Annotated in this window: 54 protein-coding genes, 1 other RNA gene and 1 riboswitch (2 of these 56 cut by a window edge); of the genes, 23 read left to right on the top strand and 32 right to left on the bottom strand. The window is 59.3% G+C overall.

Features of this window, described 5'->3' with window-relative positions:
* The 9 genes from PH552_RS28345 to PH552_RS28385 form a co-directional block, all read right to left on the bottom strand.
* A protein-coding gene (locus PH552_RS28345; RefSeq protein ID WP_113249384.1) for a peptidoglycan D,D-transpeptidase FtsI family protein crosses the window boundary here: on the bottom strand, nt 1-1,723 show its 5' portion. It extends 29 nt beyond the left edge of the window; the window shows 1,723 of its 1,752 coding nt (coding positions 1-1,723); it begins with the start codon at nt 1,721-1,723; its stop codon lies off the left edge, out of view.
* Nucleotides 1,723-2,238: a cell division protein FtsL gene (ftsL, locus tag PH552_RS28350; protein WP_113249385.1), complete on the bottom strand. Its 516-nt coding sequence runs from the start codon at nt 2,236-2,238 to the stop codon at nt 1,723-1,725. The genes PH552_RS28345 and ftsL overlap by 1 nt, the downstream gene beginning before the upstream one ends.
* A gap of 1 nt (nt 2,239) precedes the next feature.
* The gene (gene rsmH, locus PH552_RS28355) at nt 2,240-3,265 is read right to left on the bottom strand and encodes a 16S rRNA (cytosine(1402)-N(4))-methyltransferase RsmH (protein ID WP_113249386.1); all 1,026 of its coding nucleotides are present in this window, start codon (nt 3,263-3,265) and stop codon (nt 2,240-2,242) included.
* Between the two features lie 14 nt (nt 3,266-3,279).
* Nucleotides 3,280-3,720 (bottom strand): division/cell wall cluster transcriptional repressor MraZ, encoded by a 441-nt coding sequence (mraZ, locus tag PH552_RS28360; protein WP_112342557.1) that lies wholly within the window; start codon nt 3,718-3,720, stop codon nt 3,280-3,282.
* A gap of 431 nt (nt 3,721-4,151) precedes the next feature.
* Nucleotides 4,152-4,550: RNase P RNA component class A (rnpB, locus tag PH552_RS28365), an RNA gene on the bottom strand.
* Nucleotides 4,551-4,617: 67 nt separating this feature from the next.
* Nucleotides 4,618-5,811, bottom strand: a complete 1,194-nt coding sequence (locus tag PH552_RS28370) for an NAD(P)/FAD-dependent oxidoreductase (protein WP_113249387.1) — start codon at nt 5,809-5,811, stop codon at nt 4,618-4,620.
* A gap of 82 nt (nt 5,812-5,893) precedes the next feature.
* Nucleotides 5,894-6,451 (bottom strand): lytic transglycosylase domain-containing protein, encoded by a 558-nt coding sequence (locus PH552_RS28375; RefSeq protein WP_113249388.1) that lies wholly within the window; start codon nt 6,449-6,451, stop codon nt 5,894-5,896.
* A gap of 265 nt (nt 6,452-6,716) precedes the next feature.
* Entirely contained in the window at nt 6,717-7,478 is a 762-nt protein-coding gene (locus tag PH552_RS28380; RefSeq protein ID WP_113249389.1) for an N-acetylmuramoyl-L-alanine amidase, read from the bottom strand.
* Entirely contained in the window at nt 7,475-8,185 is a 711-nt protein-coding gene (locus PH552_RS28385) for a J domain-containing protein (RefSeq protein ID WP_112342561.1), read from the bottom strand. The genes PH552_RS28380 and PH552_RS28385 overlap by 4 nt, the downstream gene beginning before the upstream one ends.
* A 273-nt stretch (nt 8,186-8,458) precedes the next feature.
* Between PH552_RS28385 and PH552_RS28390 the strand changes: the two genes are divergently transcribed.
* From PH552_RS28390 to PH552_RS28400, 3 genes are all read left to right on the top strand, one after another.
* Nucleotides 8,459-9,670, top strand: a complete 1,212-nt coding sequence (locus tag PH552_RS28390; protein ID WP_113249390.1) for a pyrophosphate--fructose-6-phosphate 1-phosphotransferase — start codon at nt 8,459-8,461, stop codon at nt 9,668-9,670.
* Between the two features lie 141 nt (nt 9,671-9,811).
* Nucleotides 9,812-10,447, top strand: a complete 636-nt coding sequence (locus tag PH552_RS28395) for a LysE family translocator (RefSeq protein WP_112342563.1) — start codon at nt 9,812-9,814, stop codon at nt 10,445-10,447.
* 133 nt (nt 10,448-10,580) lie between these two features.
* On the top strand, nt 10,581-11,744 hold the full coding sequence (locus PH552_RS28400; RefSeq protein WP_113249391.1) for a lytic transglycosylase domain-containing protein: 1,164 nt from the start codon (nt 10,581-10,583) through the stop codon (nt 11,742-11,744).
* Between the two features lie 126 nt (nt 11,745-11,870).
* On the opposite strand, the gene PH552_RS28405 is transcribed toward PH552_RS28400, so the two are convergent.
* Nucleotides 11,871-13,259 carry a serine hydrolase domain-containing protein gene (locus tag PH552_RS28405; protein WP_113249392.1) on the bottom strand — a complete coding sequence of 463 codons (1,389 nt, stop codon included), beginning with the start codon at nt 13,257-13,259 and terminating at the stop codon, nt 11,871-11,873.
* Nucleotides 13,260-13,450: 191 nt separating this feature from the next.
* Between PH552_RS28405 and PH552_RS28410 the strand changes: the two genes are divergently transcribed.
* From PH552_RS28410 to PH552_RS28430, 5 genes are all read left to right on the top strand, one after another.
* Complete coding sequence (locus PH552_RS28410) at nt 13,451-14,698, top strand: BtaA family protein (protein ID WP_112342566.1); 1,248 nt, start codon at nt 13,451-13,453, stop codon at nt 14,696-14,698.
* Nucleotides 14,695-15,369, top strand: coding sequence for a class I SAM-dependent methyltransferase (locus PH552_RS28415; protein ID WP_113249393.1), 675 nt, complete (start codon nt 14,695-14,697; stop codon nt 15,367-15,369). The genes PH552_RS28410 and PH552_RS28415 overlap by 4 nt, the downstream gene beginning before the upstream one ends.
* A 213-nt stretch (nt 15,370-15,582) precedes the next feature.
* Nucleotides 15,583-16,374 carry a glycoside hydrolase family 25 protein gene (locus PH552_RS28420; RefSeq protein ID WP_112342568.1) on the top strand — a complete coding sequence of 264 codons (792 nt, stop codon included), beginning with the start codon at nt 15,583-15,585 and terminating at the stop codon, nt 16,372-16,374.
* Nucleotides 16,375-16,454: 80 nt separating this feature from the next.
* Complete coding sequence (locus PH552_RS28425) at nt 16,455-17,699, top strand: lytic murein transglycosylase (protein ID WP_145644385.1); 1,245 nt, start codon at nt 16,455-16,457, stop codon at nt 17,697-17,699.
* 160 nt (nt 17,700-17,859) lie between these two features.
* Nucleotides 17,860-18,786 carry a DMT family transporter gene (locus PH552_RS28430; protein WP_113249395.1) on the top strand — a complete coding sequence of 309 codons (927 nt, stop codon included), beginning with the start codon at nt 17,860-17,862 and terminating at the stop codon, nt 18,784-18,786.
* 409 nt (nt 18,787-19,195) lie between these two features.
* On the opposite strand, the gene metF is transcribed toward PH552_RS28430, so the two are convergent.
* The 4 genes from metF to PH552_RS28450 all read right to left on the bottom strand — a co-directional run bounded on the left by metF (nt 19,196) and on the right by PH552_RS28450 (nt 23,852).
* Nucleotides 19,196-20,098 carry a methylenetetrahydrofolate reductase [NAD(P)H] gene (gene metF / locus PH552_RS28435; protein WP_113249396.1) on the bottom strand — a complete coding sequence of 301 codons (903 nt, stop codon included), beginning with the start codon at nt 20,096-20,098 and terminating at the stop codon, nt 19,196-19,198.
* A 1-nt stretch (nt 20,099) separates the two neighbouring features.
* Nucleotides 20,100-21,125 carry an ArsR/SmtB family transcription factor gene (locus PH552_RS28440; protein ID WP_112342572.1) on the bottom strand — a complete coding sequence of 342 codons (1,026 nt, stop codon included), beginning with the start codon at nt 21,123-21,125 and terminating at the stop codon, nt 20,100-20,102.
* 205 nt (nt 21,126-21,330) lie between these two features.
* Nucleotides 21,331-22,980 carry an energy-dependent translational throttle protein EttA gene (gene ettA, locus PH552_RS28445; protein WP_112342573.1) on the bottom strand — a complete coding sequence of 550 codons (1,650 nt, stop codon included), beginning with the start codon at nt 22,978-22,980 and terminating at the stop codon, nt 21,331-21,333.
* A gap of 125 nt (nt 22,981-23,105) precedes the next feature.
* Nucleotides 23,106-23,852, bottom strand: coding sequence for a ribonuclease T2 family protein (locus PH552_RS28450; protein WP_113249397.1), 747 nt, complete (start codon nt 23,850-23,852; stop codon nt 23,106-23,108).
* Between the two features lie 166 nt (nt 23,853-24,018).
* On the opposite strand from PH552_RS28450, the gene PH552_RS28455 reads away from it, so the two are divergent.
* Genes PH552_RS28455 through PH552_RS28470 form a run of 4 tightly spaced genes read left to right on the top strand, consistent with a single transcriptional unit; the run spans nt 24,019 to nt 28,802 of the window.
* Nucleotides 24,019-24,951, top strand: a complete 933-nt coding sequence (locus PH552_RS28455; RefSeq protein ID WP_113249398.1) for an alpha/beta hydrolase — start codon at nt 24,019-24,021, stop codon at nt 24,949-24,951.
* A 19-nt stretch (nt 24,952-24,970) separates the two neighbouring features.
* Nucleotides 24,971-25,930 carry a DMT family transporter gene (locus tag PH552_RS28460; RefSeq protein WP_113249399.1) on the top strand — a complete coding sequence of 320 codons (960 nt, stop codon included), beginning with the start codon at nt 24,971-24,973 and terminating at the stop codon, nt 25,928-25,930.
* A gap of 14 nt (nt 25,931-25,944) precedes the next feature.
* On the top strand, nt 25,945-27,147 hold the full coding sequence (caiB, locus tag PH552_RS28465; RefSeq protein WP_113249400.1) for a succinate--glutarate CoA-transferase: 1,203 nt from the start codon (nt 25,945-25,947) through the stop codon (nt 27,145-27,147).
* Nucleotides 27,144-28,802, top strand: a complete 1,659-nt coding sequence (locus PH552_RS28470; RefSeq protein ID WP_113249401.1) for a thiamine pyrophosphate-binding protein — start codon at nt 27,144-27,146, stop codon at nt 28,800-28,802. Before caiB ends, PH552_RS28470 begins: the two co-directional genes overlap by 4 nt.
* Before the next feature lie 41 nt (nt 28,803-28,843).
* Here the strand turns inward: PH552_RS28470 and PH552_RS28475 are convergent, their stop codons facing one another.
* The 3 genes from PH552_RS28475 to PH552_RS28485 form a co-directional block, all read right to left on the bottom strand.
* A complete protein-coding gene (locus PH552_RS28475) occupies nt 28,844-29,185 on the bottom strand; it encodes a RidA family protein (protein ID WP_015340385.1) in 342 nt (113 codons plus the stop codon).
* Between the two features lie 88 nt (nt 29,186-29,273).
* On the bottom strand, nt 29,274-29,612 hold the full coding sequence (locus tag PH552_RS28480) for a protein tyrosine phosphatase family protein (protein WP_113249402.1): 339 nt from the start codon (nt 29,610-29,612) through the stop codon (nt 29,274-29,276).
* 72 nt (nt 29,613-29,684) lie between these two features.
* Nucleotides 29,685-30,524, bottom strand: coding sequence for a DUF4432 family protein (locus tag PH552_RS28485; protein ID WP_112342579.1), 840 nt, complete (start codon nt 30,522-30,524; stop codon nt 29,685-29,687).
* A 252-nt stretch (nt 30,525-30,776) separates the two neighbouring features.
* Here PH552_RS28485 and PH552_RS28490 point away from each other — a divergent pair, with 252 nt between their 5' ends.
* A complete protein-coding gene (locus PH552_RS28490) occupies nt 30,777-32,195 on the top strand; it encodes a L,D-transpeptidase (RefSeq protein ID WP_210260614.1) in 1,419 nt (472 codons plus the stop codon).
* Between the two features lie 115 nt (nt 32,196-32,310).
* Here PH552_RS28490 and PH552_RS28495 read toward each other — a convergent pair whose 3' ends face one another.
* From PH552_RS28495 to PH552_RS28515, 5 genes are all read right to left on the bottom strand, one after another.
* Nucleotides 32,311-33,459: an iron-containing alcohol dehydrogenase gene (locus PH552_RS28495; RefSeq protein ID WP_113249404.1), complete on the bottom strand. Its 1,149-nt coding sequence runs from the start codon at nt 33,457-33,459 to the stop codon at nt 32,311-32,313.
* Complete coding sequence (locus tag PH552_RS28500) at nt 33,456-34,841, bottom strand: aldehyde dehydrogenase family protein (protein ID WP_113249405.1); 1,386 nt, start codon at nt 34,839-34,841, stop codon at nt 33,456-33,458. Before PH552_RS28500 ends, PH552_RS28495 begins: the two co-directional genes overlap by 4 nt.
* A gap of 123 nt (nt 34,842-34,964) precedes the next feature.
* A complete protein-coding gene (locus tag PH552_RS28505) occupies nt 34,965-36,332 on the bottom strand; it encodes a glutamine synthetase family protein (protein WP_113249439.1) in 1,368 nt (455 codons plus the stop codon).
* Between the two features lie 148 nt (nt 36,333-36,480).
* Nucleotides 36,481-38,052, bottom strand: coding sequence for an amino acid permease (locus PH552_RS28510; protein WP_113249406.1), 1,572 nt, complete (start codon nt 38,050-38,052; stop codon nt 36,481-36,483).
* A 119-nt stretch (nt 38,053-38,171) separates the two neighbouring features.
* A complete protein-coding gene (locus PH552_RS28515; protein WP_113249407.1) occupies nt 38,172-38,945 on the bottom strand; it encodes an N-formylglutamate amidohydrolase in 774 nt (257 codons plus the stop codon).
* 180 nt (nt 38,946-39,125) lie between these two features.
* Between PH552_RS28515 and PH552_RS28520 the strand changes: the two genes are divergently transcribed.
* The 7 genes from PH552_RS28520 to PH552_RS28550 all read left to right on the top strand — a co-directional run bounded on the left by PH552_RS28520 (nt 39,126) and on the right by PH552_RS28550 (nt 45,344).
* A complete protein-coding gene (locus tag PH552_RS28520) occupies nt 39,126-39,998 on the top strand; it encodes a MurR/RpiR family transcriptional regulator (protein ID WP_112342586.1) in 873 nt (290 codons plus the stop codon).
* 189 nt (nt 39,999-40,187) lie between these two features.
* On the top strand, nt 40,188-41,291 hold the full coding sequence (locus PH552_RS28525; RefSeq protein WP_112342587.1) for an ABC transporter substrate-binding protein: 1,104 nt from the start codon (nt 40,188-40,190) through the stop codon (nt 41,289-41,291).
* A gap of 72 nt (nt 41,292-41,363) precedes the next feature.
* Nucleotides 41,364-42,257, top strand: a complete 894-nt coding sequence (locus PH552_RS28530; RefSeq protein WP_113249408.1) for an ABC transporter permease — start codon at nt 41,364-41,366, stop codon at nt 42,255-42,257.
* Nucleotides 42,254-43,042, top strand: coding sequence for an ABC transporter permease (locus tag PH552_RS28535; protein WP_113249409.1), 789 nt, complete (start codon nt 42,254-42,256; stop codon nt 43,040-43,042). Before PH552_RS28530 ends, PH552_RS28535 begins: the two co-directional genes overlap by 4 nt.
* Before the next feature lie 11 nt (nt 43,043-43,053).
* Nucleotides 43,054-44,115: an ABC transporter ATP-binding protein gene (locus PH552_RS28540; protein WP_112342590.1), complete on the top strand. Its 1,062-nt coding sequence runs from the start codon at nt 43,054-43,056 to the stop codon at nt 44,113-44,115.
* 105 nt (nt 44,116-44,220) lie between these two features.
* Nucleotides 44,221-44,367: riboswitch (FMN riboswitch) on the top strand.
* A gap of 89 nt (nt 44,368-44,456) precedes the next feature.
* On the top strand, nt 44,457-44,933 hold the full coding sequence (locus tag PH552_RS28545; protein WP_092711425.1) for a 6,7-dimethyl-8-ribityllumazine synthase: 477 nt from the start codon (nt 44,457-44,459) through the stop codon (nt 44,931-44,933).
* 60 nt (nt 44,934-44,993) lie between these two features.
* Nucleotides 44,994-45,344 (top strand): VOC family protein, encoded by a 351-nt coding sequence (locus PH552_RS28550; protein ID WP_113249410.1) that lies wholly within the window; start codon nt 44,994-44,996, stop codon nt 45,342-45,344.
* 53 nt (nt 45,345-45,397) lie between these two features.
* On the opposite strand, the gene phnF is transcribed toward PH552_RS28550, so the two are convergent.
* From phnF to PH552_RS28570, 4 genes are all read right to left on the bottom strand, one after another.
* Nucleotides 45,398-46,126 (bottom strand): phosphonate metabolism transcriptional regulator PhnF, encoded by a 729-nt coding sequence (gene phnF, locus PH552_RS28555; RefSeq protein WP_285166455.1) that lies wholly within the window; start codon nt 46,124-46,126, stop codon nt 45,398-45,400.
* A 1-nt stretch (nt 46,127) separates the two neighbouring features.
* Nucleotides 46,128-46,814, bottom strand: coding sequence for a class I SAM-dependent methyltransferase (locus PH552_RS28560; RefSeq protein WP_113249412.1), 687 nt, complete (start codon nt 46,812-46,814; stop codon nt 46,128-46,130).
* A gap of 118 nt (nt 46,815-46,932) precedes the next feature.
* Nucleotides 46,933-47,328 (bottom strand): VOC family protein, encoded by a 396-nt coding sequence (locus tag PH552_RS28565; RefSeq protein WP_113249413.1) that lies wholly within the window; start codon nt 47,326-47,328, stop codon nt 46,933-46,935.
* A 98-nt stretch (nt 47,329-47,426) separates the two neighbouring features.
* Nucleotides 47,427-47,852 carry a tautomerase family protein gene (locus PH552_RS28570; RefSeq protein WP_113249414.1) on the bottom strand — a complete coding sequence of 142 codons (426 nt, stop codon included), beginning with the start codon at nt 47,850-47,852 and terminating at the stop codon, nt 47,427-47,429.
* Between the two features lie 120 nt (nt 47,853-47,972).
* Between PH552_RS28570 and PH552_RS28575 the strand changes: the two genes are divergently transcribed.
* Nucleotides 47,973-48,578: a TetR/AcrR family transcriptional regulator gene (locus PH552_RS28575; RefSeq protein WP_113249415.1), complete on the top strand. Its 606-nt coding sequence runs from the start codon at nt 47,973-47,975 to the stop codon at nt 48,576-48,578.
* Between the two features lie 69 nt (nt 48,579-48,647).
* Here PH552_RS28575 and PH552_RS28580 read toward each other — a convergent pair whose 3' ends face one another.
* The 5 genes from PH552_RS28580 to PH552_RS28600 form a co-directional block, all read right to left on the bottom strand.
* Nucleotides 48,648-49,652: an ABC transporter ATP-binding protein gene (locus PH552_RS28580; RefSeq protein ID WP_113249416.1), complete on the bottom strand. Its 1,005-nt coding sequence runs from the start codon at nt 49,650-49,652 to the stop codon at nt 48,648-48,650.
* A 12-nt stretch (nt 49,653-49,664) separates the two neighbouring features.
* The gene (locus tag PH552_RS28585; protein ID WP_285166457.1) at nt 49,665-50,729 is read right to left on the bottom strand and encodes a Gfo/Idh/MocA family protein; all 1,065 of its coding nucleotides are present in this window, start codon (nt 50,727-50,729) and stop codon (nt 49,665-49,667) included.
* On the bottom strand, nt 50,726-51,565 hold the full coding sequence (locus tag PH552_RS28590; protein WP_112342599.1) for a carbohydrate ABC transporter permease: 840 nt from the start codon (nt 51,563-51,565) through the stop codon (nt 50,726-50,728). Before PH552_RS28590 ends, PH552_RS28585 begins: the two co-directional genes overlap by 4 nt.
* A 12-nt stretch (nt 51,566-51,577) precedes the next feature.
* Nucleotides 51,578-52,531: a carbohydrate ABC transporter permease gene (locus PH552_RS28595; RefSeq protein ID WP_112342600.1), complete on the bottom strand. Its 954-nt coding sequence runs from the start codon at nt 52,529-52,531 to the stop codon at nt 51,578-51,580.
* Nucleotides 52,532-52,731: 200 nt separating this feature from the next.
* Nucleotides 52,732-53,991, bottom strand: coding sequence for an ABC transporter substrate-binding protein (locus PH552_RS28600; protein WP_112342601.1), 1,260 nt, complete (start codon nt 53,989-53,991; stop codon nt 52,732-52,734).
* Nucleotides 53,992-54,531: 540 nt separating this feature from the next.
* Here PH552_RS28600 and PH552_RS28605 point away from each other — a divergent pair.
* Together PH552_RS28605 and PH552_RS28610 are read left to right on the top strand one after the other, a co-directional pair.
* Nucleotides 54,532-55,416: a glucosamine kinase nucleotide-binding domain-containing protein gene (locus PH552_RS28605; RefSeq protein ID WP_113249418.1), complete on the top strand. Its 885-nt coding sequence runs from the start codon at nt 54,532-54,534 to the stop codon at nt 55,414-55,416.
* Nucleotides 55,413-56,177 (top strand): GntR family transcriptional regulator, encoded by a 765-nt coding sequence (locus PH552_RS28610; protein ID WP_112342603.1) that lies wholly within the window; start codon nt 55,413-55,415, stop codon nt 56,175-56,177. Before PH552_RS28605 ends, PH552_RS28610 begins: the two co-directional genes overlap by 4 nt.
* A 129-nt stretch (nt 56,178-56,306) precedes the next feature.
* Here PH552_RS28610 and metH read toward each other — a convergent pair whose 3' ends face one another.
* Nucleotides 56,307-57,671, bottom strand: the 3' portion of a protein-coding gene (gene metH, locus PH552_RS28615; protein WP_285166458.1) for a methionine synthase. It continues 2,412 nt past the right edge of the window; the window shows 1,365 of its 3,777 coding nt (coding positions 2,413-3,777); its start codon lies off the right edge, out of view; it ends in the stop codon at nt 56,307-56,309.

Raw genomic sequence — 57,671 nt, forward strand, 5'->3', positions numbered from 1 at the left:
CGTTTCCAAAACTTGGCTGGATGCCGAGGATCGGTGCCGCCCGGGCGATAATGTCACGCGCGATCGGCGCTGCGGTGTAGGCCGAGATGGTGCCGCCATGCTCACCGGTCTTCGGCTCATCGCAGAAGGTCATGATGATGTATTGCGGATCGTCGATCGGGAACGCGGCCATGAAGGTATTGAAATTCAGCGTATTGGAGTACCGGCCGTTGACGACCTTGTCGGCCGTGCCGGTCTTGCTGCCGACATCGTAACCCGGTACGCGGGCAGCACGGCCCGATCCCTTCGAACCATTGAAATCCAGCAGGAAGCGCACGTTGTCGCTCGTGCTCTTCTTAACGACGAGCTTGGCAATCTCATCGGCCTGCTCGCGGCTGCGAGGCAGGAAAGTCGGCTCGATCAGCTTGCCGCCGTTGACGAGCGCTGCACCGGCAACGGCTGTCTGCAGCGGCGTCGTGGAGACGCCATGACCGAAGGAGATCGTGATCGAATTGATCTTCTTCCAGACACGCGGCTGTGTCGGCATCTTCACCTCGGGCAATTCGGTCTGCATCTTGGTAAGCAAGCCGATGCGGGTGAGGAACTCCTTGTGCGCGTCGATGCCGACGAGATCGGCGATCTTCGCGGTGCCGATGTTCGACGAATACTGGAAGATTTCCGGAACGGTCAGCACGCGATGCTGGCCGTGGAAATCTTTAATGGTGAAGCCGCCGATACGGATCGGATTGGTAGCGTCGAAAGCGTCACGCAGCGTGACCTTGCCGGAATCGAATGCCATGGCCATGGTAAAGGTCTTGAAGGTCGATCCCATTTCGAACGTGCCGTTCGTCATGCGATTGAGCCAGCCTTCGGCGGCACCTTCGTTCGGGTAGTTCGGATCGAAATCGGGCGCGGACGCCATGGCGAGCACTTCGCCCGTGTGGACATTGATCACTGCCGCGCCGGCGCCCTTCGCCTGGAAATTCTTGACGGCGTTGACGACCGCATCATGGACGATATCCTGCACGCGCAGATCGATGGAGAGCTTCACCGGCTGCAGCGGCTGGTCGTTGGTCATGCCTGCGGCGGCGAGATCGGCGAGCCCCTGGTCGTCGATATACTTCTCCATGCCGGCAACGCCGCGGTTGTCGATATTGACGTAGCCGAGAATATGGGCAGCGGTCGAACCGCCGGGATAGAAGCGGCGCTTTTCCGGGCGGAATCCGATGCCGGGAATGCCGAGCGCCAGGATCTGGCTCTGCTGTTTCGGCGTCAGCTGGCGGCGCAGCCAGGCAAAATGCGAACTCTTCACCGAAAGCTTCTTATAGGTGGACTTGGCATCGAGATCCGGCAGGACCTTGCGCAGCTCCTCGACGGCCTCATCCGGGTCGATGATTTTGTTCGGCTCGGCAAACAGCGATACGGTCCGGATGTCAGTTGCCAGAAGGGCACCATTGCGATCGACGATGTCGGGCCGCGACGCCATGAGGCGATCCGGCGGCAAAATGCTTGACGTCGTATCCGGCGGCGTCATGGCGAACTGGGCAAGACGAGCACCGATCACGCAATAGACCGCGATGAAACTGGCCACCAGCAGAACGACGCGGCTCCTGGCCTGGGTCGCCTTGCGCTTGCGCGCACCTTCGAAGGTCGAGCGCGAAAAACCATCGCTCGGTCGATTGTTGCCGTCGGTGGAGAAGTGCGCCTTGCTCTTCAGAACCATGATGCGAGAAAGAAAAGACATTATTCGTCCACCGATCCCGTTGCGATATTGTCGATGTCTGGCTTCTTGCGCTTCACCAAGGCGGGCGCCTTCGGCCGCGGCGCCGGAGCGGCGGCCACATCCGCAATCGCCTTCCTGATCTGCGCGTCGGTCGTATCGCCGTTCTTAGAGGCTATAGATGCATTGCCCTTGACGGGCTTGCCGCTCTTTGGATCGTTGGATGCCGTCACCGTCGGCGGCGGAAGCTGCGAGCGCAGCATCGGCATCTCACTCGGCTGGACGATCGCGGTCGAGAGCGTCGGCTGCAGCTGTAGCTCGCCGCTATAGGCGTTGACGAGCTTTTCAAGACGGTTCGGCTGCGAGACCAGCGCCCAGTCCGCCTTCAGAAGCTCGATCGTGTCTTTCTCGAGCTTGATCTCGGATTCGAGACGGCGAACCTCTTCCAGCTTCAGCTCGGCCCGATGCTTGATCGTATAGGTCACGCTGGCCATGGCCGTCATGACGCCGATCAGCACGATGTCAAAAGTCTTCAGCATCTCAACCTCCGAGCTTTCCGAGACTGGCGAGATTGGGCAGATCGAAGATCGAGAAATCGGCAGCTTCGGCTGGGGCGGCGGTGCGAAGCCCCGCGCGCAGCTTGGCCGAGCGAGCTCGTGGATTGACCTCTGCCTCGGCATCGCTCGCGGAGATCATCGACTTGCCGACCGGCTCGAAGGTGGCAGGCCGCTCATTCACGATCGGCATGTGGCGCGACCCGGCAGCACGGCCCGAACGATCGGCAAAAAACTTCTTGACGATCCGGTCTTCCAGCGAGTGAAAGGTCACGACGACGAGGCGCCCGCCCGGCTTGAGAACGCGCTCGGCCGCAAACAATGCCTGGGCCAGCTCACCGAGCTCGTCATTGACGAAAATGCGCAAGGCCTGAAAGACCCGCGTTGCGGGATGAATCTTGTCCTTCGCCTTTCGCGGCGTCACAACCTCGATCAACCCAGCGAGATCGCGGGTGGTCACGAAAGGAGCTTCCGCACGCCGCTTCTCGATCGCATGCGCGATACGCGGGGCCTGCTTTTCCTCGCCAAGGAACACAAAGATGCGAATGAGATCGGCGAGCTTGGCGCGATTGACGACATCGGCAGCCGACACGCCGCTGGCCGACATGCGCATGTCGAGCGGACCGTTCTTGTTGAAGGAAAAGCCGCGCTCAGCCTCGTCGATCTGCATGGAGGAAACGCCGATATCGAGCACGACGCCATCGAGGCCAGCTGCCGGCGCATGGTCGGCCAGCCGGGAAAACTGCGATTGGATGAGATTGAGGTGACCGGCATGGGCCGAAACGAGCGCCTGCCCCGCCGCGATCGCCGTCGGATCGCGATCAAGCGCGATCACATCGGCGCCGGCGGCAAGAATGGCTGAGGTATAGCCGCCAGCCCCGAACGTTCCATCAAGAATGACCTTGCCGGGCGCCGGAGCGAGCGCGTCAAGCACCTCGGAAAGGAGAACCGGAATGTGACGAACCGGTCCGCCACCGGCATCAGAAGAACCTCCGCCTGAATTCGCCGCCATTCCGCTTCCCCGCTCTATTCCGAGCGCCTGCCCGCCAGCCTGCGCTCCTCTCGTGCCTGCGCCTGCAAGGCCAGAAAGGCCTCCGGTTGCCACAATTGAAAATGATCCGCCCGACCGACAAAGGTCACTTCGCCTGCTATTCCGGTAAAGTCGCGAATGAAATCCGTGACCATCAGCCGCCCTTCGGCGTCGAGCTTCATAAAGACCCCGCCCCCATGAATGAGGAGCGACATCTGGTTCGCCGCCGGCGAAAACGGATCGTCTGCTACAATCTGCCGCTCGAAGCGATCGAGCAGATCGAGACCGCCGACACTGATCGCCGGAAACACAAAATCCTGAAAGCAGTACAGCTCCTGGATATTGCGGTCGGCCAGCACGGAACGAAACGCCGCCGGCACGGAAACCCGCCCCTTGGAATCGATCCGGTTGGTCGCATTTGACAGGAAGCGGTTCATGACGCGAAACACCCGTCCCCCATGACCCGTAAGCCGCTACTCGCTTACAGGCACAGCCAAAATCGGACACAGCTTCGCAAACCGAAAGGGCCGACACCCCTTCGACACCCCCAGAACGGGAGCAATCATGGCTTTGCGATGATTGGGCTCTGATTTGCCCTTGTGCAGTGTTCTTTTGGGATACCATGGGACCATATGGGCGTCAATGGGATGAAGCCACGTCACACGTGGCCGCAGCCTGAATATTCATAAGCCGTTAAGTTTAACGAAAGGTTAGGATCGGCCTCAACCAACGTCCCGAAACGGATTGTTTTCACAGGCGAAACGCCCCGCCTGCCAGGGCCGCAAACCCCGGAAATCCGGGCACGTCGCCACTCTCGAAATTATTTGCGGAAAGCGGGAGCGCGCCTTTCCTCCCGCAGGCGTGATGATTTGCCAGTTGGCCTGTAAGCCGGGTTCTGTATGGCTCCGGCCGAGGCCGGAACGTGGCAGCCATTCATCTGGGACGGCGCTTGCGCGACGCCTCTTGCAACCCACCCGGATGACCGGCCCGGAAACAGGCTGGAGCGCTTGCGCGCCCCGTGTCATCCCTATTCGGTTTTGCTCCCGGTGGGGTTTTCCGTGCCGTCGCTGTTGCCAGAGACGCGGTGGGCTCTTACCCCACCCTTTCACCCTTACCCGGCGCAAGGCCGGGCGGTTTGCTTTCTGTGGCACTTTCCCTGAGGTTGCCCCCGCCGGACGTTATCCGGCACCGTGTTTCCGTGGAGCCCGGACTTTCCTCACCCCATCGCCTTTCAGCATTGATGAAGCGCGGCTGCCCGGCCAACTGGCACTGGCTCATTAACCGAGACCGACCGCAATTGCCATCGAAATATGCGGCCTCGTGGGCGCTGGATGTCAATTGCGGAAATGCGCTGAGAAATCCGTGCCGTAGCCTTCGTCCTTGATTCGGCCTGCGAGCAGCAGTTCCGCCCCCAGCCTACCAATTTCGTCGGAACTCTTTGCAGCCATGCCACATCCGCCAGTCAGAATCGCAACACGCGGCGAAGAGGTATAACCGATCATGGGATAGCTCGTTGGCGAATAGGAGACGGCACAGGAATTGGTGAAGGCCGGTGGCCGCCTCACGCCGGGAACGAGCCCATGGAATATCCGCACCAGATGCTCGCGTGCCTTATCGCGGCCGGCTGTACGGAACCAGGCACGCAATTCCGCCTCGGTCTCGAATTGAAGATCATCGGGATCGCCGCCGATCTTGATGTAATATTTGCCGTCCGGATAGCGGATCGGCGGCAGCATATAGATGCTCTCCACATCATCAGCTGCCTTCGATATCAGCGACGGCATGCCGGAAAAGGCTTCGGATTCCGTCTCGCTCACCTCGAAGAAAGTAACCGTGCGGCCATAAACCTTCATCTCAACGGGCCGCGGCAAGAGATTCTCCGCAATGGAGAAACCTCCGGCGGCCAGGAGGACTTTTTCCGCGCTGAAAGTCTCGCCCTCCGCTGTCGTGACGACCGCCAGACCACCCTCGTCGCGGATCGATAATGCCGTCTGCTTGATGATGCGGGCGCCGGCTTTTTCCGCCAGCAGGGACTGTGCCTTCACCAGCCGGCGCGGACTGATATGGCCTGCCCCACGCGGTTCAAAGACACCTTCGCTTCCCGATGCGAACGAGAAGAAAGGGAACTTCTTCTCGAGTTCCGCGTCGCCGAGGACTTCCGTTTGAACGCCGAGCCGCCTGGCCGCTTCTACGACATCACCGACATAAGCTATTTCACCACCCCGCTCCGGCCCTACAACAAGGCAGCCGACCGACGCATAGAACTGGATGCCGCTATCCCGTTCGATTTCCGCATAGCGGCTGATCGAACGGTTCGCCAGGCGGGCCCAATCGGCATCGGGATCGATCGTCCGGGTGATGCGGCCCTCGTCGTAATGGCTGCCGAAGACGCCCTGATGACTGGCGCGATGTTCGGGTTCATCCGGCCCGATGACGGCAATGCCGTCGGTCTGCCTGGCCAGGTGGCGGGCAGCAGCTGCCCCCATCATACCCCTGCCGACGACGATGAACCTGAAATCCGCTGCCATGCTATGATCCTCGTGAACAACAGTGGTTCGATAGCATGGAAGACGATTCCGCCCTACTCCGCAATTCCTGGCTCGGATAACGTCAGTCCAGAAGCGCCAGCACCTTGCCGCAATAACGTTTCGAGATCGGGTTCATGCGCGTGGCGCCGTGACCCGCATTGTATTTGAGGATGGTATTGCAGGTCTGACCGCCGCCGAGATCCTGCGCCATGGCCAGGTACTTCATGCCGAACTTGATGTTCGTCTCGGGATCGTAGAGCCCCTTGGTTCCTCCGGAATATCCCATCAGCCGCGCCGTTGCCGGCTTGATCTGCATCAGGCCGATCTCGCCTGCACTACCCCGGGTTTTCGGATTGAAATTGCTTTCGATCTTGATGACGGCGGTCGCCAGTTCGACTGCAACGCCGTTCTGCTTGGCATATTTGGCAATTAGGCCGGTATAACGATTTTGTCGTGCGAAGGAGGTTTCTGCATCACGCAATTCGGCGGGAACGTTTGGCATCGGAAAGCCGGTGGTGCGGCTGACGATCTTGAGTGGAAGCGTTTTCTGCCTTGCGTCACGCTGGCCCGCAAAGGCGCAATCATATCCCGCCAGCAGCACGCCCACGCATGCTGCAGCCGCAACAATCAAATTTTTCATGTAGTCTTTTGTCTCCAGGGGCGGGACCGCGGACAGCACAAGCCATCACGTCCGGCTGGAGGCAAAAAGAGCCGCCGGAATGCACAGTCCCCATTAGTCGTCTACGGCCGCGCGACACACAAACCCAGACGGCGCGACCGCCGTTCAGCGAGCGTCGTTAGACCAATGCAATGCGGAGATAATAGGGAAAAGATGTGGCGTAGCAGGGAGTTACGCATTTTCACATCAATAGCCGGCTATAAACATAGCCGGTGCCGGCAAAAGGCTACGAATAGCGAGGCAGCGCGGACAGGAGGCGATGAAGCGTATCGATCGTGGAAAAATCGGCAATGCCATCCACACGCTCCTGGCGGAAATGACGCTGAAAGGCTTCCACGTCCCCCTTCAGCTTCTCTGAGAATTCCCCTGTTATTTCAGTACTGTAGCCATAAAGTGAGAGCATGGACTGCAGCGCTTCGATCGGTTGACCGACATCGCCCTTCTGGAAGAACCTTCCGCCGGTGATCGGCGTCGGTTCCACCCAATGTCCCACCCCTGCCTTAGCCAGCTCCGCCCAAGGGAATTTCTCGCCCGGATCCACCTTTCGCACGGGTGCCACGTCGGAGTGTCCGAGCACGCGTTCCGGCGCGATTGCCCAGCGTTGGCCGCAATCGCGACACAGTTCGACGACTGCTTCGATCTGCGCGTCGGGAAAATCCGGCAGTCCGCCCGGATGGCCGGCATTCGCGATCTCGATGCCGATCGACCGCGAATTGATATCGATATCGCCATGCCAGGAGCTCTTGCCCGCATGCCAGGCGCGGCGCTCTTCCGGAACGAGCTGAACGATGCGGCCGTCCTCGAAAACGAAATAGTGGCTCGACACCTGGCTCTCCGGGCGACAGAGCCAATCGAGCGCGCCCTCGGCCGTGCCCATGCCGGTATAATGCAGAAGAATGATGTCGGGCCGCCGTCCATCCCGCCTCTCCCCATGGTTCGGCGAAGGCTGCACATGGGCGCGAGCGAAATCGGCCTTAAATGCACTCATGCGGCGCGGCGTTCTTTCTCGATCTCGGCATAAGCCGCATTCAGGGCTGCCATGCGCTCGTTGGCAATGGCATGAAACTCTTCGGGAACCCCTCGCGACACGAGGCGATCCGGATGGTTCTCATAGACGAGGCCATGGTAGCGGCGACGGATTGTCGGAAAATCGTCCTGCCGCGATACGCCGAGCACCTTATAGGGATCGCGGCCGCCAGCACTCACATGGCGGGCCATGATCTGTTCGAACCGCTGCTCGCTCATGTGGAAGATTTCGGCGACATGCTGAAGGAAGGCCATTTCCTTCTCATGGATCAAGCCGTCGGCCTTGGCGATATGGAATAGCCCGTCCAGCACGTCTTCCAGCACCGGGCAATTCTTCGTGCAGGTCTCGCAAAGCGAGGCCAGTCGCTCCGCATAGGCCTCGTAACCGGCGACGTCCTGACGCGCCAGATTATAAAGACGTGCGACATTCTTGGCCTGGTCGGGAGGAAATTCGAATATCTCGCGAAACGCATTGATTTCGTTTTCCGTCACCACGCCGTCAGCCTTCGCCATCTTGGCCGAAAGCGCGATGATGGCGACGGAAAAGGCCACTTTGCGTCGGGTTTCCGGATCGCCTTCGAACACGGTGCGAATAGCCTCGACCACCGCGGACAGGGCATTGCCGGCAGTGCTACCGATAGCATTCAGCAATTTTTCCCAAAACGACATGGTGGTTCCAACGGCCTCTAAACAGTAGAACACCTTGATCAAATTATGGTTGCCATTGCAAGCAGTCCATTCGTCGCAAGGCGGAAAACTCTTTTCACAATTTGGTAATGATTGCGGACGTCGCACCTCATCCAATTGTGCACGATCTGCCCTCCAGCGGCAAAACAAACCGCGAATTTCTTAAATTCTTTACTTTACACCCATGCCTGCCTGTCGCATCCATTCCCACCGCAACCATTGAAATGAAGCAGCTTGACTGCAAGGAGGATCTCCATGGCCAAACAGAAAGTCGCAATGCTCACCGCCGGCGGATTGGCACCCTGCCTTTCTTCCGCGGTTGGCGGGCTGATCCAGCGCTACAGCGACGTGGCACCTGATCTCGACATCATCGCCTATCGTTCCGGCTATCAGGGTGTGCTGCTCGGAGACAGCATCGAAGTGACCGCGACCATGCGCGAACAGGCCTATCTGTTGCACCGCTATGGCGGCTCGCCGATCGGCAACAGCCGCGTCAAGCTCACCAACATTGCCGATTGCGTCAAGCGCGGTCTGGTCAAGGAAGGCGAAAACCCGCTGCGCGTCGCAGCCGAGCGACTGGCTTCCGACGGCATCACCATCCTTCACACGATCGGCGGCGACGACACCAATACCACAGCGGCGGACCTTGCCGCCTATCTCGGCGCCAACGGCTATGATCTGACCGTCGTCGGCCTGCCGAAGACTGTTGATAACGATGTGGTGCCGATCCGTCAGTCTCTTGGCGCCTGGACGGCAGCCGAGGTCGGCGCGCATTTCTTCGATAACGTCAGCAACGAACAGACTGCCGCGCCGCGCACATTGGTCATTCATGAAGTGATGGGCCGCCACTGCGGCTGGCTGACGGCCGCAACGGCGCGCGCCTATATCCAGAAGAGCAGCGCCAACGAATATGTCGACGGCTTCATGATGAATGCCGAATTGAAGCGCATCGACGGCCTTTATCTGCCGGAAATGCTGTTCGACATCGAAGCGGAAGGCGAACGTCTGCGCGCCATCATGGAGAAGACCGGCCAGGTGACGCTGTTCGTATCGGAAGGCGCAGGTCTCGAAGCCATCGTCGCCGAACGCGAGGCGGCCGGAGAAACCGTCAAGCGCGATGCTTTCGGCCACGTGAAGATCGATACGATCAATGTCGGCGGCTGGTTCCAGAAGCAGTTCGCAGCGATTATCGGCGCCGAACGCTCCATGGTGCAGAAGTCGGGCTATTTCGCACGCTCCGCCCCCGCAAATGGCGAGGATCTCCGCCTGATCCAGGGCATGGTCGATCTTGCGGTGGAAAGTGCGCTCAACAAGGTATCTGGCGTCACCGGCCATGACGAAGGACAGGGCGGCAAGCTGCGTGCCATCGAATTCCCCCGCATCAAGGGCGGCAAGGCATTCGACATCACCCAGCCATGGTTCGCCGACGTGATGGACCATATCGGGCAGAAATATACACAAGCCTGATTGATCGACGATCAATCGGACTGAATTCACAATCAGGCGGCCTGATCGATGATCAAGCGGCCTGATCTGCGATCAAGCGGATTGACGGATCGCAAATCCGGTGTCTTTGCTGGCGGCGGAAGAGGAATAGAGGAGGATTCTATGTCCATCGAAACCTGGCTCGCTTTCGCCGCCGCGTCCTGCATCATGCTGGCCATCCCGGGTCCGACCATTCTCCTTGTCATATCCTATGCGCTGGGCCACGGGCGTAAGACGGCCCTGGCCACCGTGACCGGTGTCACTTTGGGCGATTTTACGGCAATGACCGCTTCCCTGGCTGGCCTCGGAGCCCTTCTCGCCACTTCGGCGGCACTGTTCACGATTCTCAAGCTGATCGGCGCCGCCTATCTCGTTTTCCTCGGAATCAAGCTGTGGAGAGCGCCGATCGTTACGGGTCCGCTGGGCGACAATGACAATCTACCCGAGGAAAAACCATTAAAAATCATGCTGCACGCATATGTTGTAACGGCACTCAACCCGAAGAGCATTGTGTTCTTCATCGCCTTCGTGCCGCAATTTCTCGACCTGTCGAAGCCATTTCTTGCGCAAACGCTTATTTTGGAGGCGACCTTCCTCACGTTGGCGGCCCTGAACTCGCTCATTTACGTGTTCGTCGCCGACATGGCGCGCGGCTTCATCCGCAAGGCAAGCGTGCAACGCGCGGTCAACAGAACGGGTGGTACCCTGTTGATTGCCGCCGGTGCCGTGACCGCCGGATACCGCCGGATGGCCGCCTGAGGCTGTGCAGGGTTGCGGGCCGATCACGGATAGGTTAATGGGGATTCATAATTTTATCGATCCTGTGACCGAATTTGGCGGTCCTGTGGCCGAATTACATCGAAATTAGGTTTGGCTTTTCGAAAGTGACAGAATGGTAGCGATCGGATTTCCCAGCCTGAAGCGCAGCGTTGCCTTTTCGGCAATGATGTACGGCGCTCTTGCCGGGTGCGCAAGCACTCAGCAGCAGACGTCTCAGGCAGAACTCCCGTCGGCACACACCAACGTGCCGCATCCGAATACGACCCTGACCGCAACCGGCGCTGCCTCGTCTACGGGCGGCCCGGCAATGGCCGCAGTAGCGCCGACATTCATCGGCCCGCGGCAGCCGCAGCAACAGGTGGCCCTGGCAAAATCCGGCCGCGTTGCCCCAGGCTCGGTCAACGCCGCCCCCGGCGCCGTGAACCAGCAGCAGATTGATGCGGCGCAAGCGCGTTTCGGTACCCCGGCGGCAAATGCGCCTAACCAGGGAACGATCGCAATTGCCGCGGCAACCGGTGCACCCGCCGCCAATACCACGACAGCCGCGGCCTATGCCGCATCCGACGTGCCGCTCGTGCCTTCCGTGGTCGCAATCCCCATGCCCAATCCGGCACGCCCCGGCGATGCCGCCCTGACGCCGGTCTCGGCCTCCGTCGCGCAAGGTGAACCGACCATTCCGATGACGTCGGATATTGCCGCCATTCAGGTTGCCGTGCCGACGCCGCGTCCGGGATCCGAAGCGCAGGCCGAAGTCGCTTTCGCGACGCCGGCACAGATCGGCCAGCCGCGCTATGTGGACAACCGCATGCATTATGACTTCAATTTCGACAGCAGCGGCCCGACCGTCGTTCCCGCAGTGGTGACGACGACGACCTCCAACTATGATTCAGATGTGCCGGCCGAGGAAAAGAGCTACGTCTCAAAGCTCATCCAGAAATATGCCAAGCTCTATGAAATCCCGGAATCGCTGATCCATCGCGTTGTTCACCGCGAGAGCCGCTATAATCCGAAGGCCTATAACCGGGCCGGATATTTCGGTCTGATGCAGATCAAGTACAATACGGCCAAGTCCATGGGTTACCAAGGCCCGGCGTCCGGCCTGCTCGATGCCGAAACCAACATCAAATACGCCGCAAAATATCTGCGCGGCGCCTGGATGACGGCAGACAGCAAGGCTGCAAACAAGGAAAGCAATGCCGTCCAGCTTTATGCACGTGGCTACTATTACGATGCCAAGCGCAAGGGCCTGACAGATGTCGCCAACGGCAATTACTGATTTCATCAAGGCATTTTGAAAGCCGGCTTGGAACGGTTCAGCGTCTCATCGAAGCGCCGAACCGTCCGATCTCTTCGTCTTTGCCCAATTCCCGGCAAAACCGCGGCCAACGCTCCTGGACCCGCCCTAGTTCGAGGCCGGCTTTATCACATCCATGATCCGTTTCAGCAGGATCTGCGGCCGGTAGTCCGCCCAGGCCGGCGTCAATCCCATCCGCACGACAACGAGATTGGCGGACGGAACGATGGCTACCGTCTGGCCGTCGTGGCCGCTCATCCAGAACGTATCTGCGGGCAGACCGTATTGCGCATTCGAGCCGCCCGGACCTGCAAGCCAGGCCTGAACCTGAGAATAGACGCCTTCCGACGCCTTTGTCGGCGTGCGCATGGCGCCGACGAAACCCTCAGGAAGCAACCGATGCCCGTTCCAGACGCCGTCCTGAAGCAGGAACTGACCGAAACGCGCCCAGTCGCGAGCATTGGCGTAAAGATAGGAACTGCCAACAAAGGTCCCGCGCTCATCGGCCTCCAAAACGGCGCTGTACATGCCGAGCGGTCCGAAAAGCGCTTCTCGCGGATAGGAGATGGCGGTACTCAGATTGGGCAACCGATTCATCCAAAGGCGCGAAAGCAGGGTTGACGTACCGCTCGAATAGCTGAAGCGCTCGCCTGGCGCTGCGACCTGACGCGCACCGGCCGCAACGCTGGTCGTATCCGGATCGAGATAGAGCATGCGTGTCACATCGGACACGCTGCCATAGGACTCGTTGAAGACAAGACCGCTTTCCATGGCAAGGAGATCGCTGAGCTTGATGTTCCTGCGCTCGTCCGCGCTCCATTGCGGCAAAAGGTTTTGATCGTCGAAAGACATACGCCCCGCCAGCATCAGGCGACCGATGATGGCGGCATTGACGGTTTTCGTCATCGACCAGCCGATGAGAGGTGTCGCCTTGCTGAAGCCGTCGCCATAGGTCTCGGCGACGATATGCCCGTCCTTGACGACCACGATCGCCCGCATGGCCGGGCCGGCGAGATCCGGATTCGTGACGATATTGGCAAGCTTCGCCCCCTGCTCGTCCTGACCGACGTTGACCACATCCCCATCCGGCCATAACGCATCACTCTTCGGAGCCTTGATCTTGTTCAGGAAGACGGCACTGCGCGCTCCCTGCAAATCGCCGTCGGGAACCGTCGTACAGCCGAGCGCACCGCGATAAAGCGCATAATTGGGCGCAAACAAACCAAGGAAACGGGCGGTCACGACACCTTCGTCGCGATCGACGGAAACGCGGATGAGTTTCAGCGCAGGATTGCCGGGGGCCTGCACGTCTTCTTCCAGCACCTTGTCCGGATCGCGTTTTGCCACGAACGTGTTCGAGCAGACCATCTTTGCGGCATAGCCATCGCCAACCTTGAGCAATTCCGGCGGATAAAGGGAAAGCCAGACGGCTCCGCCGGCGACAATGATCAGCAGCAAAACAATAAGAGCCCCGATCACTCTCGATATCAAACGCATGTCACACGCCCTCCAAAAGGTACGTGGAGACAATCAGGAAACGCAGCAATATGAAAGGCCTATGATGATTGCGGCACCTTAAATATGTGCAAGGGTGCTTTTCCGCCTGATCTGCCAACAGCCCGCGTCATCAGACTGTAGCATTGCCGGGTTACACGCCCTGAACCTCACAAATTGGTGACAAGACTCAGATGACGGAATTCGCCCCGGATGCCGGTCTCCAAAAGAACCGGAAACTCAAGGACGCTCTCCTGCAGCATAAGGCGCTGTCCAAGGCCGGCCTCTCCGAGCGCCTCTTCGGAATGCTGTTCTCGGGCCTCGTCTATCCGCAAATCTGGGAGGATCCGGATGTCGACATGGAAGCGATGGAGCTTCAGCCGCATCACCGCATCGTCACCATCGGTTCCGGCGGCTGCAACATGCTCGCCTATCTCTCGCAGAACCCTGCCTCGATCGATGTCGTTGACCTGAACCGTCATCACATCGCACTCAACAAGCTGAAGCTCGCAGCCTTCCGCTTATTACCCGGCCATGCAGACCTGGTGCGCTTCTTCGGCACCCCGGGCGTTACCGCCAACAGCCAGGCCTACGACCAGTTCATCGCATCGCGCCTCGACGCGGCGACCTCCAGCTATTGGGACGGTCGCGACCTCTATGGCCGCCGCCGGATCACAGTCTTCAATCGCAATATCTACAAGACCGGCCTTCTCGGCCGCTTCATCGGCGCGGCCCATGTGCTGGCGCGCCTGAATGGCGTTCGTCTCGACAAGATGACGCAAGCCCGCACCATGCGCGAACAGCGCCAGTTCTTCGACGAAGAAATCGCTCCGATCTTTGATAAGCGGGCCGTTCGCTGGCTGCTTGGCCGCAAAAGCTCGCTCTTCGGTCTCGGCATTCCGCCGCAGCAATATGACGAACTCGCAAGCCTTGCAGGCGACGATTCCATTTCTGCCGTGCTGAAGCACCGTCTTGAAAAGCTCGCCTGTCATTTCCCGATGCGCGACAACTATTTTGCCTGGCAGGCGTTCGCGCGTCGCTACGCCGCCCAGCATCAGGGTCCACTGCCGACCTATCTCAAGCCGGAGCACTATGCCGCAATCCGCGCCAATGCCGACCGCGTCGACGTGCATCACGCCAATTTCACCGAGCTTCTGGCCTCGAAGCCGGCCGCCTCGCGCGATCGCTATGTCCTGCTTGATGCGCAGGACTGGATGACGGACGAGCAGCTCAACAGTCTCTGGGCCGAGATTACCCGTACGGCGCGCGAAGGCGCCCGCGTCATCTTCCGCACGGCCGCCGAAAAGAGCATCATCGAGGGTCGTCTTTCTCCAGCGATCCGCGACCAATGGGTCTATTTCGAGGAGCGTTCGCAGGAGCTCAATGCACGCGATCGCTCGGCCATCTACGGCGGCTTCCACATTTATGGAAAAAAAGCGTGAGCCAGGCGGATACGGGCATAGAAACCAGCGATAACAACCATGCCAAGCTGATGGACGGCATGTACCGCTATCAGCGCCACATCTATGACCTGACCCGCAAATACTACCTGTTCGGGCGTGACCGCACGATCGAGCACCTGAATGTGCCTGCCGGCGGCTCCTTCCTAGAAGTGGGCTGCGGCACCGGCCGCAACATGTTGCTCGCCTATCGCCGCTTCCCCTCCGCTCGCTTCTATGGCCTCGACATCTCCCAGGAAATGCTGATTTCGGCGCGAAATAATTTCCGTGGTCTGCAGCAGATGCCGGATTTCCGCGTTGCCGACGCGACTGCCTTTTCGCCCGCCGATTTCGGCGTGGGCGGGTTCGACCGCGTGATGATTTCCTACGCGCTGTCGATGATCCCGGACTGGAAAAGCGCAATCGATGCTTCGCTCGATGCCGTTGCTCCGGGCGGCGAACTGCATATCGTCGATTTCGGCCAGCAGGAAGGCCTGCCGCGCTGGTTCAGGGCACTTCTGAAGGGTTGGTTGAAGAGGTTCCACGTCGATCCGCGCGCCGACCTTCTGACCGTGCTTCAAGACAAGGCCCAGGTACGCGGCATGTCCGTGAAGACCGAAAGGATCGGTCGCGGCTATGCCTGGCGCGCTGTTGCTAGCAGGCCCGGCATCTGAGCGGTGGCGGATTCCAGCGCAAAATCCGTCAAAGAATACGCCAAGCATAAGAATTTGCTTGAAGATAACGCATTTTTTACGTTGATATGGTGAATAAAGTGGCAAGACCAGCCGGCAACGGCATGGTCTGCCGCTCTTTCGGATTCTCGGGGACCATATTACGGAAGCCAAGCCTTGGGGCAGCAAGATCACTCGCGCCATAACGGGTTACGCATGCGCCGGCTTCTGGCATGTCTACTGCCGCTCGCCCTCTTCTTGAATGGCTGCACGACGGGCTATGACGCCCTTTCGACGGCTGCCCTTCCCAAGACCAGGTTCAGCGATACGAAACCGCAGGATTTCGGCCGCGACCATCCGCAGCGTCATCCCATCCACGGCATCGACGTTTCCAAATGGCAGGGCGATATCGATTGGAAGGCGGTGAAGGGGTCGGGGGTCGCCTTCGTCTTCATCAAGGCGACGGAGGGTAAGGACCGGATCGATCCGCGCTTTACGGAATATTGGCAGGAAGCCAACGCTGCCGGACTTCTGCATGCGCCCTATCATTTCTTCTATTTCTGCTCCACCGCCGACGAACAGGCCGATTGGTTCATCCGCAACGTGCCGAAGGATACAATGGCGCTTCCACCCGTCGTCGACGTTGAATGGAACCCGGGCTCCCCGACCTGCAAGACTAGGCCGGCTCCTGAAACGGTACGCAGCGAGATCAAGCGCTTTATGGATCGCCTGCAGGCCTATTACGGCAAGCGCCCGATCATCTATACATCAGTGGATTTCCATCGCGAAAATCTCGTCGGTTACTTCAAGGACTATCACTTCTGGGTCCGTTCGGTCGCCAAGCACCCGAAAGAGACCTACGCGGATCGCAGCTGGGCCTTCTGGCAATATACCTCGACAGGCGTCATACCCGGCATCAAAGGTCCGACGGATATCAATGTTTTCGGCGGCTCAGAGCAAAACTGGCAAAACTGGGTGGCGGCAGTAGAGAAGCAGGGAAATTCTTAAGACTGAGCCCATTTCACTCTTGCTTATGTCACAATCTTCTGTGAAAGCGACCCTATTCTATCACCTGGGAAGGATCGCTCATGGATCGTCACACCATTCGACGCAGCGCTCTTGCGTTGCTCTTCGCTTCAGCCATGACCGGTACGGCGATGGCTCAAAGTGCGGCTCCAGCAGCCGTGCCGCCCGCTAGCAGCGACGCCACTCCAAAAGTAGCCTGTGGTGGCGATCTCACCGCATTCCTGGCCGGGGTGAAGGCGGAGGCGATCGCTGACGGCGCGGATGCAGCCGCCGCAGACAAGACGCTCGCTGGCGCGCAGATCGACCAGAAGGTTCTCGCCATGGACCGCAGCCAGGGCGTCTTCCGCCAGACCTTCCTCGAGTTTTCCCAGCGCACCGTCAGCCAGGGCCGCCTCGACATCGGCCGCCAGAAGATGAAGCAGTATGCCGATGTCTTCGCCAAGGCCGAAAAGGACTATGGCGTTCCTCCCGGCGTCATCACCGCCTTCTGGGCCATGGAAACGGACTTCGGCGCCGTTCAGGGCAATTTCAACACACGCAACGCGCTGGTCACCCTTTCGCACGACTGCCGCCGGCCGGACTTCTTCCGTCCGCGCCTGATTGCGCTGATCGAGCTGGTGCAGCGTGGCGATGTTGATCCGGAAACGACCACGGGTGCATGGGCCGGTGAAATCGGCCAGACGCAGATGCTGCCCCCCGATATCATCGCTTATGGCACGGATGGCGATGGCGATGGCCATGTCAACCTCAAGACCAGCGCACCTGACGTCATTCTGACGACAGCACGATTCCTCCAGCATCTCGGCTTCCAGCGCGGTCAGCCCTGGCTGCAGGAAGTAACAGTCCCGGACAATCTCCCCTGGGAAAAATCCGGCATCGGCGGCACGCTGACGGCTGGCGATTGGTTCAAGCTCGGCGTCACCCCGCGCGACGGCAACACGAGCTTCGGCTCCCTTCCCGCTGCTCTCATCCTGCCGCAGGGTCGCAAAGGGCCTGCCTTCCTGACCTATCCGAACTACAATACTTATCTCGGCTGGAACCAGTCGTTCATCTACACGACCTCGGCCGCCTACTTCGCCACCCGCTTTGCCGGTGCCCCGCCCTATAGCAAAGGCACGCCTGAGGCAGGCCTGAACGATGTCGACATGAAGGCGCTTCAGACCAAGCTCGTGGCCCGCGGCTACGATGTCGGCAAGATCGACGGCATTCTCGGCTCCGGTACGCGCGTCGCCATCCAGAAGGAACAATTCCGTCTCGGCATGCCGGCGGATGGCTGGGCAACCACGGCGCTGCTCAACGCGCTTTGACCTCTTTTGCATCCCTATCGAAAAGGCGGCTCCGAGCCGCCTTTTTGCTATGCGGAATTCCGCCAGCTCCTCGAAAGCCGACTACCGCGGATTCGAGCAGAAAACGGGTGGAACCCCAGCCCTCTCCCGGGTTACATGGGCTGAAACGGGGGAGACGACAATGAGTAACGAAAACCGGATGAGCGCCTTGACCTGGGGGCTGCTGCTGTTGCTCGGGCTGATCTGGGGCGGCTCGTTTTTCTTTGCCCGTATTGCGGTCCATCATGTTCCGCCCTTTACGCTCGTTCTTCTGCGCCTGTCTCTGGCGGCGCTGGCGCTGCATCTCTACCTTGCCGGCCGCTTTGGCATCTACCAGGTATTACGGACCCAGTGGCTGCAATTCCTCCTGCTGGGGCTCATCAACAATGCCGTGCCGCATACCCTGATCTTCTTCGGTCAAACGCAGATGGGCGCCGGTCTTGCCTCCATCCTCAACGCAACCACACCAATCTGGACCGTCCTGATCGGCAACCAGCTGACCACCGACGAACGCCTCACGTCAGCGAAGCTCATCGGCTGTTTCACCGGACTGATCGGGACGGCAGTGCTGCTCGGACCAAGCGTCACCACCGGCGGCTCGGTTCCCTTCTGGGCATTGTCCCTGCCAATCCTCGCGGCGATTTCCTATGGCTTTGCCGCCATCTACGCCAAACGCTTCAAGGGCATCGCCCCACCCGTCGTTGCGGCCGGTCAATTGACCGCTTCCTCGCTGATCATGCTGCCGGTCGCCGTGACCGTTGACCAACCCTGGTCTCTTGCGGCACCGCCGGCGACGGCGATCGCGGCTATTCTAGGCTTGGCACTGCTGTCGACGGCTTTCGCCTATATTCTCTACTTTCGCATCATGGCGCTTGCCGGCGCCACGAATGCTTCACTGGTGACACTGCTGGTGCCGCCAAGCGCACTTCTGCTTGGCTTCCTGTTCCTGGATGAGCGGCTTGGCTTCGCCGAGATCGCCGGCATGGTGCTGATCGGCGCGGGTCTGCTCGTCCTCGACGGCCGGCTCTATGCATGGATGAAACACGGCACACGAACGCGCACAACATGATTGGCCGCTCCATCGAGTGGTCTTCGGTCACAGCATGTTAATACTTATTCACAACCCGTCACTTAGCAGGCGGCTGGAATTTTCATAGTAAAATCAAAATACTGTCGCGATTATCTGAATCGAAGCACCAACCTCATGCCGCGTCGCAGCATCGAATTTGCTTTCCAAACGACATATTTTCGACATAAAATTTAACGGCTGACTGAGGAGGAAGACATGGGATTGACGCGATCCATCAACGTCCTAGTGGTCGGTGCGGCCTTCGCTTTTGTCGTAACGATGCTTTTCATCTGACGGCTTTGACGAAATTCGCAGACGATCAAACTCCGAAAAGCTAACAAAACCCCTGCCTTATTAGAAAAGCGCATGCCCGGGCCGGACATGCGCTTTTTCATACCGGGCGAAATGCTCAGGCGGCGGCGCCGGCGCGCGCATCCACCTTGCGCTGAAGCCCCAGCCGCTCAAGGACGGCTGAGACGAGCGCCGAGCGGTTCATCGTGTAAAGATGAAACTCATGAATGCCGCGGCGTATGAGATCCTGGATCTGCTCGGCCGCAACATCCGCAGCAACCTTGGCGCGTTCCTCGACATTCTCATCCAAACCATCGAAACGATCGTCAAGCCAGGACGGGATACTGGCGCCGCACGCACCGGCAAAGCGCTTGAGCTGCGTGAGGTTCTGGATCGGCATGATGCCGGGCACAACGGGGATCCGGATGCCGGCCGCACGAACGCGATCATGATAGCGCTCGAATGCGTCATTATCGAAGAAGAACTGCGTCAGCGCCCGGTCGGCGCCGTTCTCGGCCTTGCGCTTCAGCATGTCGATATCTGCAGCCGTGTCGCGGCTTTCTGGATGCTTTTCCGGATAGGCGGATACGGAGATATCGAAATCGCCGCGCTCCCGCAACGCGCCCACCAATTCGGCAGCATTGGCATAACCGCCCGGATGCGGCTGGTAGGCCGAGCCGACACCGCCGGGCGGATCGCCGCGCAACGCGACGAAACGGCGAACGCCGGCAGCCAGGAACTCATCGATCACCCGATGCGTATCTTCGCGTGTTGCGCCGACACAGGTGAGATGCGATGCCGTCGTGAACGGTGTTTCATGGATCATCTTGCGCACGGCGGAAAGCGTCGGCGCCTTGGTCGAGCCACCTGCCCCGTAGGTCACCGAAACGAACTCCGGCTCCCAATCGCTAAGATCTGCCACGGTGGCCCACAGCTGTTGCTCCGCTTCCTCCGACTTCGGCGGAAAGAACTCGAAGGAGATGCGGATACCGTCACTAAGACTTTCGGATCTCGAGGACATGTCAAACTCTCCCGGCAAGAATGGGGGACGACTGGTGGCCTTGGTCGGTTGCCATGAGCAGCCGCGGATCGCGCGCCAGCCAGATGCTGACTGTCAGCGCCGGGCCGCCTTCCCTCTCCGAATGGAGGTGCTGCACGCGCTCGACATCGAGCCCCGCCAGCTTCAGCCAATCCGATATTGTCTGGTCCGAGAAGCCGAGACGCAAATGCGCATGCTCGTCGCGCAGATATTCAAGCGCGTGCGGCGCAAGATCGATGATGACGAGCCGGCCGCCGGGCCGCAGCATTCGCGCCGCCTCGGCAACGGCAATCTCCGGCTGATCGAGGAAATGCAGCACCTGATGGATGGTGATCAGATCGAAATCCTGCTGCTCGAGCGGCAGGTTGAAAATATCGCCATGGCGCACCGACGCAGCGGTGATGTTGGCACGATCGAGATTGGCACGGGCGACCGCGAGCATGTCACGGCTGGCATCGATGCCGACGGCGCGACGATAGTGGCCAGCCAGGAGCTGCAGCATCCGGCCCGTACCCGTCCCGAGATCGAGGAAGGAATCGATCGGCTGCGGGCCGATCAGCTCGATCAGCGCCTTGTCGACATCCTCGTCGGCGACATGCAGGCGACGCAGTTCGTCCCACTCGGCGGCATTGCGACTGAAATAGGCCTGCGCCCGTTCGGCACGGATGCGCTTGACCGAAGCAAGGCGCTCGCCGTCACGCAGAAGAACGGTGTCCTTCTCGGCGGTGTGGCGCAGAAGCGTACGCGCCAAGGTCACCGCCTTGCCCTCCTGCTTCAAGCGGAAATAAGCCCAAGCGCCTTCCTGATAGCGGTCGATCAGGCCGGCTTCGCCAAGCAGCTTCAGATGCCGCGAGATGCGGGGCTGCGACTGGCCGAGAATTTCGGTAAGATCGGTGACGGTCAGATCGCTTGCTGCGAGTAATGCCATGAGGCGTAGCCGCGTCGGTTCGCCGACCGCCTTCAGCACGTCCACAACTTCATCCAAGCCGAGCTTCACCACATCCGTCATTCGACACCCAATCAAGATATAAAGATATCTTTATGTGATTTGAATGAACTCCGCAAGCACTAATCGCCATAGAGACCGGTGGGGCGTCGGAAATCTGTTATTTTTTGTCGGCTGGGGAATGTATGCTTCCTGCACTACCGCAAAGAAAAACCCCGGCCTGTGAACTGCCGGGGTTCTCCTTCTCCATAACGGAAAGACAGCAAACTTATCGTGTCAGTCGCTTATGCGCCTGGCTGCCCGGATTGAGAGCATCGGGGCCGAGGCGGCGGACCTTGTCCTGCTCGTAATCTTCGAAATTGCCTTCGAACCATTCGACATGGCCTTCGCCCTCAAAGGCCAGGATATGCGTGGCCAGGCGGTCGAGGAACATGCGATCGTGGCTGATGATGATGGCGCAGCCCGCGAAGTTTTCGAGCGCGCTTTCCAGCGCTCCCAGCGTTTCCGTATCGAGGTCGTTGGTCGGTTCGTCGAGCAGAAGCACGTTGCCGCCGGACTTCAGCATCTTGGCCAGGTGCACGCGGTTGCGCTGACCGCCGGAGAGATTGCCGACCTTCTGCTGCTGGTCGCCGCCCTTGAAGTTAAAGGCGCCGCAATAGGCGCGCGAGTTCATATCGAACTTGCCGAGCTTGATGACTTCAGCGCCGCCGGAGATTTCCTCCCATACCGTCTTGTTACCATCAAGCGCGTCGCGGCTCTGGTCGACATAGCTGAGATGCACCGTCTCGCCGATGCGGATCGAGCCGGAATCCGGCTTTTCCTGCCCGGTGATCATCTTGAACAGGGTCGTCTTGCCGGCGCCATTCGGGCCGATGATGCCGACGATACCGCCGGGCGGCAGCTTGATCGACAGATCCTTGATCAGCGTGCGGCCTTCGAAACCCTTGGTGATACCCTCCATCTCGATCACCACCTGACCGAGACGCTCGCTGACCGGAATGATGATCTGCGCATCGCCAGGACGCTGATTTTCGGCAGCATCGACCAGCTGCTCGTAAGCGTTGATACGCGCCTTGGACTTGGCCTGACGGGCTTTGGGGCTGGAGGCGATCCATTCCTGTTCGCGGCTGATCGCCTTCTGGCGGCCAGCTTCTTCACGGGCTTCCTGTAGCATGCGCTTGGCCTTGGCCTGCAGATAGGCGGAGTAGTTGCCTTCGTAGGGAATGCCGCGGCCGCGGTCGAGTTCGAGAATCCAGCCAGTAACATTGTCGAGGAAGTAGCGGTCGTGGGTGATCATCATCACGGCACCCGGATAGTCGCGCAGGTGCTTTTCCAGCCAGGCAATGGTCTCGGCATCGAGATGGTTGGTCGGTTCGTCGAGCAGCAGCAGATCTGGCTGCGACAGAAGCAGGCGGCAAAGCGCGATACGGCGGCGCTCACCGCCGGAAAGGCTGGTGACTTCGGCATCGCGCGGCGGGCAGCGCAATGCATCCATCGCCATTTCCACCTGGCTTTCCAGATCCCAGAGGTTCTGGCTGTCGATGATATCCTGAAGCTTGGCCCCCTCTTCCGCAGTCTCGTCGGAATAGTTCATCATCAATTCGTTGTAGCGATTGAGGATTTCGGTTTTTTTGGCAACGCCTTCCATGACGTTTTCGAAAACCGTCTTGTTGGGATCGAGCTGCGGCTCCTGTGGCAGATAGCCGATGGTCGCGCCTTCGGCCAGCCAGGCTTCACCGGTATATTCCTTGTCGAGGCCAGCCATGATGCGCAGCACCGTCGACTTACCTGCGCCGTTCGGACCGAGAATACCGATTTTGGCATCGGGATAGAACGAGAGATGGATATTCTCGAGGATCTTCTTGGCGCCATAGGACTTATTCAGACCGGCCATATGATAAATGAACTGACGTGCCATAGCTTGGGTTACTCCACAGGCGGATAACATTGCGAATTGTGCCGCTATGTAGGCGAAACCCCGCCCTCGGGCAACGGCGAAACCTCGTCCGAGGGCATTATCCGCGTCAGAAAAGCCGTATTTTCTCAGAAGCCGGCTGCATCCACCACACCGCGATCGCAGCCGAAGGCGGTGCTGCCGGCGCTTTGGATCAGTTTGGCGAGCCGCGGCTCGTTGCCCTCTTGAGGTTCGATCGCATCTTCCGAGAGGCCGATGGTCAGCTCCGAAATCATCCTGACATCGCCGACACGGCGGCAACTCATCTTGATGCGCGCGTTGGCACCCTCACCGAAACTCTGGTCGAAGGCGGCCTTGATGCTTTCGGCATCGAGCTCCTTGCCGATATTCTCCGCAAACAGATCGCGCACGGACGACGCATTGAGCTCCGCGATCAGACCGGTAGCGATGGAAAAATATTTGTCGGCGCTGAGCTTCGTGCAGGTACCATGCTTGATCCATTCATGCCGCTCGAGCCCGGATTGCGTGCCCGGCATCACCTTGTCCAGCTTCGCCTTGACCTCCTGCGACAGCTCCACCGCCGGCAGATCCTTCCAGTCGCGGCCGCGATCCGCCTGCTTCAAATCCTCCGAAACATCGCAATATTCCTGCCTCATCGGCCAGAGGCCATGCAGGGAGAAATTCTTGGCGTCGTAATTGCTCGACGATTGGTTTCGGCATTCGGCCTTCTTCTGGTTCGTCGCGCAAAACGCCGGCTCCCAGCTTGCCGCCAGGATAAAACGCGTCCGTCCGCGGCTATGCTCCTGCGCCATGGCGCTGGCGGCCGTTCCGACTGAAAGAAATACAACTGCAAATACCCGAAGCAACTGCCTCATTCCCGGTCTCCAATTAGAACATTATAGGAACAAATAAGCAGTTTGATCGCGCGGGCGCAATCCTGAATCGTAGTGCTCGGAAAGATTTATTTCTGTGTGCTTCGACACCTATCCATTGCAATCCGTCGGATGATAACCTTTCGTCCCAATAGGGAGGACCGAATGCATGTTCGCGGATACGCAGCGCCTGAATAGCCCGACGGGCGCGAGGATCGCCTATCATCATGTGCCAGCGGCGGCAGAAGCACGCGGCATCCTGCTGATATCACATGGTCTTGCCGAACACTCCCGCCGCTACGAGACCTTTGCCGAGGCGATGGCCAGTCAAGGCTTCCATGTCTACGCCCACGATCATCGCGGCCACGGCGAGACCGTTGCCCATGAAGCGCCCATCGGCCGCTTCGCGCGAAGAGGTGGAGCGGAGCATGTCATCGCCGATGTGCTCGCCATGCGCGAGCTTGCCGCAGGCGTTCATCCCGGACTGCCGATCATCCTGTTCGGCCACTCCATGGGTGGATTGATCAGCCTCAACACCGTCGTCACGCATCCGGACAAGTTCGATGCCGTCGCGGTGTGGAATTCCAACTTCAATGCGGGCCTTGCGGGCCGCGCCGCCCAGCTCATTCTCAAGACGGAGCGCATGTTCAAGGGATCGGACGTTCCAAGCGGCCCCTTGCCGAAGCTGACCTTCGGCACCTGGGGCCGGTCGATCGCAAATCGCCGCACCGACTTCGACTGGCTTTCGCGCATCCCCGAGCAGGTGGACAAATACATCGCCGATCCGCTTTGCGGCTTCGATGCTTCCGTCTCGCTCTGGCTCGACATATTCGAGCTTACCTTCCGGGCACCCCAAAAGATCTATCTCGACCGGCTTCGACGCGATATGCCCATTCATCTCGTCGGCGGCGGCGAGGATCCGGCCACCGATAATGCGAAAGCGATCTCCTGGCTGGCAAGCCATTTGAAAAGCGCCGGCTTCTCTCATATTACAACAGAGATCTACCCCGACATGCGGCACGAGACGCTCAACGAAATCGGTGCCGATGAAGCCATTTCCCGCTTTGCAGATTGGTGCAAAGAGGTGGCGGCAAGCACCTGATTCTCATAGGAATTCTGCAATGAACACCTCCAGCGGCTCCTCGAGCCGATTGCTGCAATCGGAGCTGACCTTCGGCTTGGTGATGATGTTTCTCTCCGTCGTCCTCTCGCCGATCATCGACATCTTCTCCAAGCTCGCCGCATCCACGATCCCACCGGCGGAAGTCACCGCCGCCCGCTTCATCCTTCAGTCGCTCTTTGCACTGCCGATGATGGCGATGCGCGGGCAATGGGGCGCGTGGACATGGCGGCGCAGCGGCGTCCACGCCATTCGTGCCGCGGTGCTGACGCTGTCCATGGTGTCCTTCGTCACTACGCTGCAGGTGATGGAGGTGGCCGATGCCATTGCCATCTTCTTCGTCGAGCCGATGATGCTGACCATTTTGAGCAGCATCTTCCTCAAGGAAACCATCGGCTGGCGGCGCTACACCGCCTGTGCCGTCGGCTTTTTCGGCGCGATGCTGATCATCCAGCCGAGCTTTCAGGAAGTCGGCTTCATCGCTCTGCTGCCCGTCGTCACCGCGCTCTGTATCGCAGTCTATGTCATGATCACGCGTGTCGTGTCCCATAGCGAGGATGCCTGGTCGATGCAGTTCCAGACCGGCCTGTGGGGCACCGGCTTCAGCCTGGTCCTGCTTGTCATCGGCAAGGTGACGGGATCCGCAATCCTCGATCCGGTCATGCCGGATCTCGCTGCCATGCTCTACCTGCTCGGGGTCGGGGCCACCGCGGCGGCTTCCGGCATCTTGACGGTGCATGCCTATCGCGCCGTGCCGGCCTCGACGCTCGCGCCGCTGCAATATTTCGAGATCGTCTCCGCCACGATCTTCGGCTGGCTCGTCTTCGACAATTTCCCGGATGCGATCAAATGGCTCGGCATCCTCATCATCATCGGCTCGGGGCTCTACATTCTCTGGCGCGAGCGGCGCTTTGCTTCCAAGCCGGTATCCGATACATCTGAAACTGCATTCACGCCGTAAGCGAGTGGATCGACATGACAGAACACAAGACCAAGAAACCTCCGCTGTCCGGTATTCGTGTCATAGAGCTTGCCCGCGTTCTCGCCGGTCCCTGGGCCGGACAGATGCTGGCCGATCTCGGCGCCGATGTCATCAAGGTGGAAAATCCCGACGGCGGCGACGACACCCGCCAATGGGGGCCACCCTTCGTCCAGGGCAAGGACGGCGAAAATCTCTCGGCCGCCTATTACCATTCCACCAATCGTGGCAAGCGCTCGGTAATCGCCGATCTCAAGACCGAGGAAGGTCAAGAACTGGTGCGCCGCCTGGTGAAGACGGCCGATGTAGTGATCGAGAATTTCAAGCTCGGCGGCCTGGTAAAGTACGGGCTGGACTATGAAAGCCTGAAGAAGATCAATCCCCGCATCGTCTATTGCTCGATTACCGGCTTCGGCCAGGCCGGCCCTTATGCCAGTCTCGCCGGCTATGATTATATCGTTCAGGGCATGTCCGGCTTCATGTCGATCACAGGCGAACCGGACGGACAGCCGATGAAGGCCGGTGTTGCGATCGCCGACATCTTCACCGGCATCTATGCCGTTTCCGCAATCGAGGCCGCCCTGATCCATGCTCTGAAGACCGGAGCAGGACAGCTGATCGACATGGCGCTGCTCGATGTACAATCGGCCGTGCTTGCCAACCAGAACATGAACTATCTGATCTCCGGCAAACCGCCGGTGCGGCTCGGCAACGCCCATCCGAATATCTCGCCCTATGAAGTCGTGCCCACCGCCGACGGCTATCTCATCCTTGCCGTCGGCAATGATGGGCAGTTCCGGCGCCTCTGCACCATTCTCGGGGTGGAAACCAATGCCGACGACGAGCGCTATGCGACCAACAAGGCCCGCGTCGCCAACCGCAACGAGGTGCGCGCCTTCGTCTCAGCCGAGACGTTGAAGTGGAACAAGGCGGATCTGCTGAGGGCCTGCGAGACCAATGCCGTTCCGGCCGGCGCCATCAACACGATCGAGGATATGTTCGCCGATCCGCAGATTGTGGCACGCGGCCTGAGAATCGATCTCGAAGATAGTGCCGGCACCGTCATTCCGAGCGTGCGCACGCCGATCGTGCTGTCGGAAACCCCACTGACCTATACGCGACCAAGCCCGCGGCTTGGCGAACATCAGGAGGAAGTTCTGGCCGAATTGGCCGAACTGGAGGGGAAGGCGGGGACATGAAGCGAACGGGCGGGCAACTCATCGTCGAGGCTTTGAAGGCCAATGGTGTGCAGCGCATTTCCTGCGTACCGGGCGAGAGCTTTCTCGCCGTGCTCGATGCCCTGCATGACAGCGATATCAACGTGCTCGTTTGCCGCCAGGAAGGCGGGGCGGCAATGATGGCGGATGCCTGGGGTCGATTGACCGGCGAACCGGGCATCTGCATGGTCACCCGCGGCCCCGGCGCCACAAACGCCTCCGCCGGCCTTCACATAGCCCGGCAGGATTCGATCCCGATGATCCTGTTCATCGGTCAGGTCCAGCGCGATGCCCGCGAGCGCGAAGCCTTTCAGGAAGTGGAATTCCGGCGCGCCTTTACCGAATTTGCCAAATGGGTCGGCGAGATCGACGCCGCCGCCCGCATTCCGGAATTCGTCACCCGCGCCTTTGCTGTGGCAACGTCGGGTCGCCCCGGTCCCGTGGTGCTGACCCTGCCCGAAGACATGCTGCGCGATGAGGTCGAGGCGCTGCAAGCGCTGCCCTATGTCCCAGTCGCCGCTCATCCGGGCCGCGGCCAGCTTGCCGATCTCCGCCAGCGCCTTGCGGCTGCACAGCGGCCGATGGTCATCCTCGGCGGCACGCGCTGGAACGAGGGGGCGGTTGTCGGCATCCGGCAATTCGCGGAGCGTTTCAAACTGCCGGTCGGCTGCTCCTTCCGGCGGCAGATGCTGTTCGACCATCTGCATCCAAGCTACGCCGGCGATGTCGGCATCGGCATCAACCCGGCGCTGGCAAAGGAAATCAAGGAAGCGGATCTGCTGATCCTGCTCGGCGGACGTCTCTCCGAGATGCCGTCCTCCGGCTACACGCTTGTCGATATCCCCTACCCGCGCCAGCAGTTCGTCCACGTCCATCCCGATCCCTCGGAACTCGGCCGCATCTATCGCCCGGACCTGGCGATCTGTGCCAGCCCGGCGGATTTCGTTGCGGCTCTCGTGGATTTGGACCCACCGCACGAAACGCCTTGGGCAGATCGCACCGAACGCATGCACGCGGCCTATCTCAGCTGGTCGAAGACACCGGAAAAGAGCCCCGGTGCCGTGCATATGGGCCGCATCATGGATTGGATCGAAGCCAATACGGCCGACGATGCGATCTTCACCAACGGCGCCGGCAATTATGCCACCTGGCTGCACCGCTTTCACCGCTTCCGCCGTTTCAACACGCAGGCGGCGCCGACATCAGGCTCGATGGGTTACGGTCTGCCGGCGGCGGTTGCGGCGAAACAGCTCTTTCCCGAGCGCGAAGTCATCTGCTTTGCCGGTGACGGCTGTTTCATGATGCATGGGCAGGAGTTCGCGACCGCCGTTCAATATGGCCTGCCGCTGATCGCTTTGGTCATCAACAATGGTATGTACGGCACCATCCGCATGCATCAGGAACGGGAATATCCCGGCCGTGTCAGCGCCACGGCGCTCGACAATCCGGATTTTGCGGCCCTTGCCCGCGCCTATGGCGGCCACGGCGAAACGGTGAAGGCGACGGCAGAATTCGGCCCGGCATTCGAGCGGGCGCGCGCGAGCGGCAAGCCGGCCATCATCGAGATAGCGCTCGACCCGGAAGCGATCACGCCTTCCCGCACCCTGACGGAAATCGCGCAAACAAAAGGCCGATGAGCGCGAGCCCACCGGCCTAAAAAAATTACTGATGGCGCGCCTTAGAGTGCTGCCGTCACGATGAATTCGACCTTGTACTTCGGCGCGGCGAGCTTGGCTTCGCTGGTGGCACGGGCCGGCGTGTTGGCCGGATCGACCCAGGCTTCCCAGGCAGCGTTCATTTCAGCGAAGTAGGAAATGTCGGAGAGGTAGATGAGCGTCTGCAGGATCTTGGACTTGTTGCTGCCGGCCGCAGCAAGCAGGCGATCGACTTCAGCCAGCGCTGACTTGCACTGATCGGTGACGCTTTCGCCCTCGCCAACCTGACCGGCGAGATAGACAGTGTTGCCGTGGATGACAGCGCCGCTCATGCGGGCGCCAACGTCGATACGCTTGATGCTCATGGTGTTCTCCTGATGTTGTTCTTCGACAGGGTAAACAGGGCATGGCCTACGGCCTGCCCTGCGATCAAAAGGTTAGGTAAATATCCGTTCAGCCGCGGATGTGATGCGTCTTCTGATAGATCGCAGTCGAACGTGCGCCGGAGCGGCAATATCCGAGCATCGGCCGCGCAAACTCATCGAGCGCATCGACCATGCCCTGCACGGCTTCCTCGGTAACGCCCATGGGGCCGACAGGCACCTGGGTAATCTCCAGGCCGAGTTCCTTGGCGCGGGCTTCGATGACGCCAAACGGTGTCTGATCCGGGCTCTCACCATCGGGGCGATGGCAGACGATGGATTTGAACCCCAGAGCCTTGATCTGGTCGAGATCCTCTACGGTGATCTGGCCGGACACCGAGTATTCATCGTCGATCGGGCGGATATCCATGGTTCATGTCCTCTCTAAAACCGTGGCCTTGATCTACGCCGCGATACGGCGAGCGTCAACCGCGGCGCACTCTCAAACAAAGGCAAAGTTGAGCATGAAATTCCGGGCTTCGCCGGGCTGGAGAATATTGAATTCGCCTGCCTCCTCAAGCTCCGCACGCGAGACCCACCGATGCGAAACCGGCTCGATGCCAAGCACATGCGCAGGCGCGCGCTGATTGCGCCAGACCTGCAGGAACGGCAGCGTGTCGGTACCGAAGCGCACCCTCAGCGACTTGCCGCCGATGGCCTCGATCGGGCCGAGAGTGATTTCCGCCCAATCCTCGCCCTTGTCCTCAGCCGGCACGCAGAAGATATCGCCGCCCTCCTGGCCGAAGGTCCATGGAAAACCGCCATTGTCAAGCATCTGTCCGGTGAGGCGCGTGCCGCCGTCGAACCATTTGCCGCCAATGTTCATGTGGTACATCAAAAAGACCGGCATCGCCTCTGTGCTCGTATTGACGATACGGTCTGCTAGCGAGACCTCGCCCGTGGCGCCATCGATCTGCCAAAGTCGTTCAAGCCTTGCCGTTCGCCTCTCGGCGGTGGCAACATCGATATCGGCACGGCATTCCGCATTGCCGTTCTCGAATTTGGTCCAGAGAATTTTGGCCGGATGGGACGAGAAGGAACCGTGAAGCGGATAGTGCTTGCCCTCATCCGCGCCGGACATCGGCTCGGGGTGGCGGATATGATCCGGCCCGCAAGTGAAGAGGAAGCCTTCGACCGAATGACTGATACGCGGATCGCCATCGTCGGGAACGGCGCTTCCGGGCGCAAGATTGTTGCCATCGACGATGCAGGCGCCGATATCCAGGACGGAGCCCTCATCCAGCGTCAATTTCGGCCCTTTCGCCGCAGAAAAATCCATCATCCCTCAAGTCCTCCTTGATCGGTTTCGCGCACAGGCGTTGTCCCAAGGTAACGCGCGGCTGAAATAAACGGTGATTTGGCTTACCGAATATTAACTTGAAGCCTTGATCACGGAATTTTTTATATTTTATTCAGCATGATAATCTAAATTTCCATACTGGCGTCAAAATTGCCATGTGTGTGTCAGCCGAACGACTACCCCGAGGATTCGACAGACGTGAACCGGTTTGTAAAATTGAGTTTTGCCCTGGCAATGACTGCCACTGTGTCCATGCTTGCGCTCACCGATGCGCAGGCACAATATTATCGCAGCGGAAACGGCAACACGGTTCTCGTCACTCCCGACGGCCGGATTCTCGATCAATATCCCTACGGCGGCGGATATGCCATGGCGCGCGACGGGCGCGGCCGACGGGTTCTGATCGATGCCTATGGCAATGTCGTCGCCACCGAGATGAAGGCAAGTACCTATTATCCTCGCGCACCTGCTCGCCAGACTTATAATGACGATGGGTACGACAATGGCGGCCGCTATGGCGATACCCAGCTCTCCCGCAACGGCGGCTACCAGGATTATCGCCAGTATCGCACCGACGGCTATGGCAATTACGATGGCGGCGATCAACAGGATCGCGGCGTAGTGACCGGCGGAATTCCGCGCGATGGCGATATTCAGCGTCAGCCGCTCGACGATCAGCCCCTGCCGGGCGGAAATCAGGGCCGGACGAACCCAAGCGGTAGCGATTATGCATCGATAGACCCGCAACAGGGCGCCCCGGATATCATCAATAAGCCGCCGGCCGAGCCCGTGATCACGCTCAACGGCAAGTCGAGGATGGAAATTACCGCGCTCGAGGTCTTCCTCGCGCGGCAAGGCATTTCGCCAGGCGCCATCGATGGCCGCATGGGCGCTAACGTCACCAAGGCGATCTATGCCTATCAGCAGATGACCGGCCAGACGCTCGATCCGAACAACACCGATTCGATTCTCGAGCAGCTGCGCATGTCCGGCGGGATGCCGATCGTCAACTACACGATTACGGCCGCCGACGCGGCCGGCCCTTATGTCGCGTCAATCCCTGAAGATTATGCCGCGAAATCCCAGATGCCTTCCCTTGGCTACACGTCGACGACGGAAATGCTGGCGGAGCGCTTCCATATGGATGAAGGCTACCTGAAGGCGCTCAATCCCGGTGTCGATTTCACCGTGCCGGGCAGCACCATCAAGGTCGTCAATACGGGTCCCAGCAAGACGGGAACGGTCGCCAAGATCCTGGCGGACAAAGGCCGCAAGCAGGTTTTCGCCTATGACGCCAACGGCACCTTGATCGCGGCCTATCCGGCCAGCATCGGTTCCGCCGACACGCCCTCACCGTCAGGCACGGTCACGGTCGAACGTGTCGCCTTCAATCCGGGCTATACTTACAATCCGAAGATCAACTTCCAGCAGGGCGGCAACGACAAGATCCTGAACATTCCCCCTGGTCCGAACGGCCCGGTCGGTACGGTCTGGATGGCCCTGTCGAAGCCGACCTACGGCATCCACGGCACACCGGATCCCTCGCGGATCGGCAAGTCGCAAAGCCATGGCTGCGTACGTCTTACCAATTGGGATGCGACTGAGCTCGCCAAAATGGTCAAGCCCGGCGTCGTCGTCGAATTCGTGGATTGATAGCCGGATATGCCCAAACAAAAAGCCGCCGAGTTTCCCCGGCGGCTTTTTCTTTGACTTGAAATATCGACGCACCGCTATTTTCATCCGGCGCGTCAGGTAGTTCGGCGGCGCATCAGAAGCAATCGCGGAACAACACCTTGGTGTTTTCGAGCGTCATCGGCACCGGATTGCCGCCGGCACTCGGATCTTCGATTGCCATGGCGGAGAGCTCGTCGATCCGGTCGGGCGCGATACCCATGGCAGACAGGTTTTCCGGCACGCCGAGTTCCGAGCGCAGCTGCAGCACATAATCATAGAAGCCGTCGAAACCACCCGAAATGCCGAGATAGGCTGCGGCACGCGCAATCTTGTCCTCGATGGCCTTGCGATTGAAGCGCAGAACGGCTGGCATGACAACGGCATTAGTCATGCCGTGATGGGTGTTGTAGACGGCGCCGATCGGATGCGACAGCGCGTGGATGGCGCCGAGTCCCTTCTGGAAGGCGACGGCGCCCATGGCGGCAGCACTCATCATGTTGGCGCGGGCTTCGAGATCCGTTCCCTCACGATAGGCGCGCGGCAGGAATTCCTTGACGAGACGCATGCCTTCCAGCGCGATGCCGGCCGACATCGGGTGGTAGAACGGCGAGGAATAGGCTTCCAGGCAGTGAGCGAACGCGTCCATGCCGGTGCCGGCGGTGATGATCTTCGGCATGCCGACGGTCAGCTCCGGATCGGCAATGACGACGCCCGGGAGGAACTTGGGATGGAAGATGATCTTCTTCACATGCGTTGCGGAGTTGGTGATGACGCTGGCACGGCCGACTTCCGAGCCTGTGCCGGCCGTCGTCGGCACCGCAACGATCGGCGCAATGCCTTCGACGCTGGCGCGGGTCCACCAGTCGCCGATATCTTCGAAATCCCAGACAGGACGCGTCTGGCCAACCATGAAGGCGACGCACTTGCCGAGATCGAGGCCGGAACCGCCGCCGAAGGCGACGACACCATCATGGCCGCCATCCTTGAATGCCTTCACGCCGGCTTCGAGGTTCTTCTCGTTCGGATTCGGATCGACGTCAGCGAAGATGGCGCGGCCGAGACCCGCATCTTCCAGAATATCCAATGCTGTCGCCGTGATCGCCATCGAGGCAAGTCCCCGGTCGGTGATCAGCAGCGGCTTCTTCATGCCCAGGCTCTTGCAGGCGTCCTCGAGCTCCTTGATGCGGCCGCGGCCGAGCTTGAAGGCGTTCGGATAGCTCCAATTGGCTGAGATAGTGCTCATGCTGTTACTTTCTTCAGATGATAGGATTTCGGGCGCGTCAGATTGTGGAAGCCGATGATCGACAGCGAGCCGCCACGGCCGGTTTCCTTGACGCCGGTCCAACACAGAGCCGGATCGAGATAATCGGCGCGGTTCATGAAGACAGTGCCGGTTTCGATTTCGCGGCCGATGCGCGAGGCACGCTCGACATCCTTGGTCCAGAGCGAAGCCGTCAGACCGTAGGGGCTGTCGTTCATCAGCTCCAGCGCTTCCGCATCGCTCTTCACCTTCATGATGCCGACGGCGGGACCGAAGGTTTCCTCGCGCATGAAGGCCATGGAATGATCGACGTTGACGAGGATCTGCGGCGCAAGATAGGCGCCCCCATCATCGGCCGGAAACAGCTTAGGATCGACCAGCGCCTTTGCGCCCTTGGCAACCGCATCGGCGATCTGCTCACGCACGACCTTGGCGAAGCGCTTGTTGGCCATCGGCCCGAGCGACGTCTCCGGATCAAGGGGATTGCCGAGCTTGTAGTTCGAGACCCAGGCCACCGACTTCTCGACAAAACTGTCGTAGAGCGATTCATGCACGTAGATGCGCTCGATACCACAGCAGCACTGGCCGGAATTATAGGTTGCTCCATCCATCAGCGTATCAACGGCGGCATCGAGATCGGCATCCTCCATGACATAGCCCGGATCCTTGCCGCCAAGCTCGAGGCCAAGGCTGGTGAAAGTGCCGGCAGCCGCACGCTCGATCGACCGGCCGCCTTCGACGGAGCCGGTGAAATTGACGAAGTTGAAACTGCTGGCCGCAATCAGCGCCGAGGTGGTTTCATGATCCAGGAAGACATTCTGGAAGACATCGGCGGGAACTCCGGCCTCGACGAAAGCCTGCACCAGCCGCTCGCCAACGAGCAGCGTCTGGCTTGCGTGCTTGAGAATAACAGTATTGCCGGCCATCAGCGCCGGGGCAACCGTATTGATGGCCGTCATGTAGGGATAATTCCAGGGCGCGATGACGAAGACCACGCCATGCGGTTCGCGCTCGATGCGGCGGGCGAAATTGGCACTATCCTCGACGACCAAGGGTGCCAGTGCGTCGGCCGCGATCGAGGCCACATAATTCGAGCGCTCGTTGAAGCCGCGATATTCGCCGCCGTACTTGATCGGGCGACCCATCTGCCAGGCAAGCTCCGGCACGACAACATCGGCCATCTCATTGAGCCGCGCGACACCCTTCAGCACGAGCTGGACACGATCTTCCAGCGGGCGGCGCGCCCAATCCTTCTGCGCTTTGCGGGCGCGTGCCACGACGTCCTTGGCAGCATCCAGCGACAGCGCCGGACGCTCGGCATAAACCTCTCCGTTCACGGGGGAGACGCATGTGATCATGGTCATGATCGAATTCCTGTTTTCTTCATCATCAATTGATTGCCGAATCTTCCACCGCTGGGCAAAAACATCTCGGCGCCCCGCCCGATCATAAAATGGAAATCGGGGACGGGGCAGATCGCAAAAGCCTTACGCTCTTTCGAATCCGCGCGCCACTTCCCAATCGGTGACACGACGATCGTATTCCTCCTGCTCCCATTCGGCGGCACGGGTATAGTGATCAACCACATCGTCGCCGAAGGCGGCACGCAGCATCTTCGAATTGGTGAGGGCTGTGGCGGCATCGCGTAAAGTGCGCGGTATTTCGCGGACTTCGCGCGCGCCATAAGCATCGCCGACGAAGGGTGCTTCAAGCTCGAGCTTGTTTTCGATCCCGTCGATTCCGGCGGCAATCAGGGCCGCGAAAGCCAGATAGGGATTGAGGTCCGAGCCGCCGACGCGGCACTCGATGCGGATCGACTTGGTATCTTCTCCGCAGAGGCGGTAACCGGCCGTGCGATTATCCTTGCTCCAGATGGCCTTGGTCGGCGCGAAGGTGCCGGCCATGAAGCGCTTGTAGGAATTGATATAGGGCGCCAGGAAATAGGTGATCTCGCTGGCATGCGTCAGAAGGCCGGCGACATAGTGTTTCATCATCGGCGACATGCCGTATTTGCCGCCCTCCTCGAAGAACAGCGGGGTCTTGCCGTCGGCGCTCCACAGCGATTGATGAATATGCGACGAGCTGCCGGCCGCGCTGTAGTTCCATTTCGCCAGGAAGGTAATGGCCTTGCCCTTCGACCAAGCGATTTCCTTGCAGCCGTTCTTGATAATGGCATGGCGGTCGGCCATGGTCAGCGCGTCGGCGTAGCGGACGTTGATTTCCTCCTGGCCGGCGGATGCCTCGCCCTTGGAGTTTTCGACGGGAATCTCCGCACCCTGCAATCCCTTGCGGATCGCCCGCATCACATCCTCTTCCTTCGTAGTCTGGAAGATGTGGTAATCCTCGTTGTAGCCACTGACGAGATTGAGGTTGCGATAGCCGGATTCACGGGCGCTGTCGTAGCTCTGATCGAACAGGAAGAATTCAAGCTCCGAAGCCATGTAGGCCTTCATGCCCATCGCCTCGAGGCGCTTGATCTGCTTCTTAAGGATCGCACGCGGCGAATGGGCGACTTCCTCGTGGGTATGATGGTCGAGCACGTCACAAAGGACGAGCGCCGTGCCCTCCAGCCAGGGTATGCGGCGCAACGTGGCAAGATCCGGCTTCATCGTATAGTCGCCGTAGCCCTTCTCCCAGCTCGTCGACTTGTAGCCGGAGACGGTCTCCATCTCGATATCGGTCGCCTGCAGATAATTGCAGCTATGCGTTTCCTTCCAGGCACTTTCGATGAAGAATTCCGCCTGGAAGCGTTTGCCCATCAACCGGCCCTGCATGTCGACCTGGCATGCCAGAACCGTATCGATGCGCCCTTCGGCCACATCTCGCTTGAGGTCGTCGAACGTATAGCTGCTCATGATTTGGTCCGCCTGAACAATGAATTGAAACACCGGTCTGTCGAACAATGCCGCCGCTCGGAGGATGATCCGCGCTCCGCAGCCCTGTCGCTACCGTGAAAGGGGCCGCAGGTCTGCGACCCCAGTGGTTGGAGAGATGTGCCCGCGCTCAGTTTTCGCCGACGGCGGCTTCCGCTGCCGCGATCTCGGCCTTGCGCTTGGCAATCGCATCGCCGATCGGCGGGCCTTTGAAGCGACGGCGCTCGAAGCCGAACCAGACGATGGCCGTCAGAACCAGGAAGCCGACGGTGATGATGCCGGCCCAGTCGTTCGGCGGCTGAATGCCGAGAATGAAGATGATGATCATCGCGATGATCGTCAGCACGGCAAACAGCTTGAACAGCCCTTCCCCGAGGTTCCAAGGGCCCATCTTGTCCCACTTCGCCGTACCCCATGCGAAAAGACCGAGTGTGATCGGGATCGCGAAGGAGAAGAACAGGAAGATGACGGTGCACGAGACGACGATGGTGTAAACCGGCGTATCGCCGATCGATACCAGCGACGAACCCCAGACGAAGAGGACGGAAAGGATCGAGCCGGTCCAGATCGCCGAAACCGGCGTGCGGTATCTCGGGCTGACGCGAGACAGGGCCTTGGATCCCGGCAGACCGCCGTCACGCGAGAAGGCGAAGATCATGCGCGAAACCGAGGTGACCGTCGCAAGACCACATAGCCACTGGCTGATGAAGATCAGCAGATAGAGAATGTCCTTCACAATGGGATTGACCTGTGCGTCCATTGCCCAGAAGAATACATTCCAGCCCTGCTTGGCGGCATCGTCCATATTCGGCAGCATCAGCACGAATGAGCACAGCATGATGTAGCCGAAAAGCGCCGACCAGAGAACCGAAGACACCATACCCCGCGGAACGGAATGGGCGGCTTTCACCGTTTCTTCCGAGGTATGAGCCGAGGCGTCATAACCGGTGATCGTGTAGATTGGCAGCAGAAGGCCGAGCGCGAAAACCCAGAAGGTCGAAACCTGCGGCCAGACCGGCGCGCCGGTTGCCGAACCGTCGGCAGCAATCGTCGCCAGACCGGAATAGTTGGTGAAGGTGAAAAGCCGCGCAAGATCATAGGACGGCGCCGCGATCAGGCAAACGGCCGCCAGAAGGATCGAGGTTGCGAAGATCAGATAGCCGGAAAAGTCCGTGAGCTTCGCGGTCAGACCGATACCCATATGGTTGACGAGCGCCTGCAGGCCGGTGATGACCACCAGGAACAGGATGCGCACCAACGTGGTGTCGGTCATGCCGAAATAGCCGCCGAAAGCCCCCACGAAGAAATAATAGGTACCGACATTGATGGCGCCGAGCACGGTGACGAGGCCGAGCAGGTTAAACCAGGCGGTCAACCAACCGGTGAAGCGGTTGCCGAGGATCGAACCCCAGTGATAAAGGCCGCCCGCCGTCGGATATGCCGAGCTGATCTGCGCCATCGCCACGGCAAAAACCAGCGATATGAAGCAGCCGACTGGCCAGCCGATGCCGATAGCGGCACCGCCGGCACCCGATGTCGCCTGGGCGAGCGAATTGATGCCGCCCGAAAGAATGCAAATGATCGAGAAGGACACGGCGAAATTCGAGAATGAACTCATGCGCCGTTCCAGCTCCTGGGCGTAGCCCATGGAGTGCAGGATCTGGACATCCTGCTTCTTGTCTAACTCTGAATAATCAGACATGCCATTCCCCCTAAAGCCCGGTCGTCCGCGGGATTGCGGAAAACCATATGTCACATGAGCCGCTGGCTCTTGCCATGCGGCCCGATCGCAGTTGAACTGCTCCCCGGGGTCTTTTTCTTTTATGCTTGGGCTTCCAGACTGCTCTGGATAAGCCCTGTCAGATAATCGGCCACGACCCCTTGGCCGACGTCATCTTGAATGAGGTCGTTGCGGACCTCGATCATTACATTATGCAGGCTATTGGCGATCCCATGCAGCTTCAGCGTATGGGTAACGCCGTCCTCAGGACCGTAAGGCTGGTTGCGCTCGGTCCGATAGAGCGGCGCTTCAGCCGCTGCCTCCAGCATGCGATCGGCCAGCCAACGGTCCTCGTCATGCAGAATGCCGAGCTCCACCGCCCGAGGCTTGCCATTATAGACCGGCGTGAAGCTGTGGATTGTCACGATCACGGTTTTTTGTCCGCGCGCGGCCCTTTCTTTCAACAGGGTTCTGATCCTGTCATGAAACGGTATGTAGAGGCCTTGCGTGCGCGCCTGCCTGTCTGCCTCGGCCAAATGCTGATTGCCGGGAATCGTGTAGATTTCACTCGTTTCCGGCATGGCGCCGGCACTTTCCGGCGGCCGATTGCAGTCGTAGATCAGGCGGGAGAAACGCTGAAAAACCAGCGTCGCATTCAAGCTGGCGGACATTTTTCTTGCAACCGCCAGTGCGCCCGGATCCCAGGCAATATGACTGGAAAGCGCCTCGGCGGAAAGCCCGAGATCTCCGAACTGTTCCGGCAAGGCGCGGGAAGCGTGCTCGCAGACGAGCAGAACCGCGCTACTCCCATCCGGCCTCTCGACCGCGACGCAATCGCCATCCGCCTTCGTCAGAATGCCTTGCTGCGCAAGCATCGGAGACGCCCCATTACCGATTAATGAAATCTTTATAAGAAAAGAATTCTTCAGGTTTTCGCCGCTGTCAATCGAAAACTGAAATTATTTCTTCATTTGTGACATTGACTCGAAATATGACAGCGTTGTTATATCCTTGCAGGAAAGCGGCATAAGACCGTTCCGGGGAGCAAAAATCGAGTGAACACTGCGTCGAAGACAGTTTCTGACGTGATCAACGCGCGCTTCGAGACGCTGACGCGCGCCGAAAAGCAGCTCGCCAAGAGCCTGCTCGACAACTATCCCGTTTCGGGGCTTGGCAGCATTACGACGGTTGCCGAAAATGCGCGCGTTTCGACGCCAACGGTCGCGCGCATGGTGCAGAAACTCGGCTACAAGGGCTACCCGGACTTCCAGGCCCATCTTCATCAAGAGGTGGAAGCGACCATCTCCAACCCATTGACGAAGCATGATCGCTGGGCATCGAATGCGCCGGGCACGCATATCCTCAATCGCTTTGCTGATGCCATCATGAGCAATCTTCGCCAGACGCTTTCGGATATCGATGCAGCGACATTCGACGGCGTCGCCACCCTGCTGTCCGAAAGAAAGCGTGGGCTCTATTTCGTTGGCGGGCGCATCACGGGTGCGCTTGCCGAATATTTCTTCACTCACATGCAGGTCATTCGCCCCAATACCACGCTGCTCTCCTCCAATTCCAGCACCTGGCCGCAATATGTCCTGAATATGAATCCGGGCGACTTGCTCGTGATCTTCGATATCAGGCGCTATGAGCAGGAAATGGTCAATCTGGCCGCGGCCGCCCGCCGGCGCGGCGCCGAAATCATTGTCTTCACCGACCAATGGGCAACACCTGCCGCCAAACATGCACGACACACGTTTCGCGTGCAGATCGAGGCCCCTTCCGCCTGGGATTCATCGGTCGTTACTCTCTTCATCGTTGAGGCCCTGATCGAGGCTGTTCAAAGCTCGACATGGGACGAGACGAGCGAGCGCATGAAAACGCTCGAAGGCCTTTTTGAACAAACAAAGTTGTTTCGCAAGCTGAGTTGAGAGGGAAACGAAAGCATAAAATAATATCTCGCGAAACGATGTGAAATGCAGCGACTGTCATACTTGTTGATTAGAAGCAAAAATGTCTTCGTTATTAGCAAACGCAACGCTTTGAAACCGTCACACAACCTTCATGTTACGTCATTAACAGCAACGCCAGACACTGAAAACCCAGAAGGAGGAAATGCAGTGACCTCGAAAATTCATCGTCTTCTGACCATCTCTACCGCAATGCTCGTCGCTTCGACGGCTATCGCGGCCGCGGAGCCGAGCGCCGATCTCATCGCCGCTGCCAAGAAGGAAGGCACGCTGACCACGATCGCCCTACCCCACAACTGGTGCGGTTATGGCGATCTCATTGCTGCGTTCAAGGCAAAGTACGGCATTGAAGTCAACGAACTGAATCCGGATGCCGGTTCGGGCGATGAAGTCGAAGCAATCCGCGCCAACAAGGGCAACACCGGCCCGCAGGCTCCGGACGTGATCGACGTCGGTCTCTCCTTCGGCCCGACTGCCAAGAAGGAAGGCCTGCTGCAGCCTTACAAGGTCTCCACCTGGGATTCCATTCCGGACAGCGCCAAGGATTCCGAAGGCTATTGGTACGGCGACTATTACGGCGTTCTCTCCTTTGTCACCAACAAGGACGTTGTAAAGAACCCGCCGAAAGACTGGGCCGACCTGCAGAAGTCGGAATACGCAAACACCGTTTCGCTCGCCGGCGACCCGCGCACTTCGAACCAGGCCGTCCAGGCCGTCTACGCCGCCGGCCTGGCTGCCGGTGAAAAGGATGCCACCAAGATCGGCGCTGCCGGTCTCGACTACTTCGCGAAGCTCAACAAGGCCGGCAACTTCGTTCCGGTCATCGGCAAGTCCGCTTCGCTCGCACAGGGCGCAACCCCGATCGTCATCGCATGGGACTACAATGGTCTCTCCTGGCGCGACAGCCTGAACGGCAACCCGCCGGTTGACGTCACCGTTCCGGCTTCGGGCGTGATCGCCGGCGTCTACGTCCAGGCGATCTCGGCTTTCGCTCCGCATCCGAATGCTGCCAAGCTCTGGATGGAGTTCCTCTATTCCGACGAAGGCCAGATCGGCTGGCTGAAGGGCTATTGCCACCCGATCCGCTTCAACGACCTGGCGAAGAACAAGAAGGTCCCGCAGGAACTTCTCGACAAGCTGCCGCCGGCTGCCGCTTACGAAAAGGCCGTCTTCCCGACACTCGACGAACAGGCTGCCGGCAAGACCGCCATCACCACGAAGTGGGACTCTGTCGTCGGTTCGAACGTGCAGTAATTTGATCTGACATGACCTCCCCGCTTCGGCGGGGAGGTTTTCCGTTTTTTGACGCCGCGGATTGGGCCAATCATGAGCACCGTGACAACATCAACGATGAGCACCACTCCCTTGATCAACAAACGCTTGGTCGTTGACTGGCTGGGCATCGCGCCCTTCCTGATCTTCGCGCTGCTGTTTCTGATTTTGCCGACGATCTACCTGATTGCCGGCGCGTTTCTGACGCCTGACGGCAGTCTGACACTGAAGAACATCGGTGATCTGTTCACAAAGTCCATCATGGACTCCTATTGGATCAGCATCAAAGTGTCGGTCACTTCGGCGCTCGGCGGCGCGCTGATCGGCTTTTATCTAGCTTGGGCCTTGGTCATGGGCGGGCTTCCGGCCTGGGTGCGCAATGTCTTCCTTACATTCTCCGGCGTCGCTTCCAATTTCGCCGGCGTGCCGCTGGCGTTCGCCTTCATCGCCACGATCGGCCGCCTGGGCCTTGTCACCGTGTTGATGAGAGACTGGCTTGGCTTCAATCTCTACGCCACCGGCTTCAATCTCTACAGCTTCATCGGCTTGACCGTCACCTACATGTATTTCCAGATTCCGCTGATGGTGCTGATTATTACGCCCGCACTCGATGGCATGAAGAAGGAATGGCGTGAGGCCGCGTCAATTCTCGGGGCGACAAACAGACAATATTGGCTGATGGTGGCGCTGCCCATCCTCTGGCCGAGCCTGCTCGGCACGACGCTGCTGCTGTTCGCCAATGCCTTCGGCGCCATCGCAACGGCCATTGCGCTGACGGGCAGCTCGCTCAACATCATCCCGATCCAGCTCTATGCCCAGATCCGCGGCGATGTGCTGCACAACGCCAATCTCGGCTATGCCATGGCCCTCGGCATGATCGTCATAACAGGCATTTCCAACGTCATCTACATCATCATGCGTATACGCGCGGAACGGTGGCAGAAATGAAACTGCAGAAATTCTTCGCCTGGATCGCGGTCGTCATCGGCGCCATCTATTTCATCGTTCCGCTGATCGGCACGCTGGAATTCTCGCTGCGCATGCGCCGCAATGCCTATAGTTTCGACGCCTACGCATCGGTTTTTTCCGACGCAAACTTCCTCTATGCGTTCGGCTATTCCATGCTCATGGCGCTGCTGACCATCATCGTCGGCATGCTGCTCGTCGTCCCGACTGCCTACTGGGTCCGGCTTCGCTTGCCGCAACTGCGCCCGGTCGTCGAATTCATCACGCTGATGCCGCTGGTCATTCCCGCAATCGTCATCGTTTTCGGCTATCTGCGCCTTTATAATTCGTCGTCGATCCTGCCTTTGACAGGCTTCGAGCAGACGACAAACTTCCTTCTGGTCTGCTCCTATATTGTCTTGGCGCTCCCTTATATGTATCGTTCGGTCGATACGGCGATGCGCACGATCGATGTCGGCACCCTGACGGAAGCGGCGGAAAGCCTCGGCGCGAAGTGGACGACCATCATGTTCCGCTGCATTTTTCCCAATGTCATGAGCGGCGTTCTATCCGGTGCCTTCATCACGCTGGCGATCGTGATGGGCGAATTCACGATGGCATCATTGCTCAACAGGCCGGCTTTCGGCCCTTACATGCAGCTCGTCGGAGCCAATCAGGCTTATCAGTCCTCGGCGCTCGCCATCATCGCACTTGCCGTCACCTGGCTCAGCATGGGCCTGCTGCAGCTCGTATCCCGCTTCTCAAAACTGGCTCCGGTTAAGGCGTAAGGCTTCTCACCATGGCTTTTCTCGAACTCACCCACATCAAGAAATCATTCGGCGACGTGCACGTCGTCCACGATTTCAATATGCAAATCGAGAAGGGAGAATTCATCTCCTTCCTTGGACCGTCAGGCTGCGGCAAGACGACCGTGCTGCGCATGATCGCTGGCTTCGAAACCCCGACCGCTGGCACCTTGACGATCAACGGCAAGGACCAGCGCCCGCTGAAGCCGAACCAACGCAACATCGGCATGGTCTTCCAGGCCTACGCGCTGTTCCCGAACATGACGGTGCACGACAACGTCGCCTTCGGCCTCAAGGTGGCCGGCATGTCGAAGCCTGACATCGACAAGCGCGTCAAGGAGATGCTTGCTCTCATCAAGCTCGACCATCTCGCCAGCCGCTATCCCTATCAGATGTCCGGCGGCCAGCAGCAACGCGTGGCGCTTGCTCGCGCCATCGCCGTCAAGCCTCAAGTGCTTTTGCTTGACGAGCCGCTTTCGGCGCTCGACGCCAAGATCCGCATCTCGCTGCGTGAGGAAATCCGCGCGATCCAACAGCAGCTCGGCATTACCACCGTTTTCGTGACCCACGACCAGGAAGAAGCCCTGTCGATCTCCGATCGCATCGTCGTGATGAATGCCGGTCGCGCCGACCAGATCGGCACGCCTTTCGAGATCTACAACACGCCGGCAACCCGCTTCGTCGCCTCCTTCGTCGGTACGCTGAACCTGATCGAAGGCAAGGTCGTCGATCCCGACAGCAACCGCATCATGATCGGCGATCAGGGCGTGACCCTGAAGCAGTCGGTGACGGCCTACAAGCCGGGCGATACCGTATCGCTCGCCCTGCGTCCCGAAGCCGGTTCGCTGGCCGAGTCGGCAAAGGGCGATACCGCGCTGACGGGCGAGGTTTCCTCCGCACACTTCCTGGGTTCGGTTATCCGCACCCGCATGAATGTCGCCGGTAACACGATTTCCTTCGATATGTTCAATAGTCCGGGCATGATGCCTCCGAGCGTTGGCGAGAAGGTGACGCTGCGCTTCGCCTCTTCCGATCTGCTCGTCATTCAGGATTGAGCACGCATCCGCGCTGCATGGAAACTTTGAAAAATTATTCGCAGACGCCGGGTCAAAAGCCCGGCGTTTTTCTTTGATTTTCATGAGGCAAAGCATCTATAGTCCGTGCGTTCTCAGGGCGGGGTGCAATTCCCCACCGGCGGTATGGGGAGTTTCCTCGAGCCCGCGAGCGCCTTCCGAGCTTTCGGAAGGGTCAGCAGATCCGGTGAGATGCCGGAGCCGACGGTATAGTCCGGATGGAAGAGAGCAAGCAGGATCGCACCTCCTCTGCGCGAGAGGTGCCGCGATGTTGCGTGTTCGCCCAAGGGATATTTGACAACAACCCTTGAAAGGCAAAATTCATGACCATTTCGATTTCTACCCAGCCGAGCCGCATTGCGATCATTCGGGCCCGCTGGCATGCCGATATCGTCGATCGCTCGGTCGACTCCTTCGTTGCCGAATGGCAGACGGTGGAAGGCGCATCTCCGATCGATATCTTCGACGTGCCCGGCGCGCTTGAAATTCCGCTGCACGCACAGACGCTTGCCCGCAACGGCCGTTATTCCGCGATCGTCGCCACCGCTTTCGTTGTCGACGGTGGCATCTATCGCCATGAGTTCGTCGCCAATACGGTTCTTGATGCCATGATGCGCGTCCAGCTCGACACCGGCGTGCCTATCCTCTCGGCAGTGTTGACGCCGCATCACTTCCAGGAATCGGAAGCGCATATCCAGTTCTTCAAGGAACATTTCATCATCAAGGGCCGCGAAGTGGCCAGCGCCTGCCGCCATATTCTCGCGGAACGCGCCAAGCTGCTTCCCGCGGTCACGGTCTGAGCCGGCATGGTGGAGGCGCGGTGAAGACCCGCCTCCATGTCCACAAGGGAGAAACGTCAGTTGACCGTCCTACGCATCATCCCCAACCTGCCCGCCGCCGACCCGGATACGGCACGCCTTTTCTATCATGACCTGCTCGGCCTCGACATCGTCATGGACCATGGCTGGATCCTTACGTTTGCCTCCGAAGCTGCAACGGTGCCGCAGATCAGCGTCGCCAGCGAAGGCGGCTCGGGAACGATCGTCCCCGATCTCTCGATCGAAGTCGACGATGTCGATGCGCTTTATCAGCGCGCCACCTCCATGGGCTTCGGCATATTGTATGACCTGACGGACGAGCCTTGGGGTGTCCGCCGCTTCTACGTCCGCGACCCCTTCGGCAAGGTGGTCAATATACTTTCACATCGCTAAGGCGGAAATGGCCGAGCCGCTTTGGCCCAAATGCGCTGGGCCTGCTCGAACCGTTACCGCAGATCCACGCTGAAGGTGATCCGCTCGGCTGACCACATCGACTCCGCATAGGTAATCGGCACGCCCTTCGCGTCCACGTCTAACTTCCGTGTGATAAGCAGCGGCACGGATTTCGGCTGCCGCAGGAGCCGCGCCTCTTCCGCCGTCGGCATCCGCGCCTCGATTTCCGTCGATAGCCGCTCGTAGTCGGTGACACCGTAGCTGGCGAGCGCTGCCGAGATCGTCGGGTGCTGCAACCGGGCCTTATCGAAATCGGGAAAACGTTCGGCCGGATAATAGGAATCGCCCAGTTCGACCGGAATGCCATCGGCCGTCATGATGCCGCGACGATGGATGACCGACGTATTCACCGCCAGTTTCAAATAGGCAGCGACGCGTTCTGCTGCCGGCACGATCTCATGAACGAGCAATTCTCCACCCGGCTCGAAACCTTGTTCGATCAGGTTCCTGGAAAACCGCGTTCGCTTGGACAGGGAATAATCGAGCACCCCCTTATGAACGAATGTCCCCCGCCCCTGCTCGGCGCGCACCAACCCACGCTGTTCCAGATGCCCTAGCGCCTGGCGCACGGTAAAGCGGCTGACGCCGAAAAGCTGCATCAGCTCCGGCTCGGTCGGCAATTTCTCTCCAGGAGCGAAAGTCCCGGCGGCGATATCGGCCGCCAGGATCTCGCCGATCTGATGCCAGAGCGCGCTGCCGCCCTTCCGATCGATCGTCTCCATGTCAGACGCGCTTCTCGAGCCGGAATAAAAGCTTGTATTCGGCCGGATAGCTCAACGCGTCGAGAATGCTCGGATAATATTTCCGGTCTTTCGATGCATGCACGAAGCCGTCATAACCGAAACGCTTGACGGATACGTCGAAGCCAGCTGCAACGAAGGTATCGATATAGTCCTGCGGGGACCGATCCTGCATCGGCGCATTGCTGTTGTTGCCGATCAGTTCGAGCCATTTCGGCCAGAGCGGCATTTCATTGTGGCAGCCGGTCACAGCGTAGTAGATGCCGCCATTCCGCATGACCTGGAACATCTGTTCGGCATGCTGTCTCAGCTCCGGCAGCAGATAGATCACCTCATAGCTGAAAGCGATATCGAAGCTATCGACAAAGGGCGACAGGTCGGTCGTCACATGAAACTGCAGCGGCATATTGCCGACAGCGGCAACGGCCGCAGCCACCGACTCCGAAGCGATATCGATGCCGACACCGCGCCGGAACGGCCGCAAGCCATAGAGCAAACGCAGGAAGCCGCCGCGGTTGCAGCCAAAATCCAGGACGGTCTTCGAGGAGAAATCCCGCTCCGGCACGGTCTCGATGAAATGCCGCCAATAGGGACTATGGGATTCCGCCATTTTCATATCGCCCTGCGGATCCTTGTGCCAGGTGGCGTAAGTCGTTGCTGCGTTTGCCATGATGTGCTCGCTGTTGGAGTGGACTGAGCTTGAGATAGCGCAGCTTCATGACAGCCACATGAATTCGTCCGGACGACTGGAAGTATTTATTCAGCGCTTCATGCCAATCGATATCCTCCTAATGCGAGCAATCCACCATCCATTGCACGCCGAACCGATCCGTCAGCTTGCCGTAATAGCTGCCCCATGGCTGAACAGCGAGCGGTGTCGTCACGTTGCCGCCTTCAGCCAATCGGGCAAAAATCCTGTCGGTGCTGCCGCGATCATCCATGAGGAGGATATGGGCAGACCCGCGCATCGGCTCGGCGTCGTGATTGTCGGAGGCGAAGAACAGCAGGCCCAGTCCCTCGAACCTCGCATGCATCACCCTGCCCCGCATTGCATCATCAGCAAGCGGAACTCCATTCGCACCGTGCCGCACCAGCAGCGTGACTTGGCCAAGTCCGCAGGCAGAGTAGAAGGCAAGCGCTTCCTCGCAATGCGTCGTGAAAAACAGATAATTGGCGAGTTGCATGTCTTGCCTTCCTTTGGTTCAGATCAAAGACGGTTCGCGTGTCGGTCCATCATCGATGTAAAGCTGCCGTAGAAGACGGCGGTAAACATCCGGATCGCTTAGGCGACTGCAGCACCTTGAATAGCGCCGACCAGTTCCGCATTGCTATAGCTCTGCCCGGCAATGCCCCAGCCTCCCTCCGGCGCATAAACTATATTCGACCAGATGTGTTCACGCTTGATCCGCCCTTCGGCTGCTTGTTCGACGACATCGGTAGCCTTTTCGATGAAAGCGCGCTTGGCTTCAGCCGTCGCGAGAGCGATCTCGGGTAGTTTGAGCTCAATGAAGGCAGCAGGAACCGGCCTTCCTGCTGCCAGTACGCGTTCGACGGGAAGCACATTGATCGTGCCGATGACATTTGCCGTCATGAACGCATTCCCGGTCAAGCCGGCAACATCGAGGACTGCATCCGTCAATCCGGCAAAAGCTTGCGCCTGCGCCTCAGACGAAAGCAGCCCTTCGGGGACGGTGAGCGTAATGGGCATGAAACATCTCCTTGTTGGACCTGTGGCGGCAATTGATATATACCGATCACTCTTTAATGATACATATCGATCACTCTCTATGCAAGCAATAAAGAGAGATCTCTCTTAATGGAGGCCGCAATGCGCTATAGCGCCGAACATAAACAGGAAACCCGGACACGAGTCGTCACTGCTGCGGGACAGGTGTTTCGAAGGGAAGGTTACGGCGGCGCGGGCATCGATGCTCTGACCAAGGCGGCCGGCGTTACCAACGGCGCCTTCTACGGACACTTCAAGTCCAAGACCGAAGCGTTTCGCACAGCCGTCGTCGAGGGCTTGGAAGAATTGCGCCAGGGAATCCTGACGCTCAGGGAAAGCCAGCCGAAAGACTGGCTCAAGGCGCTTGCCAGCTTCTACCTCGGCTACAAGCGGACCTGCGATCTCGGTGACAGTTGCACGTTGCCAAGCCTTTCGCCCGACGTCATGCGCGCCGACGAGGAAACGCGCGACGCCTATACGGCGGAATTGAGAAAACTGATCGCGGATGTCGCCGCCGGTTTGCCGGAAAGCACGAGCTCTGCCGAATTAACGACGGAGGATCGTGCGATCCTTCTCCTCGCAACGCTCAGCGGCGGCGTCACCATTGCCCGCGCAGTCTCCGATCCCGCCCTTTCCAGCCATATTGGCCAAGTCATAGAACGGGCTGCATTGGTAATAGGCAATCCCTCAAAGCCGCACGACGGATAACCGATCGCAACATGCATGCGGCAGGAGGCAACTGAGACAAAGCTTGCCGCCTCGCCTCGGCGGGACCGTTTACGCCCGGATCGCCTTGTCATTCGCATCGAAGCGATGCATCTGGTTCGCATCCGGGGTGGCATAAACCATCTCGTCCGGCTCGTATTTGTGTTCACCGAAGAGACGCGCGGTCAGAAGACCGGTGGTCTCCGATTCGAGATAGATGATCGTGTCGGCACCGAGATGCTCGACGTGGATCACTTTGGCGGCCCATGTACCTTGATCGCGTGATAGCGTGATATGCTCCGGGCGGATGCCGACGGTCTTGGCGCCGCTTTCGCCGAGACGCTCAGCTGCGATGAAATTCATCTGCGGCGAGCCGATGAAGCCGGCCACAAAGGTATTGGCCGGGCGGTTATAGAGCTCCATCGGCGAGCCGATCTGCTCGATAGCACCGGCATTGAGCACGACGATCTTGTCGGCAAGTGTCATTGCCTCGACCTGATCGTGGGTAACGTAGATCATGGTTGCCTTCAGGCTGCGATGCAGCCGGGCAATTTCCAGACGCGTCTGGACGCGCAGCGCCGCATCGAGGTTCGACAGCGGCTCGTCAAACAGGAAGAGTTCCGGCTCGCGCACGATCGCGCGGCCGATGGCCACGCGCTGGCGCTGGCCACCGGAAAGCTCGGCCGGCCGGCGGGCGAGATAAGGCGCGAGCGACAGCATGCTGGACGCCTTCTCGACACGGCTGTCGATTTCCGCCTTCGCAGTGCCGGCCTGCTTGAGACCCAAGCCCATATTGTCCTTGACGGTCAGATGCGGATAGAGCGCATAGGACTGGAAGACCATCGAGATGCCACGCTTGGCAGGCGGCGTTACGGTCACATCCTGGCCGTTGATCAGCACGGCACCGGAGGTCACGTCTTCGAGACCTGCGATGCTGCGCAGCAGGGTCGACTTGCCGCAGCCGGAGGGACCGACGAAGATGACGAACTCACCGTCCTTTACCTCGAGGTCGATGCCCTTCAGCACGTCATGCGTACCATAGGCCTTGCGGATGGATTTCAGTTGAAGCGATCCCACAGTCTTTTGTCCTTATAGATAAACGGGCTTGCCGGTGCGTACGCTCTCATCGGCGGCGAGGCATATGCGCAGCGATTGAACGGCATCGGCCATATGGCGATTGAGGTCGAGATCCTCGCGGATGGCCTTCAGCATGAAGGCCTGCTCGAAGTCGCAAAGCTCCTGATGGCCCGGCTCGCCATCCATGTGCAGATCCTGATCCGGCCGGATGAACTGGCCGTTCGGGCCTGTGTCGGCGCTATGCAGCCGGATGACGGATGTCTTCGTATGCATGTCGATATCATCGGACTTGGCATTCTGATCCATGACGATCGAGACCGAGCCGTTCGGCGACATCACGTCCTTTACGAAGAAAGCCGTCTCCGAAATCATCGGCCCCCAGGCAGCCTCGTACCAGCCGACGGAACCGTCTTCGAAGATCACCTGCAGATGGCCGTAATTATACATGTCCGCCTTGATCTCCTGCGTCAGCCGCAGGCCCATGCCTCTTACCTCGACGGGCTTGGCATCGGTGATCTGGCACATGACGTCAACATAATGCACGCCGCAATCAACGATCGGTGAGGTCGTGCGCATCAGCGCCTTATGCGTCTCCCAGGTCGGGCCGCTCGATTGCTGATTAAGGTTCATGCGGAAGACATAGGGACCGCCGAGCTTGCGCGCTTCGGCGATCAGCCGCATCCACGAGGGATGGTGACGCAGGATATAGCCGATCGCCAGCTTCTTCCCGGCCTTCTTCGCAGCCGCAACGACGCGCTCGGCATCTTCGACTGTCGTTGCCAACGGTTTCTCGACGAAGACATGGCAGCCCGCTTCGAAGGCCATGACGGCAAAATGGGCGTGACTGTCGGAATAGGTATTGATGGAGCAAAGATCCGGCTTCAACTCCTTCAATGCCGCCTCGAAATCCGGATGGATCGTATATCCCCGCAACGCCTCGGGCAGTTCCGGCTTTGAGCGGTTGACGAGACCGACAATCTCGAAGCCGGGATTATTATGATAGGCCAGCGCATGGCTGCGACCCATATTGCCAAGGCCGGCAACGAGAACGCGGATCGGCTTTTCGGATAGGCTCACTTGACTGCTCCGGAGGTAATGCCGCGAATGAGTTGACGCGAAAAGATGACGTAGAGGATGAGGATTGGCAGGATGGCGAGCGTCAGCGCTGCCAGCACCGCATTCCAGTTGGTCACGAACTGGCCGATGAATATCTGCGATCCGAGCGTCACCGTCTTGGTCGCTTCGCTCGGCGCCAAGATCAGCGGGAACCACAGATCGTTCCAGATCGGGATCATGGTGAAGACGGCAACTGTCGCCATGGCCGGACGCACCAACGGCAGAACGAGACGGAAGAAGATCGCATATTCGCTAAGGCCATCGATACGGCCGGCATTCTTCAGGTCGTCGGAAACCGTCCGCATGAACTCGGACAAAATGAAGATCGCGAGCGGCAGACCCTGCGCCGTATAGACGAGGATGAGTGCCGTCAGCGTGTTGACGAGACCGGCGGCGACCATGCCCTGCAGGATTGCGACTGTTCCCAGCCGGATCGGGATCATGATGCCGATCGCCATATAAAGACCCATGACCGTATTGCCGCGGAAACGATATTCCGACAGCGCAAAGGCGGCCATTGCCCCAAAGAGCAATGTCAGGATGATCGAGACGATCGTCACGATGAAACTGTTCTGGAAGTAGGTGAAAAAGTCCCCCTGCTTCAGGACGGTGTCATACCCGATCATGCTGAAGGAGGACGGCGTCGGGATGCTCAAGGGGGCACGGAAGATCGACGCGCGATCCTTGAAGGAGTTGATGACGGTCAGGAACACCGGAAAGATGGCGACCAGCGTATAGGCGATAAGCGCCAGATGGACGAAGCCGGCGCGGACAAGCGAAGTGCGTGCCTTGGACATGGAGCGCGCTCCTCAGAACTGGTAGCGGCGGATGCGCCGCTGGACGATGAAAAGATAGAAGGACACACCCGCCAGGATGATGAGGAACATCACCGTCGCAATTGTCGCCCCCATCGAGCGGTCACCCAGCTGCAGCTGAAAGCCGAAGAAGACGCGGTAAAGCAGCGTGCCAAGAATATCCGTCGAGCCATCCGGCCCCGCCAAAGCGCCCTGCACGGTATAAACAAGGTCGAACGCATTGAAATTGCCGACGAAGGTCAGGATCGAGATGATGCCGATTGCCGGCAGAACCAGCGGCAGCTTGATCTTCCAGAACTGGCTCCAGCCGGTAATGCCGTCGCATTCCGCAGCTTCGATCACCTCTTCCGGAATGTTGAGCAGGGCAGCATAGATCAGCATCATCGGGATGCCGACATACTGCCAGACCGAGATCAGCGCGACAGCGATCAGTGCCGTACTTGGCTTACCGAGCCATGGAGCAAAGAATGATTTGAGCCCGATCACGCTCAGCAGTTCGGGCGCGACACCCCAAAGCGGCGAGAGGATCAGCTTCCAGATGAAGCCGACAACAACGAAGGAGAGCAGGGTCGGCAGGAAGATGGCCGTGCGGTAGAAGGCGACGAAGCGCAGCTTCGGCAGGGACAGGAGTGCAGCCAGCGCGACACCGATCGGATTCTGCACGCACATATGGATGGCGAAGAAGATCAGGTTGTTGCGCAACGCGTTCCAGAAGTCATGCGCCCAGCGTTCGTCGCCAAACAGGACCTTGAAATTGTTCAAACCGACGAAGACGGACTGATTGTCGACGACATTGTAAAGCGACAGCCGCAAGGTCTCGATCAGCGGCAGGATCATGACCGCCGTATAGACGACAAAGGCCGGGAAAAGGAAAACGAGGATGTGCCAGCGCTTGGAGCGCCTGATCGGCGTGACCTCAAGGGCATCTGATGTCGCAGCGTCGCTCATGGCTTTCTGCCTGTTTTTCTTGGCTGCTTGGTGAGGCGGCAGCTCAATGGTTCAAATCCGCCCGCTGCCCCGGCCCTGCAACCGAATGGAAACAACATCAGGCGTGTCGAATGCAAGGGCGAACGATCGCCAATCCAATTTATGTAAATAATGAAAAGGGCGAGGAGCCTGAAAGACCCCTCGCCCGTAGAACTCGGCCGTTACTTACCGGGCTTGTACCAGCTGTCGAGGCCCTTCTGGAGCTTCTTGGCAGCATCGTCCGGCGTATCCGTGCCGTTGATCACGTTTGCGGATTCAGTCCAGGTTTCATTTTCCAGATTCGGCGTACCGCGCGACAGGATCTGATAGGTCGAGCGAACGGTCGACTTGTGATTATCACGCCAGGAGACGAATTCCTGCGCAAGCGCATCGCTCATCTTTACCGGGTGCGAGTTCAGGCTGAAGAAGCCCGGCAGCGAGTTGGCATAGATGTTGGCGAACTCGTCGGAAGCGACCCAGCTCAGGAACTTCTTGGCTTCTTCCTGATGCTTGCTCTTAGCGTTCAGGCCGACGCCGATATCCGGATGATCGGAGATGTAGGCAGTGTCACCGGCCTTGGCGACCGGCGGCGGGAATGCACCCATCTTGAACTGAGCCTGGGTGTTGAAGAGAGCAATTTCCCAGGAACCAGCCGGATAGATCGCGGCCTTGCCAAGTGTGAAGAGGTTCTGGCTATCGGAATAGCTTTGTGCTTCGAAGCCGTCGCCGAGATAGGGCTTCCACTTGGCCAGCTCCTTGTAAGGGTCGACCCACGGAGCGTCCGTCAGCTTTTCCTTGCCAGCGATGAGAGCCTTGCGGCCTTCCTCACCCTTCCAGTAGTTCGGGCCGATATTCTGGTAGCCCATGGTTGCGGCTTCCCAGAGATCCTTCGTGCCCATGGCCATCGGAATGTAGGTGCCATCGGCCTTGATCTTATCGAGAGCAGCAAAAAACTCATCGCGTGTCGCCGGGACCTTCAGGCCGAGCTTGTCGAACGCATCCTTGTTGTAGATGAAGCCGTGAATAACGGACGCCATCGGCACGCAGAAGGTCGACTTGCCATCATCGGTCGACCATGCGGCCTTGGCGACAGCCGAGAAGTTTTCCAAGCCCTTCAGCTTGGTCAGATCAACAAGGTGCTTCTTGTTGAAAAGGTCGAGCGAGGCATCGAACGGACGGCAGGTGATGATGTCGCCTGCGGAGCCGGCGTCGAGCTTGGCGTTCAGCGATGCATTGTATTCGGTCGGAGCCGTCGGCGAGAAGACGATCTTGATACCCGGATTCTTCGCTTCGAAAGCCGGGATGATCTTTTCCTGCCAGATCTGCAGGTCGTCGTTACGCCAGCTTTCAACCGTCAGCGTTACATCGGCCGCATGCGCCAGACTGACCGAGGTCAGCAGACTGGATGCAAGAAGCAAGCCTTTCAGAACATTGGTTTTCATTTCCCTCTCCTGTTTTCCGCGCCATGGCAAGGCGCTGTTTTCGATCTGAAATCCGCTGGCCTGTCCGAGGAAACGGTCAGCGCTCCGCAGGGACCGCCAATATTGCCGACCCCCCATGCAAAAGGCTTCAGAGGCACTCTGCCCGATCAGCCGGATCAATTGCCGCCTGCCGCAACCTGGATGGAGGCGCTGCAAGAACCATGCGGGAATTCACGACCAATGCCGAAGCGAGATCCTCCTGATCCGAACGGTGGGACAACGACGAGATGCGCGTCTTTGACACTCACCTACCGGCTGTTGTTTTTTGCCGGCTGTATCGATGTCCATTCGTATTGTTCCCTTGTGGCGAATTAAGGCCAAAAAAATACCAATTGTCCAGCCGATTTTAACTTTCAGATATAAAAATATCGGAGAAAATAAATTTCCATATGTATTTCAAATGGATGTCAGCAAACAAAAATGAGCGCGCCGCCTATTGGTAAATGGTATTTTTTTGGTATTGTATTGAAAAGCGGGGAACATGCGGCATCCGGAGGCATGATGGGGCAGTTTGCAATTGGTATTGACGGTGGCGGAACAAGTTGCCGGGCGGCGGTCATAAACGGCACCGGGCAAGTGCTCGGCACCGGTAAGGCCGGTGCCGCCAATATCCTCTCCGACCTGGAAAACTCGTTGATCCATATCGTCGCCTCGGCAAAACAGGCGCTGATCGATGCAAAGCTGGACCCGGAACTGCTACGGAAACTACCTGCGGTCATCGGAACCGCCGGAGCCAATGTCGGAAATTATGGCAAACGGGTCGAAGGTGCCCTGCCCTTTGCAAGCACACGCGTGGTCACCGATGCGACAATTGCGCTCCAAGGTGCGCTCGGCGACGCCGACGGGATTATCGGCGCCTTCGGCACCGGCTCCGTCTACAATGCCCGCCGTGATGGCAAGAGTTGGGGCATCGGCGGCTGGGGCTTTGTCGTCGGCGATCAGGCCAGCGGCGCGCGCCTTGGCCGCGACCTGCTCGAACGAGTTCTTCTCGCGCATGATGGAGTATTGAAGGGCTCGGCGCTGACGGCTTCGATCATGGCCGAATATGGCAACGACCCGGAACGGGTCGTCGAATTTGCCCACGTATCGAAGCCCAAGGATTTCGCCCGCTACGCTCCGATCGTGTTCGAATATGTCGGCCTGGAGGATGTCGTTGCCGTCGACATCGTTAGAACGGCGGCGAGATCCATAACCGAGAGCCTTGATGCATTGCTTTGGCCGGGATGCCCTTCGATCTGCCTTCTCGGCGGCCTTGCCCAAGCCTATCGTCCCTGGCTTGATGAACGGCACAAGGCGATTCTCGCCGAACCCAAGGGAGATGTCTTGCGCGGCGCCGTGGAACTGGCAGCAAAATTGCTGCAGGGTGGAGAGGGAACCAGGGCATGACCGAGGATTTGAGCGCGATCTTCTCGCCGGAGCGCCTTTCGGGAGGCGGCACGGGTCCGCTGTATGTCAAGCTGCGGCGCACGCTTGAAGAAGCCGTGAAGATCGGAAGACTGAAACATGGCGACGCGCTTCCACCGGAACGTGATATCGCCGAATTCGCCGCGGTCAGCCGCGTCACCGTACGCAAGGCAATCGACGATCTCGTCGCCGAAGGCATCCTTGTTCGCCGCCATGGTTCCGGCACCTTCGTCGCTAAACCCGTTTCCAAGGTGGAGCAACGGCTATCCCAGTTGACGTCTTTCACGGAGGACATGGCCCGACGGGGGATGACCGCTCGTTCCGAATGGCTGCACAAGGGCGTGCATACGCCCTCCCCGGACGAAATGATGATCCTCGGCCTTGCGGCCGACACCAAGGTATCGCGGTTGAGCCGCCTGCGCATTGCCGACGATCAGCCGCTCGCGATCGAGCACGCCAGCGTCTCCGGTGAGTTCCTGCCGGATCCGTCTGTCGTGACGACATCGCTCTATGCAGAACTGGAAAAGCGGCAGGTGCGCCCGGTTCGCGCCGTTCAGCGCATATCCGCAACCAACATGAAAGAGGCCGATGCCGGGCTGCTCGGCGTCCCCGTGGGAGCCGCAGGCCTCTCGATCGAGCGTATCTCCTATCTGGGTTCCGGCCGAGCTGTGGAGTTCACGCGATCACTCTATCGCGGTGATGCCTATGATTTCGTTGCTGAGTTGACGATAGGCGCGAGCTAGCGAAAAACTGCGAGCAGAAAAACGTTTGGAATCAAAAAAACGCCGCCCCGGCTTGAGTAGCCGGGGCGGCGTTTTCATGCAGAATCAAATTCCAAGCAAAACAGTTCAAGCTATTGAAATGACCAAAATTCAGGCTGCGTCGTCCACGGCCGCGTCACGCTTTTCAGGCACATAGTTGAGAACCGGGCCTAGCCAGCGTTCAACCTCGGCGACAGGCATGCCCTTGCGGGCGGCATAATCTTCCACCTGATCGCGTTCGACCTTGGCCACACCGAAATAATAGGATGACGGATGACCAATGTAGATACCAGAGACGGATGAGCCCGGCCACATTGCATAGCTTTCCGTAAGGGTCACGCCCGTTGCCGCTTCGGCATCGAGCAAGCGGAAAAGCGTATCCTTCTCGGTATGATCAGGCTGCGCCGGATAGCCAGGCGCCGGGCGAATGCCGGCATAGGCTTCAAGAATGAGTTCCTCGCTCGATAAGTTTTCGTCAGCAGCATAACCCCAGAACTCCCGCCGCACGCGCTCGTGCATCCGCTCAGCGAAGGCCTCGGCAAAGCGATCGGCTAGTGCCTTCACGAGGATCGACGAATAATCGTCATTCGCCCGTTCGAAACGCTCGGCGATGGCCACTTCCTCGATGCCGGCAGTAACGACGAAGCCGCCAACATAATCGCTCACACCGGTTGAAACCGGTGCCACGAAATCCGATAGAGCCACATTCGGCCGACCGTCCCGCTTCGACAGTTGCTGACGCAGCGTGTAGAAAGTCGCAAGTTCCTCGCTGCGGCTTTCATCCGTAAACAGCCTGATATCGTCACCGACCGCAACCGCCGGCCAGAAGCCGATGACCGCGCGCGGACGGAACCAGTTCTCCGCGATGATCTTCTCCAGCATCGCCTGTGCGTCGCCATAGAGCTGCCGTGCCGCCTCTCCCTGCTTCTCATCCTCGAGAATGGCTGGGAAACGCCCCTTGAGTTCCCAGGTCTGGAAAAACGGCGTCCAGTCGATATATTTCGCCAGCTCGGCAAGATCGTAGCTGTCGAATACTTTGGTTCCGAAGAACTGCGGCTTGACCGGCTTGTAGCTCGACCAATCCACTTTCTCGGCATTCTCGCGCGCCCTTGCGATCGGCAGGCGCACCTTCTCCGCCTCGCTGCGCGCATGGGCAGCCGCGACCTTGGAATATTCAGCCCGAACGGTATCGATATAGCCCTGCCGCGCATCCGGCGATAGCAGCGCGGATACGACGCCAACGGCGCGGCTCGCATCCGTAACGTAGACAGTTTGCCCCCGGTGATAGCCGGGATGGATCTTCACCGCGGTATGGACGCGGCTCGTAGTGGCGCCACCGATCAGCAATGGTATATCGAAGCCCTGCCGCTCCATCTCGGAAGCGACATGCACCATTTCGTCCAGAGACGGCGTGATCAGCCCCGACAGACCGACAATATCGACCTTCTCGGCGATCGCCGTCTCAAGGATCCTCGT

The organism is Rhizobium aureum (assembly GCF_030182495.1).
In the GTDB taxonomy this organism is placed as follows: Bacteria; Pseudomonadota; Alphaproteobacteria; order Rhizobiales; family Rhizobiaceae; genus Rhizobium; species Rhizobium tropici_C.

Coding starts and splice junctions, on each gene's coding strand:
- PH552_RS28375 (WP_113249388.1), bottom strand. CDS start 6,451: ATGAAAAATTTGATTGTTGCGGCTGCAGCATGCGTGGGCGTGCTGCTG.
- PH552_RS28515 (WP_113249407.1), bottom strand. CDS start 38,945: ATGCTTGCGCAGCAAGGCATTCTGACGAAGGCGGATGGCGATTGCGTC.
- PH552_RS28605 (WP_113249418.1), top strand. CDS start 54,532: ATGGGGCAGTTTGCAATTGGTATTGACGGTGGCGGAACAAGTTGCCGG.
- PH552_RS28495 (WP_113249404.1), bottom strand. CDS start 33,459: ATGAGCACTATCTCAGCCAATTGGAGCTATCCGAACGCCTTCAAGCTC.
- PH552_RS28485 (WP_112342579.1), bottom strand. CDS start 30,524: ATGATGGATTTTTCTGCGGCGAAAGGGCCGAAATTGACGCTGGATGAG.
- PH552_RS28440 (WP_112342572.1), bottom strand. CDS start 21,125: ATGACGGATGTGGTGAAGCTCGGCTTGGATGAAGTTGTGGACGTGCTG.
- PH552_RS28500 (WP_113249405.1), bottom strand. CDS start 34,841: ATGACCATGATCACATGCGTCTCCCCCGTGAACGGAGAGGTTTATGCC.
- PH552_RS28460 (WP_113249399.1), top strand. CDS start 24,971: ATGAACACCTCCAGCGGCTCCTCGAGCCGATTGCTGCAATCGGAGCTG.
- PH552_RS28505 (WP_113249439.1), bottom strand. CDS start 36,332: ATGAGCAGCTATACGTTCGACGACCTCAAGCGAGATGTGGCCGAAGGG.
- PH552_RS28370 (WP_113249387.1), bottom strand. CDS start 5,811: ATGGCAGCGGATTTCAGGTTCATCGTCGTCGGCAGGGGTATGATGGGG.
- PH552_RS28530 (WP_113249408.1), top strand. CDS start 41,364: ATGAGCACCGTGACAACATCAACGATGAGCACCACTCCCTTGATCAAC.
- PH552_RS28560 (WP_113249412.1), bottom strand. CDS start 46,814: ATGGCAAACGCAGCAACGACTTACGCCACCTGGCACAAGGATCCGCAG.
- phnF (WP_285166455.1), bottom strand. CDS start 46,126: ATGGAGACGATCGATCGGAAGGGCGGCAGCGCGCTCTGGCATCAGATC.
- PH552_RS28600 (WP_112342601.1), bottom strand. CDS start 53,991: ATGAAAACCAATGTTCTGAAAGGCTTGCTTCTTGCATCCAGTCTGCTG.
- PH552_RS28425 (WP_145644385.1), top strand. CDS start 16,455: ATGGATCGTCACACCATTCGACGCAGCGCTCTTGCGTTGCTCTTCGCT.
- PH552_RS28455 (WP_113249398.1), top strand. CDS start 24,019: ATGTTCGCGGATACGCAGCGCCTGAATAGCCCGACGGGCGCGAGGATC.
- PH552_RS28400 (WP_113249391.1), top strand. CDS start 10,581: ATGGTAGCGATCGGATTTCCCAGCCTGAAGCGCAGCGTTGCCTTTTCG.
- PH552_RS28395 (WP_112342563.1), top strand. CDS start 9,812: ATGTCCATCGAAACCTGGCTCGCTTTCGCCGCCGCGTCCTGCATCATG.
- PH552_RS28575 (WP_113249415.1), top strand. CDS start 47,973: ATGCGCTATAGCGCCGAACATAAACAGGAAACCCGGACACGAGTCGTC.
- PH552_RS28420 (WP_112342568.1), top strand. CDS start 15,583: ATGCGCCGGCTTCTGGCATGTCTACTGCCGCTCGCCCTCTTCTTGAAT.
- PH552_RS28570 (WP_113249414.1), bottom strand. CDS start 47,852: ATGCCCATTACGCTCACCGTCCCCGAAGGGCTGCTTTCGTCTGAGGCG.
- PH552_RS28470 (WP_113249401.1), top strand. CDS start 27,144: ATGAAGCGAACGGGCGGGCAACTCATCGTCGAGGCTTTGAAGGCCAAT.
- PH552_RS28405 (WP_113249392.1), bottom strand. CDS start 13,259: ATGCGTTTGATATCGAGAGTGATCGGGGCTCTTATTGTTTTGCTGCTG.
- PH552_RS28545 (WP_092711425.1), top strand. CDS start 44,457: ATGACCATTTCGATTTCTACCCAGCCGAGCCGCATTGCGATCATTCGG.
- PH552_RS28390 (WP_113249390.1), top strand. CDS start 8,459: ATGGCCAAACAGAAAGTCGCAATGCTCACCGCCGGCGGATTGGCACCC.
- PH552_RS28490 (WP_210260614.1), top strand. CDS start 30,777: ATGACTGCCACTGTGTCCATGCTTGCGCTCACCGATGCGCAGGCACAA.
- PH552_RS28480 (WP_113249402.1), bottom strand. CDS start 29,612: ATGGATATCCGCCCGATCGACGATGAATACTCGGTGTCCGGCCAGATC.
- PH552_RS28535 (WP_113249409.1), top strand. CDS start 42,254: ATGAAACTGCAGAAATTCTTCGCCTGGATCGCGGTCGTCATCGGCGCC.
- PH552_RS28540 (WP_112342590.1), top strand. CDS start 43,054: ATGGCTTTTCTCGAACTCACCCACATCAAGAAATCATTCGGCGACGTG.
- PH552_RS28610 (WP_112342603.1), top strand. CDS start 55,413: ATGACCGAGGATTTGAGCGCGATCTTCTCGCCGGAGCGCCTTTCGGGA.
- PH552_RS28380 (WP_113249389.1), bottom strand. CDS start 7,478: ATGAGTGCATTTAAGGCCGATTTCGCTCGCGCCCATGTGCAGCCTTCG.
- PH552_RS28475 (WP_015340385.1), bottom strand. CDS start 29,185: ATGAGCATCAAGCGTATCGACGTTGGCGCCCGCATGAGCGGCGCTGTC.
- PH552_RS28510 (WP_113249406.1), bottom strand. CDS start 38,052: ATGTCTGATTATTCAGAGTTAGACAAGAAGCAGGATGTCCAGATCCTG.
- PH552_RS28595 (WP_112342600.1), bottom strand. CDS start 52,531: ATGAGCGACGCTGCGACATCAGATGCCCTTGAGGTCACGCCGATCAGG.
- mraZ (WP_112342557.1), bottom strand. CDS start 3,720: ATGAACCGCTTCCTGTCAAATGCGACCAACCGGATCGATTCCAAGGGG.
- metF (WP_113249396.1), bottom strand. CDS start 20,098: ATGTCCTCGAGATCCGAAAGTCTTAGTGACGGTATCCGCATCTCCTTC.
- PH552_RS28565 (WP_113249413.1), bottom strand. CDS start 47,328: ATGCAACTCGCCAATTATCTGTTTTTCACGACGCATTGCGAGGAAGCG.
- ettA (WP_112342573.1), bottom strand. CDS start 22,980: ATGGCACGTCAGTTCATTTATCATATGGCCGGTCTGAATAAGTCCTAT.
- ftsL (WP_113249385.1), bottom strand. CDS start 2,238: ATGCTGAAGACTTTTGACATCGTGCTGATCGGCGTCATGACGGCCATG.
- PH552_RS28590 (WP_112342599.1), bottom strand. CDS start 51,565: ATGTCCAAGGCACGCACTTCGCTTGTCCGCGCCGGCTTCGTCCATCTG.
- PH552_RS28430 (WP_113249395.1), top strand. CDS start 17,860: ATGAGTAACGAAAACCGGATGAGCGCCTTGACCTGGGGGCTGCTGCTG.
- caiB (WP_113249400.1), top strand. CDS start 25,945: ATGACAGAACACAAGACCAAGAAACCTCCGCTGTCCGGTATTCGTGTC.
- PH552_RS28450 (WP_113249397.1), bottom strand. CDS start 23,852: ATGAGGCAGTTGCTTCGGGTATTTGCAGTTGTATTTCTTTCAGTCGGA.
- PH552_RS28385 (WP_112342561.1), bottom strand. CDS start 8,185: ATGTCGTTTTGGGAAAAATTGCTGAATGCTATCGGTAGCACTGCCGGC.
- PH552_RS28410 (WP_112342566.1), top strand. CDS start 13,451: ATGACGGAATTCGCCCCGGATGCCGGTCTCCAAAAGAACCGGAAACTC.
- rsmH (WP_113249386.1), bottom strand. CDS start 3,265: ATGGCGGCGAATTCAGGCGGAGGTTCTTCTGATGCCGGTGGCGGACCG.